Raw genomic sequence first — 48,903 nt, 5'->3', positions numbered from 1 at the left:
ATCGAGCTCTCGCCGCCCTCCTCGTAATTGACCACGAATTGCACGGCGATCTTCGCGCCGCCCGGCCATTTCGGATCGGGCGTATTGCGGCCGTAGCCTATCAGATTGCGGGGATAGTGAGACAAGGGAAGCGCCGATCAGTGCGAGTGCTTTGGCTTATTGTCTTTGCGGCTATGGCGTACATGGAGCAACGCAACCATCCACCCGCCGGCAGCGATAGTCACAGGAAGTATGAAGAGGTAGAAGGCCTGGGCGAAGTTCATGCTTTCAGTCCTTTTCAAAACCAGCCGCGCCGCTAAATGTAATGCAGAACCGGCAAGAATCCAAACTATCGTTGAGAACGAAGTGGTAATGGAGAAACCGGCTGCAGCCGTTGGTGTAATGAATCCCGCGGCGAAGCATGCTGTCGATCGCCGGTCAAGCGCGCTGGCCAGCAGCTTCGTTCGCTCATTGTCGATGACGGCGCAATTATCCGCGATCAACGGCGCTTAAACACCGAGCCAACAGCCGAAACAGCGGCAGCCGCAAGAGCCAGCTTCAGGATGTCAGCAACGATGAACGGGCCGACACCGTAGGTGAAGGCTTGTTCAACGCCGAAAAGGTAGGCCATCCACAGAAAGCCCATGGCAAGAATGACGATTTCGCCAGCAAGCATCGCCAGGCCAAGCACAATCGGATTGCGGGCAAAGCCCCGGTCCGAGGCGAGGCCAATGATCCATGCGGCAACCACGAAACCCAGGAGATAACCGCCCGTCGGTCCAACCATATAGGCAAGGCCAATACCCTTTTCCGGCGTTCCGGTGAACACAGGCATGCCGAGCGCGCCCTCAAACAGGTAAAGCGCCATGGTGGCAACGGCGAGACGCGAGCCATAGGCTGCTGAGATGGCGAAGACGGCGAAAGTCTGCAACGTGACGTTGACGAAAACCATGTCGACTTTGGTCTTGGCAGCCAGGGTCATCAGCGCAGTACCGGCGAGAGCGAGCGAAACGTACCAGATAGCTTTGGCGAGCTGGCCTTCCGGCTGGAACTCCTGGGCAAGGGAGCGGGTTTGAGCAGCGATCATCTTCTTATCCTCCGGACTAGCTTTCGCCTTATGATGAAAACGTATATTGGGGATTATGACGCACTGCAATACGTCGAAAGACCCATGAAGGTACTATCCATCGATGTCTCTCGTTTTCGACAGTACATTTGCGCCGCGCTATGGCGAAGCCATCGATATTGCGGCCAATGTCAAGCGAATCACGGTCAATAATCCGAGCCCCTTCACCTTCCATGGCACCAATTCCTACCTGGTCGGAAAGGAGACGCTGGCGCTGATCGACCCCGGCCCCATCGACGATGCGCATCATGCGACGCTGCTGCGAGTGATCGCGGGGCGCCCGGTCAGCCACATCTTCGTCAGCCATACCCATCGCGACCACTCGCCGCTCGCGACGGTCATGAAGGATGAACTTGGCGCCATCCTCGTTGCCGAGGGCCCGCATCGCCCCGCTCGCGCCTTGCACATCGGTGAGGTCAACCTGCTCGATGCCAGCGGCGATACGGAATTCGTCCCCGATGTGCTGGTGCCGGATGACATGCTGATCGAAGGCGACGGCTGGGCACTGCGCGCCATCCACACACCCGGGCACACGGCAAACCATGTGGTCTTTGCCCTGGAAGGGACTGGCATCCTGTTTTCCGCCGACCATGTCATGGCCTGGGCAACCTCCATCGTTGCGCCGCCGGACGGTTCGATGTCGGACTATATGGCTTCGCTTGACCGCCTGTCGCAACGGCATGACCGTGTGTACTTTCCCGGCCATGGCGGCCCGGTGACCAAGCCCAAGACCTTTGTACGCGGATTGAAAGCCCACAGGAAAATGCGCGAGCGCGCGATAATCGAGCGTGTGAAGGCTGGGGACCGCACCATTGCCGATATGGTCAGGGTGATCTATCGCGAGACCGACCCAAGGCTGCACGGCGCTGCGGCTCTCTCGGTACTCGCGCATCTTGAGGACCTTGTCGATCGTGGCCTGGTGCAGACCGGGGGAAACCCCGCGATCGATGGGGTCTATTGGATTTGAATTACGCCCCGCGATCGATGCCGATCATCTCTTCCCTTGGGGGAGAGAAAGGGTTTTCTTGGATTTAGTCCTTGCTAAATCCTTAGAAAATCCAAGCGAGGGGATTTGAAGCGCACCATGCCAAATCCCCTCTCTGGCGATTTCCAGCGCAAGGGCCAAGATGCTGAAATCGCTACCGGGGCGAGCCACAGGTCTTCGCCCGCCTTTGCCCCCCGCAAGGGGAGATAAGCGCGGCGACGTTCCATTACTGGGCCGGCTGGGTCGTCTCTTCTTCCGGCTGTGCACCCTGCACTTCCGCATCCAGCGCCGTCATGAAAGCAGTGATGCGGTCGGCGTTCTCGCCGAGATCATGGATGCCGTAGCGGGAGACCGAGCGCATATCGACATAGGTGGTTTCGCCCTCATCGGAGAGGCGGATAACCACATCGCTCGTGAACCCCAGAAGCCAGGTCCTTGCCACGACTTCAAGCAGGATTTCCTCATCCTCGCCCGGCTCACCCTTTTGCTGAACGATCGTCCAGCCATTATTGGAGATGACGGTGTTGACGGCCGTCAGGATCCGGTCAGGTGAGCCCTCGTAGCGGCGGCCGGTCACTTGCGGATAAGCACTCGATTGAACGCCGCGGCTCGCTTCATCGTTGACGAGCGGATTCATCCGCTCCGTCCGCTGCCCTGCAGCGAACAGATCTGGCGGATCGGTGATGTCGGTCGAGACGTCGTAGATCGTCGGAAGAGCGAGCGCCTGATAAAGCGTGCCGGCAAATGGCGCCAATACGACCATCGCAATCACGGCGCCCCAGAATGCGCTGGGGAATCCGCGGTCGCCTCGCCGCCAGACACTTGTGAAGCCCTTGACGCTGAGCAGAACTGCAAGCAGCGCCAGCCCCGCAACAATCGCAAGGAGCCAGAGGAATTCCGGCGTCTCTATGCGTTCGAAGCGATGACCGAGCCCGGACAGCACGAACAGAATCGCCGACAGAAACGCTACACGGACCGACCATTTGGCCGAAATCGATTGGCGGCGTCGAAAATGCGTTCGCATGGAATCCTGGCATGAGCTGGTCTTCGGTTATGCAGAACAGCTATTACCATATTCGAAACGAAGCAAGCAGTTGAACCGCGCGCTCCGCTTTATGCCGTTAGCGCCTTGTAGACCCGCCCACCTCACCATATTGCAATCCGATTGCCGGGTCGCTCTTGCTGATCTTGCCGTTTTCAACATGGCCCGCACAGCGGCGCAGGAAGCTATTGCTGTTGGTTCCGTCGACGAAGGCAACATCCGTACCAGCCGTCTATCGTCGTGATTTCAACACTTTCCTTGCCGTTCTGGATCACTTCCTCACAACCCGTATAGGCATTGATCAGTTTCAGTTTACCACTGGCGTTAGGCCTTTTATCGAAGACAAGCCGGAGCTTCTTTCCGTCATCGCCCACCTTGTTTACGTCGACAATATTGGGCAGCGCCATCTGCAATGTATCGAGGGAGTTGCCCCTGAATTCGAACAAATAGCCATTGGGGCCGTGAATGACGTGCGCATAGTCCTGCGGTTGAACCACCTATGATCTGGGCATAGTCCGATACTTCGATTGGCGCCGCCGGTCTTTACGCCTTCAACGCTACAGAGCCAGGGGCTGTCAGACCTCGAATATGGGATGACATAGAATGATGCGCTAAGAGGGCCGGGATTTCTGATTGTCCAATCCACTCGCGTTGCCGTCCGTATGAGTTCCATACTTGACGAAAACCTGGAAGTCATAGCTGACCGGCAATACCTCGCAGCGCACCTTGTCCTTGACAAGAACCGGCTGTTTGGTCAGCGGATCTGCGTTAACAGCGGCAATGTCAGGACTGAAGGCAGGTAGTTTCAGTGCAGTCTGCTTTTTCTTTCGCGTCAAATATTGACCGGTTTGGATTCATCAACAAGTTTTTCCATCACCATCGTGTTGGCGCTTCGATTGAAATCATTGTTTGCTCAAGCTCTGCGCTCACCGCATCAAAGGTAGACCTGGAAACGGTGTCCTCTGTGTTGGCCTCCGATCCATTACAGGCCGAAATCAAAATCAATGGGAATAACAGGCAAAAGCGATGTTTCAAAATCTTGCTCCAACAGAACAAACTCGAAATTCAATGTGGAAAAAAAGGTCGTGCGTCATATTTGATCCGGCCCGCGCAAAGGGTGATGCGGACCTCTGGTGTTGAATACCTGCCGCATGTAAAATCTCGCAGCACGACATTTAAGCCGTTTACACTTTATGAGTGGATCGGCTGTCACATAGCTGACATCATCGTGGAGGTGATTTGGGCTAAATCCCAAACGGTAGGAAACAGAGGGCGGAACGCAAACCGCTTATCGCAAATGAGAATGACGAGGCCGGAGAGAATGCCTGAAGCTGGCAAAGCGGTTTCGCTTGAAGTTGTAGAAATTGAACTGGCGCTTGGCGCACAGGATATTGTTGCCGACGGTTTCGAAGGTGCGCTGCGGAAAGCGGCCGAACTCGTCAATGGCGAGGTGATCTTTAATATCAGAGCCCCGGAAGACAGCGAGCAGCAGCGGATCGCCGCGATCTCCGTTTCCGATGGCACGACCGACCAGACCGTGTTCGTCATGCTTGGCAAGGATGGGACCAGTTTGACCGTGACATCCGAGCAGGATGAGGCCACCCTCCTCAACAAGCTCGGCACGGATTTTGCCGCTATCATGAAAGGGTTGCGGCCTTGAACACCGCTTGCCCGTTCCTGCGAAGATTTTGCGCAAGAATGGTGAGAATTCGCGCAGAAGTTGCCGATTTTCACACACGAATCGCGGATTCTGGCACGGTTTTCTGCGCCTTGAGTTGAGTTTTTGGTTAGTTCGGTTGCAAGGAGGATTTCTTGCGACCACGGCTTTGCGCTTGACGACAAGTCCAGCTAAGGTTGCTCAACCCTCAAAGCCGGAGTGCCAAAATGGCGAACAGCCACCCCCTCACCAATGTCCAGCAGCGCGATATCAACGCCATCCTTCATCCCTATACGCCGATCCACAAGCTTCAGGAAGCGGGCCCGCTCGTGATGGGCCATGGCAAGGGCGTCTATCTCTATGACACCCAGGGCAAGGAATATATCGAGGGCATGTCCGGCCTGTGGTGTGCGGGCCTTGGCTTTGGCGATGAGGAAATGATCGAGGCTGCCACCGAACAGTTGCGGACCCTGCCCTATTACCACCTCTTTGGTGGCAAGGGCATGGAGCCGGCCATCGAACTTGCTGAAAAGCTTAAGGAAATCGCGCCGGTGCCGATTTCGAAAGTGTTCTATACCTCGTCCGGCTCAGAGGCCAATGACACGCAGGTCAAGCTTGCCTGGTACTACAACAATGCGCTTGGCCGGCCGAACAAGAAGAAGATCATCTCCCGCGTCAAAGCCTATCACGGCGTGACAGTCATGGCCGCGTCACTGACTGGCCTGCCTGGCAACCACAAGGGCTGGGATCTGCCGGTTGAGGGCATTCTGCATACCGAATGCCCGCATTATTATCGCTTCGGCGTTGAGGGCGAAAGCGAGGCGGAGTTTGTCTCCCGTATCGCCAAGTCATTGAAAGACATGATAGAACGCGAGGGGCCGGAGACAATTGCGGCGTTCATCGCCGAGCCCGTCATGGGTGCGGGTGGCGTTATCGTTCCGCCTTCCGGCTATTTCGCCGCCATTGAACCCATCCTGCGCGAGTATGATATTCTCATCATCGCCGATGAGGTGATCACCGGATTTGGCCGCACGGGCAATTGGTGGGGCAGTCAGACCGTCGGCATGACGCCGACGACCATCTCCGCCGCCAAGCAGCTGACCGCTGCCTATGCGCCGCTAGGTGCAGTTCTGGTGCCGGAGCATGTCTACCAGGCCTATGTCGACCACAGCGCCCAGCTCGGCACCTTCGGTCATGGTTTCACCTATGGCGGGCATCCGGTTGGCTGCGCGCTCGGCGTAAAAGCGATCGAGATCTATCAGCGCCGCAATATTGCTGAATATGTCCAAAGGCTTACGCCAACCTTCGAAGCGCGGTTGAACAAGGTCAAGGACCACCCGTTGGTTGGTGACGTGCGCAGTTCCGGCCTGATGGGCGCGGCAGAACTCGTTGCCGACAAGGCGACAAAGCGTTCCTTCGATCCGGCCCATGGCGTCGCTGCACAGCTCGCGCGCTTCCTTGAGGCGCACGGCGCAGTGCTCCGCGCGATCGGCGATTCCATCGCCTTCTGCCCACCCATGATCATCACCGAAGACGAACTCAACGAGCTGTTCAACCGCTTCGAAAAAGCACTGGCCGATACCGAGGCCTATGTGCAGAAGAACGGGCTGCGCGCAATAATTGTTTGAAATCAAGAAGAAGGGGCGGCAGTTTTCACCGCCCCTTCTGGTCTTGTCATTGTGTAGTGAGAACGATGTTCTGGTTCTCTCCCGCATTTATCCGGATATATGTCACCGGACCGTTTTGCCCATCCCGCCCGACTGATGGCGTTTCGTTGCCGGCTGCCCGGCCTCTACCGGTCGCATTCCTCAGCGCATCCAATGTACCGAATGACGTTGCCGGCTGGCCGTTGACCGTGACCGCATTTGCAGTCGAACCATAGATTTTCACCAGATAGGACTGGTTTCAGGTTTGTAGGTGCCTCTGGCGTATCGGCATTGAACTCAACCTGCCGTCGGATCTCTTCGCTGAAAACAGCTGGCTGAAATAGACGCCTTTTTCATAGTCGTAGGTCTTGCCGTCGTTATTGTAATATTTGAATGACGTAAGTTTGGTATCCGGGTAGACCTCGACGTCGAGCTGTTTCAATGGCGTTTGCCGCACAGCTGGCATCAGGGCATGACTGTACTCGATCGATTTTTCCTCACATCAGGCTTGATATTGCTTGTAAAAAGAATGGATCATTAAAAATAATCTGCGCGAGATTGTAGCTCGCAACATCGTCTAAACCGTCAAATTTCCAGGCAAATACGCCCCTCCCAAGGTGTCGCGCAACGAGCGCACCGCAAGGAACACAATCCAGGCAGTCCTGTCAATTATCCTAAAGGCTAGTTATTTTGATAGTCGTATAAATATTTGTCGGAGAAAGGACCCGGTTATCAGACCCCTGGTCGAACGGGTTGATCGGTTTCCTGAACATCTTCCAGACGAACGAAACGGAAGCCCTTTTGCTTCAGGGCCAAAATACCCTTCACCACGCCCTCGCCAGCCACACGGGTGGGCTGGTTGACATGGGCGATGATGACATCGCCGTCCTTGGCGGCCGAGATGCGCTTTTCCACCTGCCCGGCCAACAGCGAGGCACCCATGTCTGCATTCAGCGAATAGCCTGCGACGCGATAACCCATCGTGTGGATCAGTGTGATTGCATCGTCGCTATAGCGGGCCGTGGCGTCGCGATACCAGACCGGCTTCGCTATCGTGTCGCCTTGCATGGCATTGGCACCGCCTTCAATCTCGGCGCGGATCGCGGCTGGCGAGCCGGCAGTTTTCAACCCGAACATTGTCGGCTGGTTGTCGATCGCCGGAATATGGTTCAGCCCATGATTTTCCAGTTCGAACAGATCAGGATGTGCTTTCAGAACGGCCAGTGCCTCGGCATTGCGTTTCAACCAGCGGCCGGTGACAAAAATCGTCGACGGAATATGGTTTTCCACCAGCGTGTTCAGGATGCGCATATCGGTCTGGCCGGAACATGCATCCAGAGTCAACGCAACCTGCGGCGCTACAGCACCACCTTTGGCAATGTAGAGTTTGGGCTCGACGAAACGCGCATGATCATTTGCCGTGGCGTGGCCAAGGGGCACGACGAGCAGGAAAGCAGTTAATATTGCAGAAGCTGTGCGCACGATTCTCGCCATGTCCATTGGAATTGACGCGGAGAAGGCGCGCGAAAACAAGCATATTTATGGCAGTCCGCTCTCAAGCTTTCTTTGGTTTTGCCGATGCCTGCGCCGCTGCCAGTCGGGCGATTGGCACCCGGAATGGCGAGCAGGAGACGTAATCCAGCCCGGTTTCCTCGCAGAAATGGATCGATGCCGGGTCGCCGCCATGTTCACCGCAAATGCCAAGCTTGATGCCAGGACGGGTTGCTCGGCCTTTTTCAACCGCAAGCCGCACCAACTCCCCGACGCCATCAACGTCGATCGACACGAACGGATCCTGCTCGATGATGCCTTTCGTCTGATACGTCATCAGGAAGGAAGAGGCGTCATCGCGCGAGATTCCGAAGGTCGTCTGGGTCAAATCATTGGTGCCAAACGAGAAAAACTCAGCGACCTCGGCGATCGAATGGGCGCGGACTGCCGCGCGCGGCAGCTCGATCATCGTCCCGACGAGATAGTTGATCTTGATATCCGCTTCTTTCATTACATCGGCAGCCACCGCATCGATACGTGCTTTGACGAAATCGAGTTCGGCACGAAGCCCGACGAGCGGCACCATGATTTCCGGCTCCACTGGCGCACCGGTCGATTTGGCCGCTGCGACCGCCGCTTCGAAAATCGCGCGGGCCTGCATTTCAGCTATTTCCGGGTAGGAAATTGCAAGCCGGCAGCCGCGATGCCCGAGCATCGGATTGAATTCATGCAGGCTTTCCGTGCGCTCGCGCAGCTTTTCCGCGTTGACATTCATGGCTGCCGCAACTTCGGCGATTTCCTCTTCCGTCTTTGGCAGGAATTCATGCAAGGGCGGGTCGAGCAGACGGATCGTCACCGGCAGACCGTTCATGATCTCGAATAGTTCAACGAAATCAGACCTCTGCATCGGCAAGAGCTTGTCGAGCGCTACGCGTCGGCCCTTCTCGTTGTCCGCGAGGATCATTTCGCGCATGGCGACGATGCGCTCGCCCTCAAAGAACATGTGTTCCGTGCGGCACAAACCAATCCCTTCAGCGCCAAATGAACGAGCCATGCGGGCATCGTTCGGTGTTTCGGCATTGGCGCGCACCTTCATGCGCCGCGCTCCATCCGCCCATTCCATGATCTTGCCGAAATCGCCGGAAAGTTCCGGCTGCAGCATCGGCACAGTACCCTTCAAGACCTGGCCAGTGCCGCCGTCAATGGTGATGATATCGCCCTTCTTCAAGACAACGCCCATGGCGAGCAGCGTTTCATTGCGATAGTCGACGCGCAACGAACCGGCGCCCGACACACAAGGCTTGCCCATGCCGCGTGCGACGACGGCCGCGTGGCTGGTCATACCGCCGCGCGTAGTAAGAATGGCTTCAGCGGCGTGCATGCCGTGAATGTCTTCAGGGCTTGTCTCGACACGAACAAGAATTGCCTTGCGCCCTTCCGATTTCAGTTGCTCGGCATCTTCCGACGAGAAAACAATTTCACCCGTCGCCGCGCCGGGCGATGCCGGAAGGCCATTCCCGATGATATTGCGTTTTGCATTGGGATCGATCGTCGGGTGGAGAAGCTGATCAAGCGATGCTGGATCGATCCGCAGGACAGCTTCCTCGCGCGAAATCAGGCCTTCATCGGCCATCTCCACGGCAATTTTCAGCGCCGCTTTGGCAGTTCGTTTGCCGGAGCGCGTCTGCAACATCCAAAGCTTGCCGTTCTCGATCGTGAACTCGAGATCCTGCATGTCGGTGTAATGCTTCTCGAGCCGCTCCGACACAGCACAGAACTCGGCAAAAGCATCTGGCATCACCTTTTCCAGCGATGGCTTGTCTGACCCCGCAGCTATACGGGCTTCCTCGGTAATATTTTGAGGTGTGCGAATACCGGCCACCACATCTTCGCCCTGGGCATTGACCAGAAACTCGCCGTAGAGCTTCTTTTCGCCGGTGGAAGGATTGCGGGTAAAGGCGACGCCAGTCGCCGAACGATCGCCCATGTTCCCAAAAACCATCGCCTGAACGCTGACGGCTGTTCCCCAGCTTTCCGGAATATTATGCAGGCGCCGGTAGGTGATGGCACGCGCATTCATCCAGCTGGAAAAGACGGCGCCGATTGCACCCCAAAGCTGCTTCTCCGGATCTTGCGGAAACGGCTCCTCAAGCTCTTCTTCGACCTTCGCCTTGTAGAGCGTAATGACACCCTTCCAGTCTTCAGCTGTCAGCGCCGTATCCACCTCATGGCCAAGATTGGCTTTGGTGTCTTCGAGAATCTCTTCGAATACCGAATGATCCAACCCCATAACCACATCGGAATACATCTGGATGAAACGGCGATAGCTGTCATAGGCGAACCGCGCATCGCCGGTTTCGCGAGCAATAGCCTCAACAGTTTCATCATTGAGGCCAAGATTGAGGACTGTGTCCATCATACCCGGCATCGAGGCACGTGAACCCGACCGTACCGAAACCAGAAGCGGTTTGCTCTTATCACCGAACGTGCGGCCGGTAACACCGGCGATATGGTTTAGCGCCGCCTTTACTTCAGCCTGCAATGAGTCGGGATATTGCCGGTTGTTTTCATAGAACCAGGTGCAAACCTCGGTCGTGATCGTGAATCCTGGGGGAACAGGCAACCCGAGCGAGCACATCTCGGCAAGATTTGCGCCTTTTCCACCCAAAAGATTACGATCACCGGCAGAACCTTCCGCCTTGCCATCGCCGAACGTGTAAACCCACTTCACCATCGCAGCCTCCCATGCCGCCAGAGTATAGGAGAGGTCTACGCGATCAATTCGTCAAGCACCACAGAAAAATGCTGCATTGCACCATTCAAATCGATTAGCAGAGTAAATCCGCATTAAGCTTTGAAATCCTTTGTCATTTGGTGGGCTTGCAGCTGGGCTTAGCTCGCTTCGCGCAGTTGTTCGGCGGTCTGGAGATCGACCGAGACCAGCTGGCTGATGCCCTGCTCGGCCATTGTCACACCGAACAGGCGGTTCATCCTCGCCATGGTGATCGGATTATGGGTGATAACGACAAAACGCGTATCGGTGGATGAGGCCATTTCGTCCATCAGATTGCAGAAACGCTCGACGTTGTGATCGTCCAGCGGTGCATCCACCTCGTCGAGCACGCAGATCGGCGCCGGATTGGTGAGGAAGACCGCGAAAATCAATGCCATAGCGGTCAACGCCTGTTCACCACCCGATAGGAGCGTCATGGTCTGCGGCTTCTTGCCGGGGGGACGGGCCAGGATTTCGAGGCCAGCTTCCAGGGGGTCGTCCGATTCAATCAATTGAAGTTCCGCTGTGCCGCCGCCAAAAAGATGTGTGAACAGCCGCTGGAACTGGACATTGACCACCTCGAATGCCGCCAGCAGCCGCTCGCGCCCTTCGCGGTTCAGGCTCTGGATGGCCTGACGCAGCTTCTTGACCGCCTCGATAATGTCTTCGCGTTCGTTGACGATGGCGTCGAGCCGCACCGAGAGTTCTTCCTGTTCTTCTTCAGCGCGCAGGTTTACGGCACCAAGGCGCTCACGCTCGATCTTGAGGCGCTCAAGGTTGCGCTCTGTGGCCTCGACGTGCGGAAGGGGGTCGTCGGGAGCCAATCCTGTCAACTTCATGGCTTCATGTGGTGCACAATTCAGCGCTTCTGCAATGCGCGCTTCTGCATCTTTTCGCCGTTCCTGTGCAGCGGCCAAACGTTCCTCGGCCCGAGCTCTGCCTTCGCGCGCTGTCGCCAGAGACTGGATGGCATCTGTTGCAGCTCGATCGAGTTCTTGTTGTTTGGCCTCTGCGACTGCGAGTTTATCAGCAGCATCCTTGCGCAGCGCCTCCGCCTCGGACAGTTGCGAAAGCAGCAGGCGATTGCGCTCCGCGAGCTCGTCCGGCGCACCGGCGAGATTTTCCGCCTCGCGCTCGGCTTCCAGGCGTCGCTCGGCAAGCGATTTGATCTGACGATCGGCATTGTCGGCGCGTTCGATCCAGCTTTTGCGCTCGTAGCCAATCGATTCCAGCCGGCGCATGCGATTGTCCGCCTCGCGACGAAGGCCATCATGGACCGCACGCGCTTCCGCCAGAGTAGCGCGATCCAGCGCGACTTCACTTGTCAGGTTGGCGAGCTGGATATTGAGTTCCTGCAGATCGACGGCGCCTGCAAGCCGTATTTCCGCCTCGACGAACTGTTCGTGCGTTTCTTCCAGGGTTTCGGCCAGTCTGGCTTTACCCTCCTCAAGCGCAGCGCGGCGGCTGGACAATTGCCCGGCTGCACGTTCGGCCGTGGCCAGAGCTTCGCGGGCGTCGCTGAGTGCGCGCTGCATGCCGCGCCAGTGATCCCGTGCGGTTCGCTCCGCTTCGACACCACTGCGTATGGCTGCCTCCGCTGCGGCAATGGCGGCCTCTGCCTCGGAAAAGCGTTTCGTTGCCTCGACGACCTCAAGATCAAGTTCCGCCAGCCGGTTTTTTTGTGCAAGTCGCTGAGCGGCTGGCGTAGGTGCATCAGCGCTCGCCGTATAGCCGTCCCAGCGCCAGAGTGCGCCCGTACGGCTCACCAACCGCTGCCCTGGTTTCAGCGCAGCCTGAAGGCGCGTACCCTCGGCTTCATCGACAATGCCAACCTGAGCGAGGCGACGCGCCAATTGCCGTGGTGCACGGACGACATCAGCCAAAGATTGAACGCCTGCAGGCAAGGCCGGATCCTGGCTTGGGCTGTCGATTTCACCCCAGTAGACCGGAGCGCTTTTGTCCGTAGGCGCATCGAGATCTTCACCGAGCGCGGCGCCAAGAGCGATTTCATAGCCCTTTTCGACTTTTACAGACTCGACGACGGCCGGGAAAAGGTCGGCACCGCCGGCATTGATCATCTTGGCGAGAGTGCGCGCTTCCGTTTCTATTCGACCGAGATTGCTGCGTGCATCCTGCAAGGGCTGCCGAAGTGCGGCCTCTTGCTGGCGGATCGTCTCCACAGCCGCCTCCGCCGCGAGCGCGGATTCTTCGGCCTGCTCCAGTGCAGCTTCCGCCGCCTCCACAAGCCCCTGCTTCTCCACTGGATCTGCGAGGGAAGCGAATTGGGCTGCGACAGCCGACAGATCGCGCTCGACATCGCTCATCTGGCGGGAAAGCCGGTCACGGCGCTCGGCGTTTTCGCGCACATTCCGCTCGATCTGCGCGCGCTCGGCCGAGGCCTCTGCACGCTCTGCGGTGACCTTGGCCAGTGCGGCTTCACTTTCCTTCAGCTTGGCGTCGGCGCGTTCAAATTCAGCTCGCGTCTCGATTTCGCGCTCGCCAGCATTGGCATTATCCTCGTGGAGGGACCGCTCCTCGGTATCCAGGCGCGCAAGCACATCAGCATTGTCGCGCACCATCTGTTGTTCACGTGCGATATCGGCTGTGAACTGGATCAGGCGCTTGTCAAGTTCTGTCTGGCGGGCGCGTATGCGTTCCGCCTCCTCGTTGAGCTGCGAGCGCGCGATCGTCAGGCGTTGCAAAGCAGCGGCAGCCTTGGCTTCTGCGTCCCGCAAGTCTGGCAATTTGTGCGCGCCGATAGCCTGTTGCTTGGCGGCATTCATCTGGAGTTGCGCCTGGTCGCCTACTGCCGACGTTGCAATCGAAAGCGCCGATTGCGCATCGCCTTCCTGCGTCTTGGCAACGGACCACTTCACATGCAGCAATATCGCCTCGGATCGACGGATATCTGCGGACAGGCTCTTGAAGCGGTTTGCCTGACGCGATTGCCGTTTCAGGCTCTCGATCTGCGTTTCAAGCTCACCGACAACATCTTCAAGTCTCTCAAGGTTTTGTTCTGCAGCGCGCAGGCGAAGCTCCGCCTCGTGGCGGCGGGTATAAAGACCGGAGATGCCCGCAGCCTCTTCGAGCAACGCCCGGCGCGCCTGGGGTTTGGCCTGTATCAGTTCGCCAATGCGGCCCTGCCCCACCATGGAGGGCGAACGCGCACCTGTCGACTGGTCGGCAAACAGCAATTGCACATCCTTGGCGCGGGCATCCTTGCCATTGATGCGATAGACAGAGCCCGCCTCGCGCTCGATACGGCGTGAGACCTGCAGTTCGTCCGCATTGTTGAACGCCGATGGCGCACTGCGATCCTGGTTGTCGAGGAACAGTGTCACTTCGGCCGTGTTGCGCGACGGCCTCGTGCCTGAACCGGAGAATATGACATCATCCATGCCAGAAGCGCGCATGTTCTTGTATGAGCTTTCGCCCATGACCCAGCGCAGCGCTTCGACAAGATTGGACTTGCCGCAGCCATTGGGGCCCACAACACCGGTCAGACCGCTTTCGATGACAAATTCAGCGGGCTCTACGAAGGATTTGAAACCGAGGAGACGGAGCTTGGTGAAGCGCATCAGCTGCCCTTCCCATCAGACACCGTAAAGTTGAGGGGCCCGGCGGCGGACACGGCTAAGTGCCCGCCGAAAACTGAGTGGCAGTTACTTAAGCAGACCGTCGATAATCGCCGACATTTCGTCAACCGAAAGGGCTCCCGAGTATCTGGTGCCATTGATAAAGAATGTCGGAGTTGCATTTACTCCAAATTCATTGGCTCCGCGCTCACGCACAGCATTCACATCATCCAGAAGTTTTTGGTTCGTCAAGCAAGCCTTGAACGACTCCTGTGTAAAACCTGCCAATTTAGAGATTTGCAGCAAAGGTTCTTCTGCATTTGCCGCTCCGGCCCACTGTTCCTGCTGTTTGAACAGCACTTCGACAAGCGGATAGTAGCGCTCTTCCGGCGCACAACGCGCCAGCATAAAGGCTGCGGCAGCGCGCGGATCGAAGGGGAATTCGCGTAGGATGAGCTTCGCCTTGCCGGTGTCGATGTACTTCTCCTTGATGGTGGGAAGCGTTGTCGTTGCAAAGTGTGCACAATGCGGACAGGTCATCGACGCGTATTCGACAATTGTCACCGGCGCATCGGCCTTGCCCATCACCATATCTTTCAAGGTGCCGGGGGCAAGGAGTTTGGCCTCGTCGACTGTACCGGCAGATGGCGGGGCCTTTGCGCCTGGTGCATTCGGCACTTGTGTCGCAGGGGCATCTTCTGACCATGCCTCGCTGCCGGCAGCTAAGGCCATGGCGGCCGTGGAAACGGCGGCAAGTGTCAGAATTTTTCTGCGGGTCAGCAATTCAGTCATAAGGATCACCTGTCTCCGGTGTTGATGGTTCGAGTGACTCGTTAAAGCCTCATGCCAGTCTCTTTAAGGCAGAGCATCCGTTCTGTCTTTGAATTTTTCGTGATCCAATACCAATGAAATCATCGGCATGGCGGCTGAGGGTCCGGACCCTATCGTTTGGTCTTTTCTGCATGGATGCTTTGACCAAGACGTTGCAGCGCCTCGCGAAGACTTTCATCTTCGATTGGTTCGACCGAGCGACTGATCTTCTTTGCCGTCTCGGCATCGACTGAAGGCAAAGCACGCCTCTTTGCAGCAGGAGAAGTCACCGGCTTCTGTTCAATCTTGATACGCCCAACGGCCGCAAATCCAAGAAATGCATTGACCCGGCTGATGATTTCGCCGGTCTCGTGCTGAACACGCATGGCCGTAAAACCTTGACAGGCAATCACCAGTGTTGCGGGCTGAAACGGGTCATCCTCATGCGCCCGGCGCGGCCAAACCAGCTTCAGCGGCCGCGAAAATTCTCCCAGAGCTGTGCCAACAACCTCTTCCCAAGCCTGAACAAGTTCTATGGTGATCCCTGCCCGCTTGCGCAGTACCGGATCGAGGATGCCCGCTGCAGGGTCAGCTAACGGCCGAAAACCCTTTTGGCTGCGGTCGTCACTCATTTGACCACGTCACCGTTCCAGAGGAAAATTCAGCGACCATTATAGCCGCGAAACCATTCTACGAACAAAGGTATACCTTCTTCCAAGGACGTAGCGGGCGAAAACCCGAGATCGCGCGCGGCCAAATCAATATCTGCGTAAGTACGCTCGACATCGGCAGGCGGCATCGGCGCAAGTTGCTTGATGGCCTCACGGCCACACGCCTTCTCAATTACTTCGATGAACCGCATCAGAGCAATCGGCTTGTTGTTGCCCAGATTGTAGACCGGAGCAGTTTCTTCTGGACTTGCCAGTATGCGGTTCACTGCACCAAAAACACCATTGACGATATCGCCGATGAAGGTGAAGTCTCGCTCCATGCGGCCGTGGTTATAGACCTTGATCGGCTCTCCTTTCAGAATCGCATCGGTAAAAAGCCATGGCGCCATGTCCGGGCGGCCATAGGGACCGTAGACTGTGAAGAAGCGCAGGCCGGTCGACGCAACCTTGTGAACATGCCGATAGGAATGAGCAAGAAGTTCAGCCGAGCGCTTCGTTGCTGCATAGACCGAAACAGGATGATCGACAGGATCGCTTTCCGAAAATGGCACTTTCGTGTTCGCGCCGTAGACGGATGACGAACTTGCATAGACCACCGGCGGCCGTTTCGGCATTTTTCGCGCCTGCTCGAAGACGGTGACCTGCCCGTGAACGTTGGCATCTACATAGGCAGCCGGGTTTTCTACAGAATAGCGCACGCCCGCCTGGGCCGCGAGATGTACGATCACGTCGGCGTCGGTGTCGCCAGCTATTGCTGCTGCCAGATCACCGGGGTTGGCAATGTTGGCCCGAACAAAGCGGATATTGGGCTGGGCATCCAGAGCAGACAGCCGTGTTTTTTTTAGCGCTACGGGATAATAATCATTGAGATTGTCGATCGCGACAACATCAAAGCCCTCGATGGCAAGCCGCTTTGATACGTGAAACCCGATAAAGCCTGCTGCTCCTGTAACAATGGCCTTCATTTGATACCTGATCTCATCTGATTCTATTTGCTCGCTAGTGGCCTTCAAACACTCAAGGCAATCGCGTCGGCATCCGCCTGACGTGCCACTTTGGGCACCGACAGGTAGGGCGACGTTCCCTGCATCCAGGAGATCATGATTGTGAGATAGATGAAAACAGCGTCTGTTGCATCATGCCCGAACATGATCCCGAACATGCCGGTAATGACATAGCTCGTCACAAGCAGGAGCGCGAGGGCTATCGCGAGATCGCGTCCGGGTCCCGGCTCCTTGTTGCGCGCGGCGATGATTGGGGACGCCAGCAGAGCCAAAATCCCGAGAACCCCGAGAATGCCACTGTCGACGGCGGCGTTCAAAAACCCGTTGTGAACGTGGGTAAAGGTCATTTGCTTATCAGCCGGCAGATTCAGTTTCTCGTAGACGACAGGCATACGGTTTTGCGGGCCCTGCCCGATCAGCGGCGAATCGAGAAATGCCCTTTCAGCGGCAGACCAAAGAAGCAATCGGGCTTTCAACGAACTGACATTGTCTGGCTGCTTTTCCAGTTGAACGATATCGGCCTCCAAAGCATGATAACGCTCATTCACTTTCATCGCTGCGATGGCCACAACCGCGACGATCAAAACACTTCCAACCACCTTCACCGCATTGGTGAGCGTCGGCAGCGATTGCCCGCGCAAATACCAGTACAAAATGGCGAAGTTAAAGGGCATGACCAGCCAGGCCGACCGCGTACCCGAGAGAAAGGCACACACCAGTCCGCATGCGAACCCGGCTATGGCGATGAAGCGCTCGGTTTTGCTGTCTGAATGCGCGTTGAGCAATGAAATGCAGCCAAACAACACGGTGAAGAGGCCGAATACGGCAGCATTTCCCGCCCCACCTTCCGCGCGCGCCGAGAGGAACGCGATTTGCATGATGCTGAAGACGAGTGAGCCGATCATGCCAATGCCAGCGCCGGTGATCAGGAATGGTATCAGCCGCCCCTCAAGGCCTGCGCGAAGACGTGGCAATATCGCCCAAATCGCAAGGAAGGGGATCATTTTGATAATATATGGTCCACCTTTTGCGACATTGGGATGAACGGCAACTGAAAAGACCGTGACCAGAACATAGAAGGTCACACACCAGGCGACGATCTTGTCTGTCCTGGTCAGGCTGAACGTAAATCGCTTTGTTGCCAGCGAAATCAACGCCCAAAGAAATGCCAGCACCAGTGTCACCGAAGTTCCGCTAGCCAACAAGCCGGGAAAAAGCGCAAACAGAAACGTAAAGAGGCGGTTGTTGCGATCGATACCGACAAAATGCCCCTTGGCGGGGAGCATCAGAGCCTTGCTAAACTGATCTGGAAGCATCTATGATTCCGAATATTCTTGAATTTCACGCTCGCAACCGTTTTGCAAGAACTGTCAGAGCCCCGTGTAGCGCAGTTTGGAATTGATGCAACCAATAACAGTCAATCTACTCCATTGGTATGATTCTCATCATCGAATTCTACCATGGCGCATTTCGCCGCGCGAGCACCTGGCAGGCGTTCTTGCCGATCCCTACCGGGTCTGGTTGTCCGAAATTATGCTGCAGCAGACGACGGTCGAAGCGGTCAAGCCATATTTCCGGACATTCACCGAAAAATGGCCAACAGTAAGGGCTCTGGCCGCCGCCACTCAGGATGACGTGCTGCGCGCCTGGGCAGGTCTTGGCTATTACTCGCGCGCCAGAAATCTCAAGAAATGCGCCGACATCATTTGCTCCCAATTTGAAGGAAGTTTTCCTTCTGATCTGGCCGAGCTCAAATCGCTACCCGGTATTGGCGACTATACGGCGGCAGCAATTGCGTCGATTGCCTTTGATCTTCCTATCGCGGTGGTTGACGGCAACGTAGAGCGTGTGATTGCCCGGCTCTACGCACTGGCAACGCCCTTTCCCCTCGCCAAGCCGGAGATCCGGACCCGCATGCAGGCGATCACCCCCAATGCAAGGCCTGGTGATTTTGCGCAAGCGATGATGGATTTAGGGGCCACGATCTGCACACCGAGGCGACCGGCCTGCGTCATTTGTCCTCTGAACGACAATTGCAGGGCGCTGCAAACAACAGACCCGGAATTCTTTCCGGTGAAGGCACAAAAAAAGGAAAAGCCTATTCGTCTTGGCGCCGCCTTCGTTGCTGTATCGACCAACAATGAGATCTACCTGCGAGGCCGGGCAGAGAAAGGCCTGCTTGGCGGCATGGCTGAAGTGCCGACGACGGAATGGACCGCGCGCTCGGATGGAAAAACAGGATTGAATGCAGCGCCTTTTCCTGCGGACTGGATTTCCGCAGGTGGTATCTCGCATGTGTTTACGCACTTTGAACTGCGGCTCAAAATCTACACAGCCGAAGGCGTACACAAACACGCCAGTACGGATGGCTGGTGGGTCAAGGTCGAAAAATTAGCCGGTGAGGCGTTGCCCACCGTCATGAAAAAGGCCATTGCTGCGGCCATTCCAGACGCATTCGCAAGAAAAGGGAAATACGAATGACATCAGTCAAGCATATCGTTTTCGACATTGGCCAGGTTCTCATTCACTACGACCCGGCTGCAGCTTTCCGGGATGTCATTCCCGACGCTGCGGAACGCAAATGGTTTCTTGACAATGTCTGCACCCATGACTGGAACGTCGAACAGGACCGGGGCAGAAAATGGTCCGAGGCCGAGGCGCTTCTGATCGCCGATTTTCCCGACCGCGAACATCAAATCAGGGCATTCCGACAGAATTGGCACCAGATGATCACGCATTCGATCGATGGCAGCGTGGTGATCATGCGCAAGCTGCTGGCCGATGGCCATGACGTGACGATGCTGACCAATTTCGCGTCAGACACGCTGCGCGAAGCTTGGGAACGCTTCCCCTTCCTGACGGAGAGCCGCGGCGTCACGGTTTCAGGCGACATCGGACTGATCAAGCCGGACAAGGCGATCTATGACCACCACGTAGCCGCGTTCGATCTGGAGCCTTCGGCGACGCTGTTCATTGATGACAGCCCGAAGAACGTTGCTGGCGCCAAGGCCGCGGGCTGGCAATCGCTGCAGTTCGTCAATCCCGAAACGCTGAAAGCCGATCTGAACAATCTCGGCGTTCGGGTCTGATATCACCGACTGCTGCACAACGACGAAACGCCCGGAGCAACCTCCGGGCGATTCGGGATCAGAACGGCACTGGAGGTCCTCGTCCGATCGGATACCTAGCCCCCGGCAGACATCATGCCGCTGCGGACTTGTTTACGCAGTTCATCGATCGGCCTGAGCACGCCCGCCTCTTCGAAGTGCCAGAATGTCCAGCCGTTGCAAGCGTCCAGGCCCTGCACCTTTGCGCCCATGCGATGGATCGAACCGGCTTCGCCACCGCTTGTCACCGTTCCGTCGGCTCGCACGATCGCTGCATGGCGTTGCCGTGCATCGCTGAGAATTGCACCGGGCTTCAACATGCCGGATTCAATGATACTGCCAAAGGCGACACGCGGCTCTGCTCGCTTGCCAGTCATGACGGTGAGCTCGGCGCCGGCTAATGGTTCCACCGAAGCGATACGAGCCGTCGCAGCATCGATATATTTTTGCTCGCGCTCGATGCCGACAAAGTGGCGTCCGAGCCTTTTTGCAACCGCACCCGTGGTTCCTGATCCGAAGAAGGGATCGAGAATGACGTCGCCTGGTTTCGATGAAGCCATGAGAATGCGGGCCAGCAGGGCTTCCGGTTTTTGGGTTGGGTGTACCTTGTCGCCATTCTCATCTTTCAGACGCTCCGCACCGGTGCAAATGGGAAAGAGCCAGTCAGACCGCATCTGCAGGTCGTCATTGGCAGCCTTCATCGCCTCATAGTTGAATGTATAGCCCTTTGATTTTTGATCGCGCGATGCCCATATCATCGTCTCGTGGGCATTCTGGAAACGGCGCCCGCGAAAATTCGGCATTGGATTGTTCTTGCGCCAGATAATGTCATTGAGCATCCAGAATCCGAGATCCTGCATGGTAGCCCCAACCCGGAAGATGTTGTGATAGGAGCCAATGACCCAGATCGTGCCATTCGGCTTTAGCACTCGGCGGCAAGCCAGAAGCCAAGCTCGTGTGAAGGCATCGTAAGCCTGAAAGCTTTCGAACTGGTCCCAATGGTCGTCGACGGCATCCACTTTCGACTGATCCGGGCGATGCAAGTCGCCGTCGAGCTGAAGATTGTAGGGTGGATCGGCGAAGATGATATCGATCGAATGATCGGGCAGGCGATTAAGGGCGGCAACGCAGTCGCCTTTGAGAATAGTGTCGAGCCAGGACGATTGCGGCGCTGCCTGGGGCAGTTCATTCACGAGACGAACAACGGACATGAGATACTCGATTACTGGAGACGCTTTACTGATCCTTATGGTTACTGCGCAGGGTAAATATCGCGTTAAGGGCAGATGAAATCGATGATCCGCTTGGGCCGCTTTTCTTTGACGCAACGGCAATAAGAGTGTAGTCGATGCCGGTAATCCCCCCAATTGACCCACGGCTGCAGCGATTTGCAGCAATTTTTCACGAACAGGTATGACCTATGGAACCACAGCTCATTATTTTCGACTGCGATGGCGTGCTCGTCGATTCAGAAATTCTCGCCGCTGAAGTCGAGTCACAGCTGTTGACACAGTCCGGCTACCCGATTGAAGCTGAGGCCATTGCAGAGCGTTTTGCCGGCCTGACCTGGACCGACATCCTCCTCCAGGTTGAGAAGGAATCTGGAATTCCAATTTCGGCATCGCTCATCGAAGAATCTGCACGGCAGATGGATCACAAGCTGCGTAACGAACTCAACGTCATCGAAGGCGCGGAACAGGTCATTGCAGCTCTAAATTATCCGAAATGCGTGGCCTCGAACTCGATCAGTTCGTCACTGAAGATGATGCTCGAACAGAGCACCCTCTACGACCTCTTCGCACCGCATATCTTCTCGGCCCGCGAAGTCGGCACACAGAGGCCGAAGCCGGATCCCAATGTGTTCCTGTTCGCGGCGAAGCAATTCAAGATTGATCCGGCACGTGCCATCGTGATCGAAGATTCCAGCCACGGCGTTCATGCTGCAAAAACTGCTGGCATGCGGGTAGTCGGTTTTACCGGTGGCGCCCATACCTATCCAGGCCACGCCGACAAGCTGACCGATGCCGGTGCAGAAACGGTCATCAGCAGGCACCGCGACTTGCCAGCGGTTCTTGAAGCCATGGCGATTTGGTCGGAGACGGTTTAGCAGGAACGACCGGACGCACCAAAAAAGGCCGGCACCCGTGCCAGCTTTTTTACTTTTTCTTCTTCGACTTTGCTTTCGTATCAGTGCTTTGCGGACCTTCGTCGAACCCAATGAATACCTGAATGTTTTGCACAGTCGGCTTCGGGAATGTCACATTTGGATCATTGAAAACGAACTGCGTCGCGGCACCGCTGTCGGTTGCGGAAACCGCCTGCTTGATCAGCTTCGAGTAGAGAACATCCGTGCCCTGTATGACCGCAACACGTATCGGCAGAGTGACTGAGCCTGGTGAGAATTTTGCACCGGGCACAATCTTGCCGGCGACCGCAACATTCATCGTCATGGTGCCGTCAGTTGACTGGCACGAACGCGTCTGGTCGGAAATCGATGCCTGGTAGATCAAATTTTCCGGTGTCTTGTCAGAGGATTTTCCGTAATTCGTCAATACGGATGTGCCTTCGCGGATTGTCACCGTGGGACAGAACGCCAGCAATTCGGTTGCCGTGATGCGCTTCTGTGCTTCCGCGGTTGCTTGGGCTTTTGGGCTGTTGGGGTCGACAGTGCCACCGCCACTCGTGGAACACCCGCTCAGCCCCACGGCAAAAATCATTGCACAAAATGGGGCGCAAAGTTGATAGAAGGGCAGAGATTTTTGTGTTTCTGACTTCATGAACTGAACTTTCCTGGAAGAACGAACCTTGACGAACGAACGTGTTCTATACCAACGGTACAGGAATAATGCGACGGGGCTTTGCAGCCTTTTTTAGGCGGACGCTGCACCAGCATTTGCTGGCAAGAGATAAGAGGCGAATGAGATGAAATATGTAAGTACCCGTGGTGAAGCTCCTGTTTTGGGCTTTTCCGATGCGCTTCTGACAGGCCTTGCCCGGGATGGCGGCCTCTATCTCCCGCAGGAATTTCCACAGCTTTCTGCCGCCGACATTCGCTCGCTGCGGGGAAAATCCTATGCCGACATCGCCATTCATGTCCTGACGCCGTTTATCGCCGGGGACATTGATCAGGCCGACTTCGAGCGCATGGTGCATGAAGCCTACGGTACATTCCGCCATGAGGCCGTCTGCCCCCTTGTCCAGACTCGGCCCAACGAGTTTGTACTGGAGCTGTTCCACGGCCCGACGCTCGCCTTCAAGGACGTGGCGATGCAGCTTCTGGCACGTTTGATGGACTACATCCTGACCAAACGGGAACAGCGGGCCACGATCGTCGGTGCGACTTCCGGTGATACTGGTGGCGCTGCCATCGAGGCATTTGCCAATCGGGATCGTACCGATATCTTCATCCTGTTTCCACACAACCGCGTTTCGCCTGTGCAGCAGCGGCAGATGACTACCTCGGCTGCCCCGAATGTCCACGCATTGGCCATCGAAGGCAATTTCGACGATTGCCAGTCGTTGGTTAAAGGCATGTTCAATGACCTGGCATTTCGCGATTCACTTTCGCTTTCCGGGGTCAACTCGATCAATTGGGCGCGGATAATGCCGCAGATTGTTTATTATTTCACAGCCGCCGTATCTCTTGGCAGCCCAGATCGTCCGGTATCCTTTACGGTTCCTACCGGAAATTTCGGCGATATTTTCGCAGGCTACGTTGCAAAGCGTATGGGCCTCCCGATCGACCGCCTGGTCATTGCAACCAACGATAACGATATTTTGACCCGCACGATCGAGACCGGAAATTACGCGACGCGCGGCGTGCTGCATACGACGTCACCCTCCATGGACATTCAGGTTTCATCGAATTTCGAGCGCTTGTTGTTTGAGGCTCATGGCCGGGACGCAGCTGCGGTTCGCCGTCTCATGGACGGCCTGAAACAATCCGGCAGTTTTGCCATCGCTGATACGCCCCTTGCCAAAATCCGTTCCGAATTTGACGCTGGACGCTCCACAAAGGCGGAAACGGCTGAAGCGATCAAGGACGTTCTGCAGCAGTCCGGCTATTTGCTCGATCCGCACTCGGCCATTGGGTTGAAGGTGGCACGGGAAAAAATCCTATCCGCCGTACCGAGTGTCGTGCTTGCTACTGCGCATCCGGCTAAATTTCCAGATGCCGTCAAGGCCGCAAGTGGTGTGCATCCGGACCTCCCATTCTGGCTCGGCGACCTCATGGAACGAAAAGAACAGTATACGGTACTTCCCAACGACCTCAAAAATGTGGAAGAGTATGTCAGCCGACGTTCAAGAGCGGCGAGGTAAGGAGCATTGAATGGGCGTTGAAATCAGTCGCCTCTCCAACGGTCTGACGATTGCGACAGAGACAATGCCGCATGTGGAGAGTGTAGCCCTTGGCATTTGGGTCAAGGCAGGGTCGCGAAACGAGGCGAGCAACCAGCACGGTATAGCGCATCTTCTCGAACATATGGCTTTCAAGGGAACTGAAAACCGTTCGGCATGGCAAATCGCGGCAGACATCGAAGATGTAGGCGGCGAAATCAATGCAGCCACCAGCGTGGAAACCACCTCTTATTATGCCCGCGTTTTGCGCGATGACATGCCTCTCGCAATCGATATTCTCGCTGACATCATGACCAGTTCCAAGTTTGATGCCGAAGAGCTGGAACGTGAAAAAAACGTGGTCATGCAGGAAATCGGTGCAGCCCACGATACCCCTGACGATGTGGTTTTCGACCGTTTTACCGAAGCAGCTTTTCAACAGCAGACGATCGGCCGGACCATCCTCGGGACACCGGAAACCGTCCAGTCATTTTCGTCCGCTGACCTTCGCCGTTACATGGACGAACAATACAGTGCCGAGCGCATGGTTGTCGTTGCGGCTGGCGGTGTAAAACATGACGAGTTCGTACGGGAGGTCGAGAAACGTCTTGGCTCATTCCGATCGAAATCCACCGCGCCGGAGCCGGACCTATCTCATTATGTTGGCGGTGATTTCCGCGAGCAACGCGAGTTGATGGACGCGCAGGTTGTTATCGGATTTGAAGGCCGTGCCTATCATGTTCGAGACTTTTATGCCTCGCAATTGCTGGCGATGATCCTTGGTGGCGGCATGTCTTCCCGGCTCTTTCAGGAAGTGCGTGAAAAGCGTGGTCTTTGCTATTCGGTATACGCGTTCCATTGGGGCTTTTCCGATACGGGCGTTTTCGGCATTCATGCCGCAACCGGACGCAACCATCTCAAGAAACTCGTTCCCGTCATCATCAACGAGTTGCACGAAGCGGCGCGCAATGTCAGCCAGGAAGAGTTGAACAGAGCGCGGGCGCAATATCGTGCCAGCCTGTTGATGTCGCACGAAAGCGCAGCCAGCAGAGCGGGGCAGATCGCCCGCCAGATGCTGCTCTACGGTCATCCCGTGTCGACGGAGGAGCTTGTTGAACGGCTGTCAAAGATTACGACGGAGCGTTTGACCGATCTCGCCGGCCGCCTTTTCCTCGACACCACGCCGACAATAGCCGCCGTAGGTCCGGTCGGTTCGTTGATGAAATATGCCGACGTCCGCCATGGGCTGGCAACTCCAACCTCCAGTCCACGAAAAATCGCGGTCTGACGGCGGCAACACAAGGCCATGATCGCCCTGCCCTTCCTGAGAAGCGCTTCGCCGCCCCTGCAGGGCGAGCGGCTCTATCTGCGTCCACCGCAGCTTTCCGACTATCGGGCATGGGCCGCACTTCGTGCCCAAAGCCGTGAATTCTTGTCGCCATGGGAACCACTTTGGGCGGTCGATGATCTCGAGCGCGGCGCATTCCGTCACCGGGTTCGGCACTATGACGAAGAAGCCGCCGCCGGCACGGCCCATCCGTTCTTTCTGTTTCGCAATTCGGATTCGCGCCTTCTCGGTGGAATAACGCTGGGGAATATCCGGCGTGGTGTTGGCCAGAATGGTATGATCGGCTACTGGATCGGTGAGCCCTTTGCGGGACAGGGTTATATGAGTGAGGCGCTTGGCCTGCTTATACCCTATGCTTTCACCAAGGTACGGTTGCACCGATTGGAAGCCGCCTGTATTCCAAGCAACGAAAGATCAATCCGCCTTCTCGAAAAAGCCGGATTTCAGAGGGAAGGACTGCTACGCTCCTACCTCAAGATAAACGGTATGTGGCAAGACCATCTGCTCTTCTCGCTGATTGAAGACGATGTGCGGCGCTAATCAAGTAAAGGTTGTATCGGTGGCATTTTTGACGGGACACATGCTGAAAGGCTTATTACGGATTTTTGTCCTGCTTTTTTTTGTATTGTCCGTACAACCGGCAGCAAACGCCTTCGAAACAATCAAGATCACCAAGGAGAGTACAGCGCTCGACCTTTCGAAGGCGGTTGAGGTCTACAAGAACCAGGGTGAGACGTTTCAGATTTCAACCGCACCGGGTACAGATGGCATTGTGCGGCGTATCGAGGTGCAAGCAAATGACAAACGCTCGACCGGCGACTGGGCGGCGTTTTCACTCGCCAATCCGACCGATGAGCAGATTGACAGGCTGATCGTCGCGCCACATTTCCGGCTTGTCGGCTCGGGTTTTATCTGGCCGGATCTTGGCTCAACTCGCATAACGTCCATTACACCCAGCGAGGGCTTTGCTCTGGACCGGCAGGCCAGCGAAGATGCCGATATCTTCCTGATTACACTCAATCCCGGCTCGGTCATCACTCTTGTCGCGGAACTCGCCTCACCCAATTTGCCCCAGGTCTATGTGTGGGAGCCGAACGCCTACAAGGATACGGTCAACTCTTACACCCTCTACCGCGGTATTCTTCTGGGCATCGCAGGTCTGCTTGCCCTGTTCCTGACCATCCTCTTCGTCGTCAAGGGAACCTCGCTCTTCCCGGCGACGGCCGCATTGGCGTGGGCTGTGCTGGCCTATATCTGCGTTGATTTCGGTTTCTGGAACAAGCTTATCGAAATAACACCCGGCAATGAACAGATGTGGCGAGCGGGTACCGAAGTCGCCCTTGCGGCGACGCTGGTCATCTTCCTGTTCACCTATCTCAATCTCAACCGATGGCATGACAATTTCAGCTATGGCGCGCTGACGTGGATTCTTGGTCTTGGCATCGTTTCGGGCGTTGCCATTTTCGACCCGCCAATCGCCGCCGGTATCGCTCGCTTCTCATTCGCCCTTACCGTTGTTTCCGGTACCGTGCTGATCGGCTTTTTCTCATTCCGCAGCTATGACCGGGCGATCATGCTTATACCCACCTGGATTCTGCTGCTCGTCTGGCTGTTGGGAAGCTGGCTGACCGTTTCCGGTATTCTCGCTAACGACATCATTCAACCTGCGCTTGCCGGTGGCCTCGTTCTAATCGTCCTGTTGATCGGCTTTACTGTGATGCAGCACGCCTTCTCCGGCGGCGCACTCCAGCAGGGTTTGTTCTCCGATGTAGAGCGGCAGGCCCTTGCCATCATCGGTTCAGGCGACATTGTCTGGGATTGGGATGTACCACGCGACCGCGTCGTTACCACGCCGGATCTCACCAATTTCCTTGGAGCGTCGGCCAGTTCCCTGCACGGCGCTGTGCGCAACTGGCTGCCGTCGCTGCATGCAGATGATCGCGATCGTTTCCGCACGACGCTGGATGTTATCCTTGAGAACCGGCGGGGTCGCATTTCGCAGACATTCCGCCTGCGCGCCAATGATGGTCATTACTATTGGTATTCATTGAAGGCTCGTCCCGTTATTGGTTCTGACGGCGAGATCGTACGTTGCGTAGGCACGCTCATCGATGTCACCGAGCAGAAGAAGGCGGAAGAGCGTCTGTTGCACGATGCGGTTCATGACAATCTGACCGGGCTGCCTAATCGTGAATTGTTCCTTGATCGCCTGGGCTCGGTCATTACGATGGCCCAGACCGAGAGCAAGATCCGGCCGACCGTATTCATCATCGACATCGATCGGTTCAAACAGGTCAATGATGGCCTCGGCATGTCTGCCGGCGACACGTTCTTGCTGACGATCTCGCGCCGTTTGCACCGTCTCTTACGGCCCCAAGACACACTCAGCCGACTATCTGCCGATCAATTCGGACTGATCCTTGTGTCGGAGAGCGAACCGGCCAAGATCGCCGCATTTGCGGATGCGGTAAAGCAGGCTATCCGCGCGCCGATTGCCTTTGCCAAACGTGAAATCGTCCTGACTGCTTCGCTCGGCCTGATCACCTGGACGAGCGGGAGTGCCGCTTCGCCGGAAGATCTGGTGAAGGACGCTGAGCTTGCCATGTTCCAGGCTAAACGGTTCGGCGGCGATCGTATCGAGCCGTTCCGCCCGGCCTTCCGTGCGGTAGGCAGCGACAGGCTCCAGCTTGAATCGGATCTGCGCCGCGCGCTCGAAAGGCATGAAATTCATATGGTCTACCAGCCAATCGTGCGTCTGGATGACAACAGCATTGCCGGTTTTGAAGCCTTGATGCGGTGGGATCATCCGCGCCGCGGTTCTATTCCGCCATCAGAGTTTATACCGATCGCCGAGAGTTCGGGCCTCATTGTCCAACTCGGCCTGTTTGCGATGCAGAAGGCTGCGGAAGATCTGGTCAACTGGCAGCATAATCTTGGCGCTTCCCCCCTCTTCGTCTCGGTCAACATTTCGAGCAGCCAGTTGATCCGGCAGGACCTGATCGACGATGTCAGATCCGTCCTGCTGCAAACACAGATCGAGCCCAACAGTCTCAAGCTGGAACTCACTGAATCCTTGATGATGGAAAACCCAGAGCGGTCCGCATATGTGCTTTCCAGCATCAAAGCGATGGGTGTCGGTGTATCACTCGATGACTTCGGTACAGGCTACTCCTCGCTGTCGTACTTGACCTCTTTCCCGTTCGACATGATCAAGATCGACCGATCGTTCCTGAAGGCGGATCAGCCGCAAAAGGTGACGCTCCTCCGCTCCATGATCAGCATGGCGCACGACCTCGGTCTTTCTGTGGTGACTGAGGGCATCGAGAATGAGAGCGATGCACTCCAGTTGCGCCAGATGGGATGCGAGTATGCGCAAAGTTTCATGTTCAGCCCGCCGCTCACATTGGACGTAGCAACAAAACTGTTGCGGGAGCAGTTCCAGCAATCAAAGGCGTCGTAAGCTTTTCAGGATTGTCAGGCGTGGCCGGCGATACTTGCTAACCGTGAGGGGTCTACCCCCATATAGGCGAGAATGCGCTCGTATTTGCTTTCGATATCCGTATCGAACAGCATTTCGTGCGGTGCCTGGCAGGTAAGCCAACCATTGTTGGCAATCTCGTTTTCAAGCTGGCCAGCCGCCCACCCGGAATAGCCCAAGGTCATCAACGCCTTGCGCGGCCCGCGGCCACCGGAAATAGCGCGCAAGATATCGACTGTTCCCGTCAGGCAAATTTCTTCGGCAACCGGCATCGTTGAATCGGTGAGATAGTCATCGGAATGCAGGACAAAGCCACGCCGCATCTCTACGGGTCCGCCGTTGCGCACTAAAAAATCGCGAGTTCGTTCTGGCATCATGATCGCCTGTTGCTCGTCAAGAACGCCGAGCTGAACCAGAATGTCCGTAAATTCCATATCCTGGACGCGGTTGATAATGAGACCCATAGCGCCCTTTTCAGAATGCGCACAAACATAGATAACCGAACGCGCAAATCGACTGTCCTCCATTCCCGGCATAGCGAGAAGGAATTGTCCATTCAGAAAACCGGTCTCTTTGTTGGCGTCTCTGAAAATTTCCATAAGAATAAGGGTATCAAGGATTCAGCAAATGACAACGGCCTCTGGTAACGAATTGTAACCGGGACCAGCCCAATTCCTTGAAATTTTGGCCGGCCGGCCGGTCCTCACACAGAAATGATGGGCAAAATCAGGCCTATCCTTGATAGAGCCCAAAAGGACTGCAATGGTTGCAAAATGAAAACAAAATTGCTTTTACTTATTGCCCTCCTGCCTATTGCAGCCCCGGCGAATGCTGCTAGTTCGGATTGGACCAAAACGCCGGGCGGCAGCGTCCGGCTCATTATCGACAACCCTGTCCAACACTCACCGGAAGTCCGTGGCGCCATTCAAATCAACCTCGATCCAGGTTGGAAGACCTATTGGCGCGAGCCTGGCGATGCAGGTGTGCCGCCGGAGCTTGACCTGGCGGAAAGTGTGAATATCAAGAGCTATACGCTTTCCTTTCCAACGCCGCATCGTTTCGACGACGGTAACACCCATTGGGCCGGTTACAAGAGACCGATAGCCCTGCCGGTGACACTTACCCTCACCGACCCTGCGAAGCCCGCCCATCTGAAAGGTCACGCCTTTCTTGGGATTTGCGAGACGATATGCATTCCGGTGACGGCAGAGTTCGACATTTCCATCGACAATACGCCTTCCGATCAGCTCACCAAAACGCTGATAGCCAAAGCGTTCGAGCAATTGCCAGGAGAAGCCTCCGCCACTTTCGGCGCCCGGTCTGCCGTTCGCAAGGATGACCATGTTAGGGTGACGGTTGATCTGCCGGCCGATGATCCTGAACCCGATATTTTCGTTGCCGGCGATGGGGTCACTACACTCGGCATGTCCAAATTGAAAAGCCGCGAGGCAAAAAGCGCTACTTTTTCAGTCCCGATCATCTCGGGCAAGGATAAGAAACAAGTTCCGCTTAAATACACGCTTGTCCAGGGGCCCAAAGCAGTATCCGGCACCGTCGACTTGCAGGAATAGGGATCAAAGTGCTCGACTTTTCAAAGCGCGCATCCTATCTGCGGTAGGTCGCAAATCTTAATACCCCAAGGAGCCAATTCATGACAATCAAGGTAGGCGAGCGTTTGCCGGATGCTATTTTCAAGACCAAATCCGATGATGGTGTCAGTGAAGTGCGCTCCGACGCATTGTTCAAGGGCAAGAAAGTCGTTCTCTTCGCTGTTCCCGGTGCATTTACGCCGACGTGCAGCATGAATCATTTGCCGGGCTATCTTGAAAACCGCGATGCCATTCTGGCAAAGGGCGTCGATTCGATCGCCGTCGTTGCGGTCAACGATCCGCATGTGATGGGTGCCTGGGCCAAAGCGACCAACGGAGAGGGCAAGATCCAGTATCTCTCTGATGGCAATGCCACATTCACCAAGGCCGTCGGTCTGGACATAGACCTGGGTGCCGGCAACATGGGCATTCGCTCAAAGCGCTACTCCATGCTGGTTGAAGACGGTGTCATAAAGCAGCTCAATATCGAAGAGTCGCCCGGCCAGGCCGTGACATCGAGCGCCGCGACTATTCTTGAGCAGCTCTAGAAAGTCACAGAAGAAAGGTCGGTATACCGGCCTTTTTTAGCTTTTCGAGAATGACTTTCGTTTGAATGGAGCCATACCGGCCCGCGCCAGTTCATCGGCGCGTTCATTTTCAGGATGACCGGCATGTCCCTTGACCCAATGCCAAACAACCTGGTGGCGTTTGCGCGCCTCATCCAATGCCTGCCAAAGCTCGGCATTCTTCACAGGCTTCTTGGCCGCCGTCTTCCAGCCATTGCGCTTCCAGCCGTCGATCCAGCCCGAAATGCCGTCACGGACATAAACAGAGTCGGTATATAGATCGACCCGGCAGGGTTCCTTGAGGGCATTCAGAGCAGCGATGGCCGCCATCAACTCCATGCGATTATTGGTCGTATCTGCCTCGCCGCCCGAAAGTTCCTTTTCATTGCCGTTCCAGCGCAATACTGCACCCCAGCCGCCAGGCCCTGGATTGCCGGAACATGCTCCGTCGGTGAAAGCCTGAATTTCCTTCACGACTTCTGCCCTTCCAGGACAAGCCCATACTCTTCGGCCGATTTGATCTGGCGGTGAAACCGCATTCGGCGGACATATTCCATCGGGTCCTTTTTGACGACGAGGCTGCCTTCCGGTGTATTTAGCCAGTCATAGAGCCGCGTCAGCATGAACCGTAGAGCGGAGCCGCGCGCAAGGATCGGCAAGCTGGCGGCTTCTTCCGCCGACAACGGACGAACGGAGTTGTAGCCGCGAAGTAATGCCGTGCCCTTGGTGAGATTGAACGAGTGGTCCTTTTCAAAGCACCAGGCATTGAGACAAACAGCAACGTCATAGGCGAGCAGGTCCGTGCAGGCGAAATAGAAATCGATCAGGCCTGAAAGCTCGCTTCCGAGAAAGAAGACATTGTCCGGAAACAGATCGGCATGAATGACGCCGTGTGGCAAATGCGATGGCCAATTCGCTTCAAAGAACGCGAGATCCGTCTCCGTTTCCTTTGCCAGACCCGGCTCGACCCGGTCCGCGCCAGCCTTGGAATTGTTCCACAATGGCCTCCAACCGTCCACCGACAGCGCATTACGGCGGCGCATAGGGAAATCCTCGCCCGCGACATGCATGCGCGCTAGCGCCTCACCAAGGGCGTAGCAATGCTGTACCGTCGGGCGGCGCATCCACATGCCTTCGAGAAACGTTACAATCGCAGCCGGCCGTCCGGCAAGTTCTCCAATGCTGGAACCAGATTTCTGGGTCACGGGCAAAGGACAATTTATCCCCTTCGCGGCCAGATGGTGCATGAGGCCGAGGAAGAACGGCAGATCGTTGCTGTTTACCCGCTTCTCATAGAGCGTCAAGATGAACGAAGCAGTGCTCGTATGCAGTAGATAGTTGGAATTTTCGACGCCTTCGGCAATGCCCTTGTAGGAGAGCAATTCGCCGATATCATAATCCTTGAGGAAATGCGCGAGGTCAATTTCGTTGATATCGGTATAGACGGCCATTCAGAGCCCTTTCCGGCCATATTGGCCGTATTCTGTTTCTCGGATGGCGAGACAATCCACGCGCAAGGTGGCAAGGCCGATGTGGTTCATCAGACGAAGCCGCCTGACAAAGTGAGTGTCCGCCAGCCGGAAACCCAGCCGTTGGTTTGCTTTGTAAACGAGCAAGCTTTCAAACCCGCTGGTCGAATTCGCATTTCGAGAGAAATGCTGTTCGACCAGTGGGACGGGGCCTGTTGCACCAATATCAGCGCAAAACCACTCGCCCGCACGCAGAGTGCGGGTCTTCGTCTCTTTGCTTGATCTTGTCACAACACGCCTCCGTCAGAATAGGCCGATATGGCCAGAAAGGGCTCTTAGCGGCTTCCGTTGACGAAGGCCATGTCGCCGCTTGTCAGTTCCATATCGCGCAGATCGCGCATGACGTGGAAGTTTTCAGTTTCAATGGTCGTCTCCGCTAGCTCGATTGACACGGAATAGCGCTCCGAAAAGGACTGGATGATTTCATCGACAATGATTTCCGGGGCCGAGGCACCCGCGGACAATCCCACCACCTCGATGTCACCAATGAGGTTCCAGTCAATGTCAGAAGCACGTTGCACCAGCAGGGATTGGGCAGCGCCGGATCGTTCGGCGACCTCCACCAATCGCTTGGAGTTCGAAGAATTCGGTGCACCGACGACAAGGAACAGATCGCAACCCGGGGCAGCGGCTTTCACCGCATCCTGGCGGTTTGTGGTGGCATAACAGATGGATTCGGCGGCGGGCGCCGTCAGTGCGGGAAACCGCCGCTGCAAGGTTGCGATAATACCCGCAGTATCATCCACTGAAAGCGTCGTCTGCGTTACAAAGCCAAGGTTGTCCGGATCTTCAGGCATGTACGCTTCCGCATCCTCGATGGTCTCGATAAGCGTAACCGCGCCCTCCGGCAGCTGACCCATGGTGCCGATCACTTCCGGATGGCCGGAATGACCGACGAGGATGACGTGCCTGCCAAGCCTCTGGTGCCGCATCGCTTGCTTATGCACCTTCGAAACGAGAGGGCACGTCGCATCGAGATAGAACAGGTTCTTGTTCTCGGCGTCTGCAGGAACCGATTTCGGCACACCGTGCGCCGAGAAGACAACGGGTTGATCGCGATGCTCTGCCGGAATTTCTTCCAGTTCTTCAACGAAGACCGCGCCACGCGCCTGGAGGCCCTCTACGACGTAGCGGTTGTGCACGATCTCATGGCGCACATAGACCGGCGCTCCATATTTCTTCAGCGCCAGAACGACGATCTGAATGGCCCGATCTACACCGGCGCAAAACCCGCGCGGTCCGCACAGGCGGATTGTCAGTGGTTTCTTGTCGGCCATCGTGTCGTCTCTCGCACAAGCATTGGGTATTTCCTGGAATTGGGCGGCAATCAGCGGGAAGTCAAGTCCGAAGGCCCGGATTGGCCGATTTCCAGGTCTCTTGAGGGAGGCAGCTTATACCTCCGCCAAAGCGAGACTCCCATAATTGCGACCAAGGTTGCAGCCAGGCCATACCAGGTGACCGCATATTGGAGATGGCTGTTTGGCAGATCGATGATCGTCACGCCGCCAACAGGCAGACCACCTGGATTGGGCGTCTTGTCGGCATCGATGAAGAAGGGCACAAGCTTGTCCTCTTCGATGCCGGATTGTCCAGCCATTGTCGGCAGATCTTTCCAATAGTAGATATTGGTCACCAGGTCATTGTTGGGCACAATCGACGATGGTTTGGCAGCGAGCGGATTGCGCGCAAGTCCGCTAATGGTCACTTGTCCCTCGACCTGGCCTTCCGGCCGCGTGACCGAGTTCTTCTTGTCATAGGGAACAAAGCCGCGATTGACGAAAACCGCTCGGCCATCATCAAGCAGCAGTGGCGTATAGATATAGAATCCCGAATAGCCGTCATAGGTGGCGAAGTAATGCCGCTCCCTGTCATTCGAAAGACGACCGGTAACCGTCACAGGTCTATAGTCTACGTCCTTTTGGTCAGCCCAGATCTTTTCCGTCTCGGTCAGCGTCGCCGGTCCTGCATGGGTTCTAGCTTCAATCTCCGCCAGTAGCCCCTCTTTCCAGTGCAGGCGCTCGACCTGCCATGTTCCAAGCGCAATCAGAACGGCGAAGACTATCATGCCAAGGATCAGTGTAATCCAGGGAAACCTCTGGCGCCTTGCGGGCTTGGAAAAATCATTCATGGGTAGTTGGAGAATCGAGCCGTCCTTCGGCAGCCTTGTGCTTGTATTGGAGCGCGATAAGAACGCCCTTCATCCAACGCAATGCCGACAGGCAAAGCACGAGCGCCAGCGGTATCCACAGGATGAAGTGCAGCCAGAGTGGTGGATCGAGGGTGACTTCCATCCAGAGGGCAAGGCCGACGACGATAAAGCCGATCAAAAGCATGACCAGTACGGCAGGGCCTTCACCGGTATCGATGAACGAATAATCGAGCCCGCAACTGGAGCAACGGTCGGCCGGTCGCAGGAAGCCATCAAACAATTTCCCTTGCCCGCACCGGGGGCACCGCGCCTTCACGCCCGCAGTGATTGGGTCCACCGGCGGATACAGGGCTGTGTCTTCATTCATTGTCTTGCGCACTCAGGGGTTGATCTCGATCGGCGTTCCATCTTGAACAAGCGTCCAGATTTCATCCATCTCCCGATTAGTGACGGCAATGCAACCGTCTGTCCAGTCGATAAGTTGAAGCACCCATCCCCACCAGCCGTAGCCATTCGCCGCGCCATGAATCATGATCGCACCACCTGGCGGGACACCCATGGACTTCGCCGTTGCCGCATCCTGCGCGTTGGGATAGGAAATGTGGATCGACTTGTATGCCATGCTTTTCGCGTTGCGCCAATCGAGCACATAACGTCCTTCCGGCGTACGCTCATCACCCTCCCAGCGCTTGTGACCGATTGGTCGCGCACCAAGCGCGATCTTGTATTCCTTGACGACTGTTTCACCAGCCAAAAGCTGCATCCGGCGCTGCGACTTCGCGACACGTACCCGATCCACCTTCTCATCAGCCGCATGGGCCATCGTAGAAAGAAGCGACGAAATCACGGCAGGGAAGAAGGCGCGGCATAGTTTCAGTTTGGTCATCACCAACGGATTACGCAGGATTGTGCTCAAAAAAAGAGGGCGGCCGTTTTTCCACGACCGCCCTCCGGGATTTCAGCGTTGGTCAATTATTCAACGGCGATCGGAGCGCCCCAAGATGCCCACACGTAGATCGAGAAGAACAGGAACAACCAGACCACGTCAACGAAGTGCCAGTACCAAGCTGCAGCTTCGAAACCGAAATGCTTCTTCGGAGTAAAATCGCCGCGGATCGAGCGAAGCAGGCAAACCGCCAGGAAGATCGTGCCGATGATGACGTGGAAGCCATGGAAGCCGGTCGCCATGAAGAACGTTGCGCCGTAGATGGAATCCTTGAACGCGAAAGGTGCGTGGACGTACTCGTAGGCCTGAACGCTGGTAAATAGCATACCAAGCAGAACTGTGAGCGTAAGACCGGTGATGAGGCCCCTGCGATCATGATGCAACAGCGCATGATGTGCCCAGGTGACCGTTGTTCCGGAGAGCAGCAGGATGACTGTGTTGTAAAGCGGCAGGTGCAGCGCATCGAGAACCTCGATGCCCTTCGGCGGCCATACACCTCCTGTAAATGCCGTCCGGGCAACCTGCTCGACTTCGCCCGGAAACAAACTGGCATCGAAGAAGGCCCAGAACCAGGCAACGAAGAACATCACCTCGGAGGCAATGAACATGATCATGCCATAGCGCAAATGCAGGGAAACCACGCGGGTATGATGGCCTTCCTTGCTTTCCTTGATCGTGTCGGACCACCAGCCATACATCGTGTAGAGGATGATTACCAAGCCGACGAGGAATATCCACGGGCTGGTGAGGTTGGCCTTGAACAGCACCAACTCACCGCCACTGTGATAGCGCATGAACGCAATACCGCCGACGGCAAGGACAAACGCGCCTACTGAGCCAAGGAATGGCCAGGGACTTGGGTCAATGATGTGGTAGTCGTGGTTCTTCTGGTGCGTTTCGGCCATTCTAACCCCCGCAAGGTCTGTTCATTGGTTTAGACACCGGCATTTAGCCAGCGCAGTTTAAAGCTGTCCCGATTTGTCATTCTTCATTTCGGTATTGGCAGCAAGTGGTGCTGGCATCGCGATCGGGAAGAATGTGTAGGACAATGTAATGGTGTTAACGCCCTTCAACTCGGGCGCATTGACGATATCCGGGTCAACGAAGAACACCACCGGCATCTCCAGGTCTTGACCAGGCTTCAGGACTGTATCGGTGAAGCAGAAGCACTCGACCTTGTTGAAATACGCACCCGCAGCCTGCGGCGTCACATTAAACGCAGCGCGGCCCGCCGTTGCCGTGTCAGCCATATTCTTGGCTTCGTACTTGATCAGCTTGGTCTCGCCGATATTCATCGTCACTTCGCGCTGGACAGGTTCAAAATGCCAAGGCAAACCACCGGATGTATTGGCATCAAAACGGACAGTGATCTTCTTGTCGAGAATCGTATCCGACATCTGCTCGACGCGCTGGGTTGTTCCGCCGTAACCGGTCACCTGACAGAACATCGCGTAGAGCGGGACGGCGGCGAAGGCCATTCCCACCATGCCGAAGAAGAATGCAAGGCAGGATATCGCGATAGTGCGATCCGAAACCTTGCGCTTCGGTGTGGCGGTGTTCTCAGTGGTCTGATCGTTAAATTCAACCATTTGTCTGCTCACATCGGCCGGATGAGTACGTTGGCACCAAGCTTTGCCCAGGTACCGACGTACACGACGATGACGAAAGCAGCCAGCGCCAGTGCCAGCGCAATCGAGCGGCTTCGCCGCGCGCGCTTCTGCTTGTCCGTGAGTGTTACACGATCGTTGCTCATATCAGGCACCTGCCACCAAGAGTGCTTTGCGCACGAGAATTTCGCCGAGAAGCACGGCATAAAGGCTGAAGAGATAGAAGATCGAAAATGCGAACATCTTCTTCGCCGGTTTCATCATGGCGTCACCGACAGGCGCACGCCAAACGGCCCAGGCATATCCGAGGAAAGCAGCACCCATCGCGGTCGAAAACACGCCATAGACAGGGCCGGCAAAGCCCATGACCCACGGCAGGACTGCAACAGGCGCCACGAGGACCGTGTATAAAAAGATCTGGAACTTCGTCGATGCCTCACCCATGACATTCGGCATCATCGGGATCTTGGCCTTTTCATAGTCATCCGACATGAAAAGCGAAAGGGCCCAGAAATGCGGCGGAGTCCACAGAAAGATGATCAGGAAAAGCACAATGCTTTCCATGCTGATCGAATTGGTTACGGCGACCCAACCAATCATGGGTGGGAATGCACCTGCCGCACCACCAATTACGATGTTCTGTGGCGTCGAACGCTTCAACCACATCGTGTAGACGACAGCATAGAAGAAAATGGTGAAAGCCAGCAGGAAGGCAGACAAAAGGTTTACGAAGAGACCGAGTGTCACGACCGAAAATGCAGAGAGCAGCAGGCCAAACGTCAGAACTTCTTCGCGCGAGATCCTTCCCGCAGGAATTGGCCGCTTGGCCGTGCGCTTCATGATGGCATCGATGTCGGCATCGTACCACATGTTGAGCGCGCCGGACGCGCCTGCACCGACGGCGATGCACAAGATGGCTATAGCGGCAAGGACCGGATTGATCTGGCCTGGGGCTGCCATCAGACCGACGAAGCCGGTAAACACAACCAGCGACATAACGCGCGGTTTGAGCAACGCGATATAATCCGATGCGTTGGCTTCGGATAAGCCAACGCTCGTATTCAGGTTCGCGTTTTTCTCAATCAATGCCATTCGTTCAATCTTGTCGTTTTCAGGCGGTATCAAAGTCTCAGAGGATGTCCGGGCCACTGGTTCCAACGGCCCGGACATCACTTGGCTTACTTGATGCGTGGGAGCTGTTCCCACTGATGGAAGGGCGGCGGTGACGACAGCTGCCATTCGAGCGTTGTTGCACCTGCACCCCACGGATTGGCACCAGCTTCGCGCTTCTTGGCAAATGCTTCGAAGACGCCAAACAGGAAGATCAGGACCGCAACGCCGGAAATGTAGGATCCGATGGACGATACTTCGTTCCAGCCTGCGAATGCATCCGGATAGTCGATGTAACGGCGGGGCATGCCGGCAAGTCCGAGGAAGTGCTGCGGGAAGAACACCAGGTTGACGCCGATGAACATGACCCAGAAGTGGGTATGCGCAATGGTGTGGTTGTACATGTAGCCGGTCATTTTCGGGAACCAGTAGTACCAGCCCGCGAAGATACCAAACACTGCCCCAAGCGACAGCACGTAGTGGAAGTGCGCAATAACGTAGTAGGTGTCATGCATCGCGCGGTCGAGACCGGCATTGGCAAGCTGAACACCTGTCACACCACCAACCGTGAACAGGAAGATGAACCCGATTGCCCAGACCATAGGCGGCTTGAACTCAATGGAGCCGCCCCACATCGTGGCAATCCAGGAGAAGATCTTCACGCCTGTTGGCACGGCGATGACCATCGTCGCGAAGACGAAGTAACGCTGCGTATCGAGCGACAGACCAACAGTGTACATGTGGTGAGCCCAGACGATGAACCCGACCACGCCAATGGCGACCATGGCATAGGCCATTCCGAGGTAGCCGAAAATCGGCTTCTTGGAGAAGGTCGAGACAATGTGACTGATGATGCCAAAAGCCGGCAGGATCATGATGTACACTTCCGGGTGCCCGAAGAACCAGAACAGATGCTGGAACAGGAGCGGATCACCGCCGCCTTCCGGCGAGAAGAACGTTGTTCCGAAGTTACGATCTGTCAGAAGCATGGTGATGCCGCCAGCCAGAACTGGCAGAGCCAGAAGCAGCAGGAAAGCAGTGATCAGCACAGACCAGGCAAACAGCGGCATCTTGTGCAGCGTCATGCCAGGAGCACGCATGTTGAAGATCGTGGTGATGAAGTTGATTGCACCGAGGATCGATGAAGCACCTGCAAGGTGCAGCGAAAGGATGGCAAAATCCATCGCTGGACCTGGCTGACCAGAGGTCGAGTAAGGCGGATAGATCGTCCAGCCGCCGCCCGTCCCGAAGCCGCCGGCAGGGCCTGGCACGAACATCGAAAGAATCAAGAGAAGGAGCGCTGGCGGGAGCAGCCAGAACGAAATGTTATTCATGCGAGGAAACGCCATGTCCGGCGCGCCGATCATGATCGGCACCATCCAGTTCGCGAAACCGCCGATCAGTGCAGGCATGACCATGAAGAAGATCATGATGAGACCATGCGCGGTCGAGAACACATTGTACATCTGCTTGCCGGCATCGATGGCTGCGTCACCCTCGAAACCGTAAACCATCGATGCAAGGCCATGGAAAATCTGGATGCCGGGCTGCTGCAGCTCGGCGCGCATGGCGATCGAAAGACAACCACCAATTATTCCGGCCGTGATCGCGAAGATCAAATACAGCGTGCCGATATCCTTGTGGTTTGTCGAATTGACCCAGCGCGTCCAGCCTGTTGGCTTATGCGCGTCATGGGCTTCGTGAGCTGCAGAACCTGCCATCAAAGTGCTCCCGTTCCTGAATATTCGCGTCAACCGGCTTAGTTGCCGGCGACGTTTACGTTCTTGTCTGTGTCGATTTTTGCGGTCAACGCCTTGTATGCGCCCGGAAGATCTTTTCCGGCAGCGGCGAACCACGTGTCATACTGTTCTTGCGAAACCACATGGATCGCAATCGGCATGAAAGCATGATCCTTGCCGCAAATCTGCGAGCACTGACCATAATACATGCCTTCCTTCTCCGCCTTGAACCAGGTCTCGTTGCTGCGGCCGGTGACGGCATCCATCTTCACGCCGAAAGCCGGCATGGAGAACGAATGGATCACATCGGCGCCCGTAACCAATAGACGAACCGTCGTGTTCACTGGCACAACCATTTCATTGTCAACAGCCAGCAACCGCGGATAGGCCTTGCGGTCTTCCTTGCCCGCGGCCGCACGGTCTGCATCTTTCAGCAGGACCGAATCAAAAGATACTGGCGCATCGCCGACTTGATACTCGTATCCCCAATACCACTGATAGCCAGTCGCTTTGATGGTCATCTTGGGATCTTCGGGCGAATACTGGGCTGTCAGAAGCTGGAACGATGGGATCGCAAGGAAGAGAAGAATAACGACTGGGCCAACCGTCCAGACAATTTCAACAGCCGTATTGTGGCTGGTCTTGGAGGGAACCGGATTGGCACTGGCACGATAGCGAATCATGACCCAGGCCAAAAGGACCATCACAAAGAGGGTGATCGGGATGATGAACCACAATGTGTAGCGTTCAAACCAGACGATCTGCTCCATGATAGCGGAAGCAGCGGGCTGGAACGTCATCTGCCAAGGCTCCGGCTGTGCAGCGTAGGCAGATCCGGCACTCAACAGGCCACTCAGGACACCCATCAGCGTGACAATATTCTTCTTCACCTAGAAATCTCCCGAATGAAGCTTTGATTCCATACGTTAAGGCCGGGCGTAGAAAAGGCCCGGGCATATGCCGCGTTCAAACCACACATTAGCTTACATCGCAAGGAAGGCGAACGTGATCTCATGCGGCATTTTTGCGCGCAGCTTCTCTCTTCTCGACGACAGGTATATACATTGAGGCATGTTTTTTCTCATTCGCGGTGATTTTGCTGCGTACGGCATGGGTTGGCACACAATCCGGCCATTTTTGCATTACACCACACATTACCGAGCCGCTGTATGCTGGGGAGTGTTTGAGCGGCATTCTTTTCATCCGGGGCGTGGCGGTTTAACGTCTGGATGATTCGTTTTGGAGCCTACATGTCCTTTTTCGCGCTACGTAGCATCGCCGTTGGTCTGCTCACCCTGTCCATGACTGCCCTTGCGGGAGCTGCAATGGCAGCTCAACAAAGCGGCACCGTCAAATCGACCCATGGCGCATGGTCGATCCTTTGCGATACGCCGGCCGGTGCAAAATCAGAGCAATGCGCGCTGATCCAGAACGTGGTCGCTGCAGATCGCCCGGAAATGGGGCTTTCCGTCGTCGTGCTGAAAACAGCTGACAACAAGGCCAAGATCCTGCGTGTCCTCGCCCCGCTTGGCGTTCTTTTGCCGAACGGCCTTGGTCTGAACGTTGATGGCAAGGATATTGGCCGCGCCTATTTCGTGCGTTGCTTCGAAGACGGTTGCTACGCTGAGGTCATCCTGGAAGATCAGCTCGTCCAGACGCTCAAGACCGGCAAGGCCGCAACATTCATCGTCTTTCAGACACCGGAGGAAGGCATCGGCATTCCGGTCGAACTCAATGGATTTGGCGAAGGTTTCGACGCCCTCCCCTAGAGCAGGGAATTCGTGGAAAAGGTCAAGGGGTTTGGCGAGGCCGATGTCTTTCCATCGGACGATGCTAAAGCTTGATGGATTTGGCCCGAATTCACCCGACCCTTCGGGTTTCCGGCTGGCCGACACCCACTGTGTCAGGCAGCGTCGGATATCGGCCTTGCCACCTTCCGCGTGGATTGTCTTGCCATCGGAGAAACAGAACGTCGTCTTATTTATCGTCCGATGCTCTAAGTTCATTCAAGATTGCTGTTGTCGTGAGCCGATCGAAGGCCTACATCCGGTTCATGCAAATTGAACCGGATCGTCTATTATGAAAAGCCTCATCGACAGTTTTGACGCCCCACGCGAAAAGATCCTCGAGACCGTCAAGCAAAGTCTTGATGGTGCCGATGATGGTGAGCTTTTCATCGAATACAGGGAATCGGAAGGGCTTGCCTTTGACAATGGTCGATTGAAAAACGGTTCTTTCAGCCAGGACCAAGGCTTTGGCCTGCGCGCGGTTGCTGACGAAGCGGTTGGCTATGCCCATGCCGGCGAATTGTCGCTAGGTGCGCTCAAGCGGGCATCCGATGCGGCTTCGGCGGTCAGGACAGGTCACGGCGGGACTTATACCGCAGCACCGCCCGGAACGAATCGCAGTCTTTACAGCGATGAGAATCCGCTAGGCTCGCCAAGTTTCGAAGCGAAGGTGAAACTCCTCCAGGAGATTGACGCCTATCTGCGCGGGAAGGAGCCCAAGGTACGCCAAGTTTCCGTTTCTCTCGCTGCTTCCTGGCAGCAGGTGGAAATCCTGCGCGCCGACGGCCATTTCGTCCGAGATGTTCGCCCGATGGTTCGACTCAATGTTTCGGTGGTCGTCGGTAATGGCGACCGGCAGGAAAGCGGCACATACGGCGCCGGTGGACGTAAAGGATTTGGCGAATTCATCGCAGCAGATAAATGGCAATATGCTGCTGACGAAGCGCTGCGTCAGGCCCTTGTCAATCTGGAAGCGATTCCGGCGCCAGCTGGCACGTTCGACATCGTGCTTTCCAGCGGCTGGCCCGGCGTGATGCTGCACGAGGCCGTCGGACACGGGCTCGAAGGCGATTTCAACCGAAAGAAGACATCCGCCTTTGCAGGACTGCTGGGCCAGAAAGTCGCCTCGAAAGGCGTGACCGTCGTTGATGACGGCACGATCTCAGAACGGCGCGGTTCCCTGACCGTAGATGACGAAGGCATGCCCACCAACAAGACAGTGCTGATAGATGACGGCATTCTGGTGGGTTATATGCAGGATCGGCAGAATGCCCGCCTGATGGGCATGGAGCCGACGGGAAACGGACGCCGCGAATCCTACGCACATGCTCCGATGCCGCGCATGACCAATACCTATATGCTGGGCGGCGATAAGACGCCCGAGGAAATCATCGCGTCGGTCAAGAAGGGCATTTATGCCGTTTCCTTCGGCGGTGGTCAGGTGGACATTACCTCCGGGAAGTTCGTCTTCGGTTGTACCGAGGCTTATATGATCGAGAACGGCAAGCTTGGCGCTCCGGTCAAGGGCGCAATGTTGATCGGCAACGGTCCGGATGCGATGCAACGCATTTCCATGATCGGCAATGACCTGCAGCTTGATACTGGCATTGGCAATTGCGGCAAGGGTGGTCAATGGGTACCGGTCGGTGTCGGCCAGCCGCATCTGCGCATGGATCAGATGACCGTTGGCGGGACGGCAGTCTAGAGCAATTTCCGACCAAATCGACGCAGTTCTGTTTCCCGGATGGCGAGACAATCCTCGCGGAAGGTGGCAAGGCCGATGTGGCTCATCGGACGAAGCCGCCTGACAAAGTGGGTGTCCGCCAGCCGGAAACCCATTGGTTTGCCAAAGCAAACCAACCAGCTTTCAAACCCGCTGGTTCGACCAGTGGGCCGGGTGAATTCGGGCCAAACCCCTTGACCTTGTCCACGAATTCCCTCCGGTAGAACGCGTCGATTTGGTCGGAATTTGCTCTAGCCGCTTCGGCCTACTTCTTGCTGAGCAAGGCCACCGCTTCGACATGCGCCGACCAGAGAAATTGGTCGATCGGAACAACACGGTCAATCTTGTAGCCGCCCTTGACGAGAATGCTCAGGTCGCGCCCCAACGTGACCGGATTGCACGAGACGGCCACAACCTTCGATATCGATGACTTGGCGATTTCGATTGCCTGTGCTTCCGCACCCGCCCGCGGCGGATCAAAAACCAGACCGGTGAACGGGGTCAGTTCTCGTGCCAGGAATGGTCGGCGAAACAGATCGCGCCGCTCGACTGTGACTGGCTTCAGACCCTGCACGTAACGCACGCTGCGATCGAGTGCTGCAATTGCAGCCTGATCCCCCTCAACGGCATGAACGGCTGATTTCTCCGCTATCCTCAGTGCAAAGGTTCCGGAGCCACTGAAAAGGTCGATTGTCTTCTTGGCTTTGGCCAGATGTGTTGTCACGAGCGCTGACATGGCTTCTTCAGCATGAACGGTCGCCTGAAGGAACCCGCCAGCGGGAAGAAATACCGGCACCTTGCCGAAGCTAATGACAGGCTTCCTCGGCTCAACAATGATCTCGCCTTCGAAACTCAGGCGAGCAAAATCTTTCTTGAGAACCAATGCGGTCAGCGCCTGGCGTTTGGCGGCATCCGGCGCTGCACATCCGGACACCATAAGATCAAGACCGGAGGCCGTTGACGTCACCGTCAATCTGAACGGTTTCATCCCGCCGCCGACCACGGCAACGAGATCGCGAAGATCATCAAGGCGCGAGACGATTTCGGGAACGGTTACGGGGCATTCCGAGATATCGATGAGTTCGTGGCTCAAATGCCTGTTGAATCCGAGTACCGCACCATGCTCGCTGGTGCGCACGGCAAATACCGCTCGCCGGCGCGTCCGCGGAGCGCATGGCACAAGAGGATCAAGCGTGAACGCAAGCCCCCTGCCCGCCAGCGCATCCTGGACAAGCGACCGTTTCCAAACCTGATAGGCGCTGTCCTGCCAATGTTGCAGCGCGCACCCGCCGCATTCCTCAAAATGCCGGCAAGCGGGGGCAATGCGCTGTGGTGAGGGCTCAAGCAGGGCCATGAGTGTGGCGCGGCCATGTTCCAATGCGACATTGGCAACCTCGCCAGGCAACGAGAACGGCACATAGGCGCTTCCTGCTGAAGTGATGGCAATGCCGTCGCCGCCAGCGCCCATTCGTTCAATCGTTACGCGCGTACTCATCAATCGTTTCTTTTCAATCTTTGCTTTTCAGGCCGGCCAGAAGAAATTCACGGTTGCCATCGCCGCCCTCAATAGGCGAAGGGCAAAGCCCGAGGGCTTCCCAGCCCGGTAATCCATCCAGCCAGTTCCTTAGATCATTTGCAACGCGTTCGCCATCCTTGGGATCCCGCAAAATACCACCCTTGCCGATCGCCTCACGACCAGCCTCGAATTGCGGCTTTACCAGAAGCACACAATGACTCCCCGGCTCTGCCAGATCCAGCGCCGGCGGCAACGCAAGTTTCAGCGAAATGAAGCTGACATCGGACACGACCAGATCCACCCTGCGGCCAGCCAGGTGATCGCGCGTCAACTCACGCGCATTCAATGTTTCAAGGTTGCTGACCCGTAGATCAGCTCTCAACGAGTCGTGCAATTGACCATACCCGACATCAACGGCGACGACGTGATCCGCACCACGGTCGAGCAAAACCTGGGTGAAGCCACCCGTTGATGCGCCAATATCGAGAGCGGTGCTTCCTTTGACATCGATTGCGAAATGATCGAGGCCTGCAATAAGTTTCAACGCGGCACGCGAGACATAGGCACTTGCCGGGTCATCGACAGTGATCACGGTATTTTCCGAGATCGTTGCACCCGGCTTTGTTACGACGACCCCATCCACTTGAACCGTGCCGCGCACAATGGCATCGCGCGCCCGCGACCGGCTGGCAAACAGACCCCTTTCAACCAGAAGCTGATCGAGGCGCATGCGGCTATCTACGCGCGGGCCGGCGCAACGATATGGTCGCGGCCAAGCGCGCCAAAGACCGCTTGCACGATACCTGCGCCGTCGAGCCCGGAGCGCGCATACATGGTTTCCGGCTTGGCATGATCCAGATAAACATCCGGCAAGGTCAGCGTGCGGACACGAAGGCCATTGTCGAGAAGGCCATCCCGGCTGAGGAAATGCAGCACATGCGAAGCGAAGCCGCCGATCGCGCCCTCCTCCACGGTGACAAGCACCTCGTGTTCACGGGCCAGACGGCGGATCAGATCCTCGTCCAGCGGTTTGGCAAACCGCGCATCGGCAACTGTCGTGGAGAGGCCTGCAGCGTCGAGTTCTTCCGCTGCCGCCAGGCATTCCTGCAGCCGTGTGCCAAAGGACAGCAGAGCCACCTTTGAGCCTTCGCGGACAATCCGGCCCTTGCCTATCTGCAAAAACTGTCCGCGTTCCGGCAGATCGACACCGACACCGTCGCCGCGAGGGTACCGAAACGATATCGGACCATCATCATACTCGGCTGCCGTACGTACCATATGGCGCAACTCCGCCTCATCCGAGGCAGCCATGACGACGAAGCCCGGCAATGCGGCTAGAAAACCGGTGTCGAATGATCCAGCATGGGTCGCCCCGTCGGCGCCCACCAGCCCTGCCCGGTCAATCGGAAAGCGCACAGGCAGATTCTGCAGTGATACATCATGCACGACCTGATCGTAGCCGCGCTGCAGGAATGTCGAATAGATCGCGGCGAATGGCTTGAAGCCCTCGCTTGCCAGACCCGCTGCGAAAGTCACTGCATGCTGCTCGGCGATACCGACATCAAAGGTTCGCTTCGGAAAAACCTCGCCGAAAAGGTCAAGGCCGGTGCCACCCGGCATCGCCGCGGTGACTGCAACAATCCTGTCGTCGTGCCGGGCTTCCTCAATCAGGCTGGTGGCAAAAACCTTCGTATAGCTCGGCGCATTCGCTGGTGGCCTGGCCTGCGCGCCGGTGATCACGTCGAATTTGTTGACACCATGATATTTGTCTGCGGCCGCCTCGGCAGGGGCATAGCCCTTGCCCTTCTGCGTGACGACGTGGATCAAGACCGGTCCGTCCATCGTATCCCGGACATTCTTGAGCACTGGCAAAAGGTGGTCGAGATTGTGCCCGTCAATCGGTCCGACGTAATAGAAGCCAAGTTCCTCGAACATGGTACCGCCGGTCCAGAAGCCGCGCGCATACTCTTCCGAAAGCCGCGCTTTTTCCTGCAGGAATTTCGGCAATTTCTTTGCAAGCTGTTTGGCGGTCTCACGAAACGAGCGATAGGCACGTCCTGAAACGAGACGCGCCAGATAGGCACTCATCGCCCCGGTCGGCGGGGCAATCGACATGTCGTTGTCGTTGAGAATGACGATCAGCCTTGCATCGAGCGCACCGGCATTGTTCATCGCCTCGTAGGCCATGCCTGCCGACATCGCGCCATCGCCGATTATGGAGATAACATTGCGCTTTGTGCCGGAAAGATCGCTCGCCACTGCCATGCCGAGACCAGCGGAAATTGAGGTTGAGGAATGGGCGGCGCCGAACGGATCGTATTCGCTCTCGCTGCGCTTGGTGAAACCGGACAGACCACCCTCCTGGCGCAGGGTGCGGATGCGATCACGCCGTCCGGTCAGGATCTTGTGTGGATAGGCCTGGTGGCCAACGTCCCAGATAATACGATCATGCGGGGTATCGAAGACGTGATGGAGCGCAACGGTCAGTTCGACAACGCCAAGTCCCGCGCCAAGATGTCCACCGGTGGTCGAAACCGCGTCGATCAGTTCGGTCCGCAACTCCTGCGCCAGCTGCGGCAGGTCGGCTTCCGGCAATTGGCGCAAATCCGAAGGGATTTTCACGCGATCAAGCAGCGGTGTTTCAAAATTCTTGGCCAAAGCGCAGGTTCCAGTTCCAAGCTCAATTCTAGCCAGCCGTCCCTAAAGGAAAACAGTCAAACCAGCAAGAAGCAGACGTTCGTCCGCTCCCAAGTCAATTTTCGGGCAAGGGTATGAATTCTTCCTCGTCGCCAGGCACGATATCAAACCGCCCGGAACGCCATTCCTCTTTCGCCTGCTCGATCCGCTCTTTCGATGAGGAGACGAAATTCCACCAGATATAGCGCTTTGAGGGCAGAGTAGCACCGCCAAACAGCATGAAATGCGCGCCTTCCGGTGCATGGATGATGATTTCGTCGCCCGCGCGGAACACCAAAAGACGGTCTGCCGGGAAAGTTTCGCCGGCAACTTGCACCGAACCATCCAGCGTGTAGATGGCCCGCTCTTCGGCGGCATTGGCTGGTATCTGAATGTGACTTCCGGGCTGCAGCCGGATGTCGACGTAAAGCGTCTCCGCATGTTGCTTCACTGCGGAACTGGCGCCATGGAACTTGCCCATGACGACGCGCGCTTCCATGCCGTTTTCGCGCAAAATGGGCAGTTCACCCACTGCGGTATTGGCAAAGGCTGGGTCGATTTCCTCCAGATGATCCGGCAGAGCAAGCCAGGTTTGCAAGCCTGAGATCGGCAAGGGTTGCGTGCGCAGTTCTTCCGGCGAGCGTTCCGAGTGCACGATGCCGCGGCCGGCCGTCATCAGATTGACGTCGCCGGGCCTGATGACCATCTCTGTCCCCAGGCTGTCGCGATGGCGTATGTTTCCGTCAAAGAGGTAGGTTACGGTGGAAAGGCCAATATGCGGATGTGGCCGCACGTCGAGAGCATCGGTCGGGCGAAGGATCGCCGGGCCCATCCGGTCGAAGAAGATGAAAGGTCCAACGAGACGACGCTTGGCGCTCGGCAAGGCGCGGCGCACCTCTAGCCCGCCAATATCGCTGGTGCGCGGGATGATCAGCG

General features: G+C 56.4%; 44 protein-coding genes and 1 pseudogene. 14 read left to right on the top strand and 31 right to left on the bottom strand.

Features of this window, described 5'->3' with window-relative positions; all coding sequences use genetic code 11:
* Both AAAC48_RS26475 and AAAC48_RS26470 read right to left on the bottom strand, forming a co-directional pair.
* Positions 1-125: pseudogene (locus AAAC48_RS26475) on the bottom strand (allantoinase); the annotation flags it as partial.
* A 353-nt stretch (positions 126-478) separates the two neighbouring features.
* Positions 479-1,066 carry a biotin transporter BioY gene (locus AAAC48_RS26470; RefSeq protein WP_340657055.1) on the bottom strand — a complete coding sequence of 196 codons (588 nt, stop codon included), beginning with the start codon at positions 1,064-1,066 and terminating at the stop codon, positions 479-481.
* Positions 1,067-1,169: 103 nt separating this feature from the next.
* Between AAAC48_RS26470 and AAAC48_RS26465 the strand changes: the two genes are divergently transcribed.
* A complete protein-coding gene (locus AAAC48_RS26465) occupies positions 1,170-2,072 on the top strand; it encodes an MBL fold metallo-hydrolase (RefSeq protein ID WP_340657054.1) in 903 nt (300 codons plus the stop codon).
* Positions 2,073-2,316: 244 nt separating this feature from the next.
* On the opposite strand, the gene AAAC48_RS26460 is transcribed toward AAAC48_RS26465, so the two are convergent.
* On the bottom strand, positions 2,317-3,114 hold the full coding sequence (locus AAAC48_RS26460) for a DUF1499 domain-containing protein (protein ID WP_340657053.1): 798 nt from the start codon (positions 3,112-3,114) through the stop codon (positions 2,317-2,319).
* Between the two features lie 203 nt (positions 3,115-3,317).
* A complete protein-coding gene (locus tag AAAC48_RS26455) occupies positions 3,318-3,629 on the bottom strand; it encodes a hypothetical protein (protein WP_340657052.1) in 312 nt (103 codons plus the stop codon).
* Positions 3,630-3,940: 311 nt separating this feature from the next.
* Between AAAC48_RS26455 and AAAC48_RS26450 the strand changes: the two genes are divergently transcribed.
* Positions 3,941-4,792 carry a hypothetical protein gene (locus AAAC48_RS26450; protein ID WP_340657051.1) on the top strand — a complete coding sequence of 284 codons (852 nt, stop codon included), beginning with the start codon at positions 3,941-3,943 and terminating at the stop codon, positions 4,790-4,792.
* 224 nt (positions 4,793-5,016) lie between these two features.
* Positions 5,017-6,417: an aminotransferase gene (locus tag AAAC48_RS26445; RefSeq protein ID WP_340657050.1), complete on the top strand. Its 1,401-nt coding sequence runs from the start codon at positions 5,017-5,019 to the stop codon at positions 6,415-6,417.
* Between the two features lie 277 nt (positions 6,418-6,694).
* Here AAAC48_RS26445 and AAAC48_RS26440 read toward each other — a convergent pair whose 3' ends face one another.
* The 8 genes from AAAC48_RS26440 to AAAC48_RS26405 form a co-directional block, all read right to left on the bottom strand.
* Positions 6,695-6,877 carry a DUF5110 domain-containing protein gene (locus tag AAAC48_RS26440; RefSeq protein WP_340657049.1) on the bottom strand — a complete coding sequence of 61 codons (183 nt, stop codon included), beginning with the start codon at positions 6,875-6,877 and terminating at the stop codon, positions 6,695-6,697.
* Positions 6,878-7,167: 290 nt separating this feature from the next.
* Entirely contained in the window at positions 7,168-7,917 is a 750-nt protein-coding gene (locus AAAC48_RS26435) for a polysaccharide deacetylase family protein (RefSeq protein WP_340657048.1), read from the bottom strand.
* Between the two features lie 73 nt (positions 7,918-7,990).
* Positions 7,991-10,660, bottom strand: a complete 2,670-nt coding sequence (gene ppdK / locus AAAC48_RS26430) for a pyruvate, phosphate dikinase (protein WP_340657047.1) — start codon at positions 10,658-10,660, stop codon at positions 7,991-7,993.
* A gap of 158 nt (positions 10,661-10,818) precedes the next feature.
* Positions 10,819-14,277 (bottom strand): chromosome segregation protein SMC, encoded by a 3,459-nt coding sequence (smc, locus tag AAAC48_RS26425; RefSeq protein WP_340657046.1) that lies wholly within the window; start codon positions 14,275-14,277, stop codon positions 10,819-10,821.
* 84 nt (positions 14,278-14,361) lie between these two features.
* Positions 14,362-15,066, bottom strand: a complete 705-nt coding sequence (locus AAAC48_RS26420; RefSeq protein ID WP_340657045.1) for a DsbA family protein — start codon at positions 15,064-15,066, stop codon at positions 14,362-14,364.
* A gap of 149 nt (positions 15,067-15,215) precedes the next feature.
* Positions 15,216-15,716 (bottom strand): DciA family protein, encoded by a 501-nt coding sequence (locus AAAC48_RS26415; protein WP_340657044.1) that lies wholly within the window; start codon positions 15,714-15,716, stop codon positions 15,216-15,218.
* Between the two features lie 29 nt (positions 15,717-15,745).
* Positions 15,746-16,720, bottom strand: a complete 975-nt coding sequence (locus AAAC48_RS26410; RefSeq protein ID WP_340657043.1) for an NAD-dependent epimerase/dehydratase family protein — start codon at positions 16,718-16,720, stop codon at positions 15,746-15,748.
* Between the two features lie 44 nt (positions 16,721-16,764).
* Positions 16,765-18,075, bottom strand: coding sequence for an O-antigen ligase family protein (locus AAAC48_RS26405; protein ID WP_340657042.1), 1,311 nt, complete (start codon positions 18,073-18,075; stop codon positions 16,765-16,767).
* A gap of 85 nt (positions 18,076-18,160) precedes the next feature.
* Between AAAC48_RS26405 and mutY the strand changes: the two genes are divergently transcribed.
* A complete protein-coding gene (gene mutY / locus AAAC48_RS26400) occupies positions 18,161-19,240 on the top strand; it encodes an A/G-specific adenine glycosylase (protein ID WP_340657041.1) in 1,080 nt (359 codons plus the stop codon).
* Entirely contained in the window at positions 19,237-19,848 is a 612-nt protein-coding gene (locus AAAC48_RS26395; RefSeq protein WP_340657040.1) for an HAD family phosphatase, read from the top strand. Before mutY ends, AAAC48_RS26395 begins: the two co-directional genes overlap by 4 nt.
* A gap of 95 nt (positions 19,849-19,943) precedes the next feature.
* On the opposite strand, the gene AAAC48_RS26390 is transcribed toward AAAC48_RS26395, so the two are convergent.
* A complete protein-coding gene (locus AAAC48_RS26390) occupies positions 19,944-21,077 on the bottom strand; it encodes a site-specific DNA-methyltransferase (RefSeq protein WP_340657039.1) in 1,134 nt (377 codons plus the stop codon).
* 209 nt (positions 21,078-21,286) lie between these two features.
* On the opposite strand from AAAC48_RS26390, the gene AAAC48_RS26385 reads away from it, so the two are divergent.
* Complete coding sequence (locus AAAC48_RS26385) at positions 21,287-21,973, top strand: HAD family phosphatase (RefSeq protein WP_340657038.1); 687 nt, start codon at positions 21,287-21,289, stop codon at positions 21,971-21,973.
* 49 nt (positions 21,974-22,022) lie between these two features.
* On the opposite strand, the gene AAAC48_RS26380 is transcribed toward AAAC48_RS26385, so the two are convergent.
* Entirely contained in the window at positions 22,023-22,643 is a 621-nt protein-coding gene (locus tag AAAC48_RS26380) for a hypothetical protein (protein ID WP_340657037.1), read from the bottom strand.
* Positions 22,644-22,788: 145 nt separating this feature from the next.
* On the opposite strand from AAAC48_RS26380, the gene thrC reads away from it, so the two are divergent.
* The 4 genes from thrC to AAAC48_RS26360 are packed head-to-tail and all read left to right on the top strand — an operon-like array spanning position 22,789 to position 29,012.
* On the top strand, positions 22,789-24,186 hold the full coding sequence (gene thrC, locus AAAC48_RS26375) for a threonine synthase (protein ID WP_340657036.1): 1,398 nt from the start codon (positions 22,789-22,791) through the stop codon (positions 24,184-24,186).
* 10 nt (positions 24,187-24,196) lie between these two features.
* The gene (locus AAAC48_RS26370; protein WP_340657035.1) at positions 24,197-25,492 is read left to right on the top strand and encodes a pitrilysin family protein; all 1,296 of its coding nucleotides are present in this window, start codon (positions 24,197-24,199) and stop codon (positions 25,490-25,492) included.
* A gap of 18 nt (positions 25,493-25,510) precedes the next feature.
* On the top strand, positions 25,511-26,092 hold the full coding sequence (locus AAAC48_RS26365; RefSeq protein ID WP_340657034.1) for a GNAT family protein: 582 nt from the start codon (positions 25,511-25,513) through the stop codon (positions 26,090-26,092).
* 40 nt (positions 26,093-26,132) lie between these two features.
* Positions 26,133-29,012 (top strand): EAL domain-containing protein, encoded by a 2,880-nt coding sequence (locus AAAC48_RS26360; RefSeq protein ID WP_340657033.1) that lies wholly within the window; start codon positions 26,133-26,135, stop codon positions 29,010-29,012.
* 14 nt (positions 29,013-29,026) lie between these two features.
* Here AAAC48_RS26360 and AAAC48_RS26355 read toward each other — a convergent pair whose 3' ends face one another.
* Complete coding sequence (locus AAAC48_RS26355; protein ID WP_340657032.1) at positions 29,027-29,629, bottom strand: YqgE/AlgH family protein; 603 nt, start codon at positions 29,627-29,629, stop codon at positions 29,027-29,029.
* Between the two features lie 114 nt (positions 29,630-29,743).
* On the opposite strand from AAAC48_RS26355, the gene AAAC48_RS26350 reads away from it, so the two are divergent.
* Both AAAC48_RS26350 and AAAC48_RS26345 read left to right on the top strand, forming a co-directional pair.
* Positions 29,744-30,601, top strand: a complete 858-nt coding sequence (locus tag AAAC48_RS26350; RefSeq protein WP_340657031.1) for a protein-disulfide reductase DsbD domain-containing protein — start codon at positions 29,744-29,746, stop codon at positions 30,599-30,601.
* Positions 30,602-30,681: 80 nt separating this feature from the next.
* Entirely contained in the window at positions 30,682-31,167 is a 486-nt protein-coding gene (locus AAAC48_RS26345; RefSeq protein ID WP_340657030.1) for a peroxiredoxin, read from the top strand.
* A gap of 36 nt (positions 31,168-31,203) precedes the next feature.
* Here the strand turns inward: AAAC48_RS26345 and rnhA are convergent, their stop codons facing one another.
* From rnhA to coxB, 12 genes are all read right to left on the bottom strand, one after another.
* Positions 31,204-31,659: a ribonuclease HI gene (gene rnhA / locus AAAC48_RS26340; protein ID WP_340657029.1), complete on the bottom strand. Its 456-nt coding sequence runs from the start codon at positions 31,657-31,659 to the stop codon at positions 31,204-31,206.
* Positions 31,656-32,636 (bottom strand): homoserine kinase, encoded by a 981-nt coding sequence (locus AAAC48_RS26335; protein WP_340657028.1) that lies wholly within the window; start codon positions 32,634-32,636, stop codon positions 31,656-31,658. The genes rnhA and AAAC48_RS26335 overlap by 4 nt, the downstream gene beginning before the upstream one ends.
* Before the next feature lie 353 nt (positions 32,637-32,989).
* Entirely contained in the window at positions 32,990-33,991 is a 1,002-nt protein-coding gene (gene ispH / locus AAAC48_RS26330; RefSeq protein WP_340657027.1) for a 4-hydroxy-3-methylbut-2-enyl diphosphate reductase, read from the bottom strand.
* Between the two features lie 50 nt (positions 33,992-34,041).
* Positions 34,042-34,842 (bottom strand): SURF1 family protein, encoded by an 801-nt coding sequence (locus AAAC48_RS26325; protein WP_340657026.1) that lies wholly within the window; start codon positions 34,840-34,842, stop codon positions 34,042-34,044.
* Positions 34,835-35,230 carry a DUF983 domain-containing protein gene (locus AAAC48_RS26320; RefSeq protein ID WP_340657025.1) on the bottom strand — a complete coding sequence of 132 codons (396 nt, stop codon included), beginning with the start codon at positions 35,228-35,230 and terminating at the stop codon, positions 34,835-34,837. The genes AAAC48_RS26325 and AAAC48_RS26320 overlap by 8 nt, the downstream gene beginning before the upstream one ends.
* Positions 35,231-35,242: 12 nt before the next feature.
* Positions 35,243-35,686: a L,D-transpeptidase family protein gene (locus AAAC48_RS26315; RefSeq protein ID WP_340657058.1), complete on the bottom strand. Its 444-nt coding sequence runs from the start codon at positions 35,684-35,686 to the stop codon at positions 35,243-35,245.
* Positions 35,687-35,835: 149 nt separating this feature from the next.
* Positions 35,836-36,714, bottom strand: coding sequence for a cytochrome c oxidase subunit 3 (locus AAAC48_RS26310; protein ID WP_340657024.1), 879 nt, complete (start codon positions 36,712-36,714; stop codon positions 35,836-35,838).
* Between the two features lie 57 nt (positions 36,715-36,771).
* A complete protein-coding gene (locus tag AAAC48_RS26305; protein ID WP_340657023.1) occupies positions 36,772-37,398 on the bottom strand; it encodes a cytochrome c oxidase assembly protein in 627 nt (208 codons plus the stop codon).
* Positions 37,399-37,406: 8 nt separating this feature from the next.
* Complete coding sequence (locus AAAC48_RS26300) at positions 37,407-37,562, bottom strand: hypothetical protein (RefSeq protein WP_340657022.1); 156 nt, start codon at positions 37,560-37,562, stop codon at positions 37,407-37,409.
* 1 nt (position 37,563) lies between these two features.
* Positions 37,564-38,508 carry a heme o synthase gene (cyoE, locus tag AAAC48_RS26295; protein ID WP_340657021.1) on the bottom strand — a complete coding sequence of 315 codons (945 nt, stop codon included), beginning with the start codon at positions 38,506-38,508 and terminating at the stop codon, positions 37,564-37,566.
* A gap of 86 nt (positions 38,509-38,594) precedes the next feature.
* Positions 38,595-40,247: a cytochrome c oxidase subunit I gene (ctaD, locus tag AAAC48_RS26290; protein ID WP_340657020.1), complete on the bottom strand. Its 1,653-nt coding sequence runs from the start codon at positions 40,245-40,247 to the stop codon at positions 38,595-38,597.
* Between the two features lie 38 nt (positions 40,248-40,285).
* Positions 40,286-41,134 carry a cytochrome c oxidase subunit II gene (gene coxB / locus AAAC48_RS26285; RefSeq protein ID WP_340657057.1) on the bottom strand — a complete coding sequence of 283 codons (849 nt, stop codon included), beginning with the start codon at positions 41,132-41,134 and terminating at the stop codon, positions 40,286-40,288.
* Positions 41,135-41,566: 432 nt separating this feature from the next.
* Between coxB and AAAC48_RS26280 the strand changes: the two genes are divergently transcribed.
* Entirely contained in the window at positions 41,567-42,034 is a 468-nt protein-coding gene (locus tag AAAC48_RS26280; RefSeq protein WP_340657056.1) for an invasion associated locus B family protein, read from the top strand.
* Positions 42,035-42,344: 310 nt separating this feature from the next.
* Entirely contained in the window at positions 42,345-43,757 is a 1,413-nt protein-coding gene (gene tldD, locus AAAC48_RS26275; protein ID WP_340657019.1) for a metalloprotease TldD, read from the top strand.
* 283 nt (positions 43,758-44,040) lie between these two features.
* On the opposite strand, the gene AAAC48_RS26270 is transcribed toward tldD, so the two are convergent.
* The 4 genes from AAAC48_RS26270 to AAAC48_RS26255 all read right to left on the bottom strand — a co-directional run bounded on the left by AAAC48_RS26270 (position 44,041) and on the right by AAAC48_RS26255 (position 48,901).
* On the bottom strand, positions 44,041-45,273 hold the full coding sequence (locus tag AAAC48_RS26270; protein WP_340657018.1) for a class I SAM-dependent RNA methyltransferase: 1,233 nt from the start codon (positions 45,271-45,273) through the stop codon (positions 44,041-44,043).
* A gap of 10 nt (positions 45,274-45,283) precedes the next feature.
* The gene (locus tag AAAC48_RS26265) at positions 45,284-46,021 is read right to left on the bottom strand and encodes a TlyA family RNA methyltransferase (protein WP_340657017.1); all 738 of its coding nucleotides are present in this window, start codon (positions 46,019-46,021) and stop codon (positions 45,284-45,286) included.
* A gap of 8 nt (positions 46,022-46,029) precedes the next feature.
* Positions 46,030-47,949 carry a 1-deoxy-D-xylulose-5-phosphate synthase gene (dxs, locus tag AAAC48_RS26260; RefSeq protein WP_340657016.1) on the bottom strand — a complete coding sequence of 640 codons (1,920 nt, stop codon included), beginning with the start codon at positions 47,947-47,949 and terminating at the stop codon, positions 46,030-46,032.
* 94 nt (positions 47,950-48,043) lie between these two features.
* Positions 48,044-48,901 carry a pirin family protein gene (locus AAAC48_RS26255; RefSeq protein ID WP_340657015.1) on the bottom strand — a complete coding sequence of 286 codons (858 nt, stop codon included), beginning with the start codon at positions 48,899-48,901 and terminating at the stop codon, positions 48,044-48,046.
* Between the last annotated feature and the right edge of the window lie 2 nt (positions 48,902-48,903).

Origin of the sequence: Phyllobacterium sp., assembly GCF_037994405.1 — a bacterium.
GTDB lineage: Bacteria > Pseudomonadota > Alphaproteobacteria > Rhizobiales > Rhizobiaceae > Phyllobacterium.
The sequence above is the reverse complement of the archived record's forward strand: the minus strand, read 5'-3'. Positions and strand labels throughout refer to the sequence as shown.

Bases quoted from the DNA above. Each gene is read 5' to 3' on its own strand.
- AAAC48_RS26470 (WP_340657055.1), bottom strand. From the start codon at position 1,066: ATGATCGCTGCTCAAACCCGCTCCCTTGCCCAGGAGTTCCAGCCGGAA.
- AAAC48_RS26465 (WP_340657054.1), top strand. From the start codon at position 1,170: ATGTCTCTCGTTTTCGACAGTACATTTGCGCCGCGCTATGGCGAAGCC.
- AAAC48_RS26460 (WP_340657053.1), bottom strand. From the start codon at position 3,114: ATGCGAACGCATTTTCGACGCCGCCAATCGATTTCGGCCAAATGGTCG.
- AAAC48_RS26445 (WP_340657050.1), top strand. From the start codon at position 5,017: ATGGCGAACAGCCACCCCCTCACCAATGTCCAGCAGCGCGATATCAAC.
- ppdK (WP_340657047.1), bottom strand. From the start codon at position 10,660: ATGGTGAAGTGGGTTTACACGTTCGGCGATGGCAAGGCGGAAGGTTCT.
- smc (WP_340657046.1), bottom strand. From the start codon at position 14,277: ATGCGCTTCACCAAGCTCCGTCTCCTCGGTTTCAAATCCTTCGTAGAG.
- AAAC48_RS26420 (WP_340657045.1), bottom strand. From the start codon at position 15,066: ATGACTGAATTGCTGACCCGCAGAAAAATTCTGACACTTGCCGCCGTT.
- AAAC48_RS26415 (WP_340657044.1), bottom strand. From the start codon at position 15,716: ATGAGTGACGACCGCAGCCAAAAGGGTTTTCGGCCGTTAGCTGACCCT.
- AAAC48_RS26410 (WP_340657043.1), bottom strand. From the start codon at position 16,720: ATGAAGGCCATTGTTACAGGAGCAGCAGGCTTTATCGGGTTTCACGTA.
- AAAC48_RS26405 (WP_340657042.1), bottom strand. From the start codon at position 18,075: ATGCTTCCAGATCAGTTTAGCAAGGCTCTGATGCTCCCCGCCAAGGGG.
- mutY (WP_340657041.1), top strand. From the start codon at position 18,161: ATGCAACCAATAACAGTCAATCTACTCCATTGGTATGATTCTCATCAT.
- AAAC48_RS26395 (WP_340657040.1), top strand. From the start codon at position 19,237: ATGACATCAGTCAAGCATATCGTTTTCGACATTGGCCAGGTTCTCATT.
- AAAC48_RS26390 (WP_340657039.1), bottom strand. From the start codon at position 21,077: ATGTCCGTTGTTCGTCTCGTGAATGAACTGCCCCAGGCAGCGCCGCAA.
- AAAC48_RS26385 (WP_340657038.1), top strand. From the start codon at position 21,287: ATGGAACCACAGCTCATTATTTTCGACTGCGATGGCGTGCTCGTCGAT.
- AAAC48_RS26380 (WP_340657037.1), bottom strand. From the start codon at position 22,643: ATGAAGTCAGAAACACAAAAATCTCTGCCCTTCTATCAACTTTGCGCC.
- thrC (WP_340657036.1), top strand. From the start codon at position 22,789: ATGAAATATGTAAGTACCCGTGGTGAAGCTCCTGTTTTGGGCTTTTCC.
- AAAC48_RS26370 (WP_340657035.1), top strand. From the start codon at position 24,197: ATGGGCGTTGAAATCAGTCGCCTCTCCAACGGTCTGACGATTGCGACA.
- AAAC48_RS26365 (WP_340657034.1), top strand. From the start codon at position 25,511: ATGATCGCCCTGCCCTTCCTGAGAAGCGCTTCGCCGCCCCTGCAGGGC.
- AAAC48_RS26360 (WP_340657033.1), top strand. From the start codon at position 26,133: ATGCTGAAAGGCTTATTACGGATTTTTGTCCTGCTTTTTTTTGTATTG.
- AAAC48_RS26355 (WP_340657032.1), bottom strand. From the start codon at position 29,629: ATGGAAATTTTCAGAGACGCCAACAAAGAGACCGGTTTTCTGAATGGA.
- AAAC48_RS26350 (WP_340657031.1), top strand. From the start codon at position 29,744: ATGATGGGCAAAATCAGGCCTATCCTTGATAGAGCCCAAAAGGACTGC.
- AAAC48_RS26345 (WP_340657030.1), top strand. From the start codon at position 30,682: ATGACAATCAAGGTAGGCGAGCGTTTGCCGGATGCTATTTTCAAGACC.
- AAAC48_RS26335 (WP_340657028.1), bottom strand. From the start codon at position 32,636: ATGGCCGTCTATACCGATATCAACGAAATTGACCTCGCGCATTTCCTC.
- ispH (WP_340657027.1), bottom strand. From the start codon at position 33,991: ATGGCCGACAAGAAACCACTGACAATCCGCCTGTGCGGACCGCGCGGG.
- AAAC48_RS26325 (WP_340657026.1), bottom strand. From the start codon at position 34,842: ATGAATGATTTTTCCAAGCCCGCAAGGCGCCAGAGGTTTCCCTGGATT.
- AAAC48_RS26320 (WP_340657025.1), bottom strand. From the start codon at position 35,230: ATGAATGAAGACACAGCCCTGTATCCGCCGGTGGACCCAATCACTGCG.
- AAAC48_RS26315 (WP_340657058.1), bottom strand. From the start codon at position 35,686: ATGGCCCATGCGGCTGATGAGAAGGTGGATCGGGTACGTGTCGCGAAG.
- AAAC48_RS26310 (WP_340657024.1), bottom strand. From the start codon at position 36,714: ATGGCCGAAACGCACCAGAAGAACCACGACTACCACATCATTGACCCA.
- AAAC48_RS26305 (WP_340657023.1), bottom strand. From the start codon at position 37,398: ATGGTTGAATTTAACGATCAGACCACTGAGAACACCGCCACACCGAAG.
- AAAC48_RS26300 (WP_340657022.1), bottom strand. From the start codon at position 37,562: ATGAGCAACGATCGTGTAACACTCACGGACAAGCAGAAGCGCGCGCGG.
- cyoE (WP_340657021.1), bottom strand. From the start codon at position 38,508: ATGGCATTGATTGAGAAAAACGCGAACCTGAATACGAGCGTTGGCTTA.
- ctaD (WP_340657020.1), bottom strand. From the start codon at position 40,247: ATGGCAGGTTCTGCAGCTCACGAAGCCCATGACGCGCATAAGCCAACA.
- AAAC48_RS26280 (WP_340657056.1), top strand. From the start codon at position 41,567: ATGACTGCCCTTGCGGGAGCTGCAATGGCAGCTCAACAAAGCGGCACC.
- tldD (WP_340657019.1), top strand. From the start codon at position 42,345: ATGAAAAGCCTCATCGACAGTTTTGACGCCCCACGCGAAAAGATCCTC.
- AAAC48_RS26265 (WP_340657017.1), bottom strand. From the start codon at position 46,021: ATGCGCCTCGATCAGCTTCTGGTTGAAAGGGGTCTGTTTGCCAGCCGG.